The 57671-nt window shown below is 71.1% G+C and carries 47 protein-coding genes and 1 riboswitch (1 of these 48 running past the window's edge); of the genes, 14 read left to right on the forward strand and 33 right to left on the reverse strand.

Annotation, left to right across the window (positions count from 1 at the left end):
* Window positions 1-33: 33 nt before the first annotated feature.
* On the reverse strand, window positions 34-489 hold the full coding sequence (locus tag ABZ893_RS08360) for a MarR family transcriptional regulator (protein ID WP_361398758.1): 456 nt from the start codon (window positions 487-489) through the stop codon (window positions 34-36).
* A gap of 343 nt (window positions 490-832) precedes the next feature.
* Here ABZ893_RS08360 and ABZ893_RS08365 point away from each other — a divergent pair, with 343 nt between their 5' ends.
* A complete protein-coding gene (locus ABZ893_RS08365; protein ID WP_361398762.1) occupies window positions 833-1330 on the forward strand; it encodes a peptidylprolyl isomerase in 498 nt (165 codons plus the stop codon).
* A 162-nt stretch (window positions 1331-1492) separates the two neighbouring features.
* On the opposite strand, the gene ABZ893_RS08370 is transcribed toward ABZ893_RS08365, so the two are convergent.
* The 3 genes from ABZ893_RS08370 to ABZ893_RS08380 all read right to left on the reverse strand — a co-directional run bounded on the left by ABZ893_RS08370 (window position 1493) and on the right by ABZ893_RS08380 (window position 5736).
* Window positions 1493-3733: an FUSC family protein gene (locus tag ABZ893_RS08370; RefSeq protein ID WP_361399020.1), complete on the reverse strand. Its 2241-nt coding sequence runs from the start codon at window positions 3731-3733 to the stop codon at window positions 1493-1495.
* Window positions 3734-3982: 249 nt separating this feature from the next.
* Window positions 3983-4438, reverse strand: a complete 456-nt coding sequence (locus tag ABZ893_RS08375) for a cyclic nucleotide-binding domain-containing protein (protein ID WP_361398764.1) — start codon at window positions 4436-4438, stop codon at window positions 3983-3985.
* 173 nt (window positions 4439-4611) lie between these two features.
* Window positions 4612-5736 carry a cation diffusion facilitator family transporter gene (locus tag ABZ893_RS08380; protein WP_361398767.1) on the reverse strand — a complete coding sequence of 375 codons (1125 nt, stop codon included), beginning with the start codon at window positions 5734-5736 and terminating at the stop codon, window positions 4612-4614.
* Window positions 5737-5801: 65 nt separating this feature from the next.
* Here ABZ893_RS08380 and ABZ893_RS08385 point away from each other — a divergent pair, with 65 nt between their 5' ends.
* Complete coding sequence (locus ABZ893_RS08385; RefSeq protein WP_361398770.1) at window positions 5802-6167, forward strand: metalloregulator ArsR/SmtB family transcription factor; 366 nt, start codon at window positions 5802-5804, stop codon at window positions 6165-6167.
* 402 nt (window positions 6168-6569) lie between these two features.
* Here the strand turns inward: ABZ893_RS08385 and ABZ893_RS08390 are convergent, their stop codons facing one another.
* Both ABZ893_RS08390 and ABZ893_RS08395 read right to left on the reverse strand, forming a co-directional pair.
* Window positions 6570-7097, reverse strand: a complete 528-nt coding sequence (locus ABZ893_RS08390) for a cupin domain-containing protein (protein WP_361398773.1) — start codon at window positions 7095-7097, stop codon at window positions 6570-6572.
* Between the two features lie 126 nt (window positions 7098-7223).
* Entirely contained in the window at window positions 7224-7856 is a 633-nt protein-coding gene (locus ABZ893_RS08395; protein ID WP_361398776.1) for an alpha-ketoglutarate-dependent dioxygenase AlkB, read from the reverse strand.
* 80 nt (window positions 7857-7936) lie between these two features.
* Here ABZ893_RS08395 and ABZ893_RS08400 point away from each other — a divergent pair, with 80 nt between their 5' ends.
* Entirely contained in the window at window positions 7937-8596 is a 660-nt protein-coding gene (locus tag ABZ893_RS08400) for an ATP-dependent endonuclease (RefSeq protein WP_361398779.1), read from the forward strand.
* 159 nt (window positions 8597-8755) lie between these two features.
* On the opposite strand, the gene ABZ893_RS08405 is transcribed toward ABZ893_RS08400, so the two are convergent.
* From ABZ893_RS08405 to ABZ893_RS08470, 14 genes are all read right to left on the reverse strand, one after another.
* The gene (locus tag ABZ893_RS08405) at window positions 8756-10198 is read right to left on the reverse strand and encodes a HAMP domain-containing sensor histidine kinase (RefSeq protein WP_361398782.1); all 1443 of its coding nucleotides are present in this window, start codon (window positions 10196-10198) and stop codon (window positions 8756-8758) included.
* Between the two features lie 20 nt (window positions 10199-10218).
* Entirely contained in the window at window positions 10219-10881 is a 663-nt protein-coding gene (locus tag ABZ893_RS08410; protein WP_361399023.1) for a response regulator transcription factor, read from the reverse strand.
* A 168-nt stretch (window positions 10882-11049) separates the two neighbouring features.
* A complete protein-coding gene (gene rocD / locus ABZ893_RS08415) occupies window positions 11050-12273 on the reverse strand; it encodes an ornithine--oxo-acid transaminase (protein ID WP_361398785.1) in 1224 nt (407 codons plus the stop codon).
* Entirely contained in the window at window positions 12270-13088 is an 819-nt protein-coding gene (gene ddaH / locus ABZ893_RS08420) for a dimethylargininase (protein ID WP_361398789.1), read from the reverse strand. The genes rocD and ddaH overlap by 4 nt, the downstream gene beginning before the upstream one ends.
* A 137-nt stretch (window positions 13089-13225) precedes the next feature.
* Complete coding sequence (locus ABZ893_RS08425; RefSeq protein WP_361398792.1) at window positions 13226-13729, reverse strand: Lrp/AsnC family transcriptional regulator; 504 nt, start codon at window positions 13727-13729, stop codon at window positions 13226-13228.
* A gap of 79 nt (window positions 13730-13808) precedes the next feature.
* On the reverse strand, window positions 13809-15149 hold the full coding sequence (locus tag ABZ893_RS08430; RefSeq protein WP_361398795.1) for a serine/threonine-protein kinase: 1341 nt from the start codon (window positions 15147-15149) through the stop codon (window positions 13809-13811).
* A 170-nt stretch (window positions 15150-15319) separates the two neighbouring features.
* Complete coding sequence (locus tag ABZ893_RS08435; protein WP_361398798.1) at window positions 15320-17314, reverse strand: NAD(P)-binding protein; 1995 nt, start codon at window positions 17312-17314, stop codon at window positions 15320-15322.
* A 141-nt stretch (window positions 17315-17455) separates the two neighbouring features.
* Window positions 17456-18337, reverse strand: coding sequence for a bifunctional hydroxymethylpyrimidine kinase/phosphomethylpyrimidine kinase (gene thiD, locus ABZ893_RS08440; RefSeq protein ID WP_361398801.1), 882 nt, complete (start codon window positions 18335-18337; stop codon window positions 17456-17458).
* Complete coding sequence (locus ABZ893_RS08445) at window positions 18334-19770, reverse strand: cytosine permease (protein WP_361398804.1); 1437 nt, start codon at window positions 19768-19770, stop codon at window positions 18334-18336. Before ABZ893_RS08445 ends, thiD begins: the two co-directional genes overlap by 4 nt.
* Window positions 19763-19858, reverse strand: a riboswitch (TPP riboswitch). It overlaps the preceding gene by 8 nt.
* Before the next feature lie 125 nt (window positions 19859-19983).
* The gene (gene glgB, locus ABZ893_RS08450) at window positions 19984-22149 is read right to left on the reverse strand and encodes a 1,4-alpha-glucan branching enzyme (protein ID WP_361399025.1); all 2166 of its coding nucleotides are present in this window, start codon (window positions 22147-22149) and stop codon (window positions 19984-19986) included.
* A 288-nt stretch (window positions 22150-22437) separates the two neighbouring features.
* Complete coding sequence (locus ABZ893_RS08455; RefSeq protein ID WP_361398807.1) at window positions 22438-23808, reverse strand: phosphotransferase; 1371 nt, start codon at window positions 23806-23808, stop codon at window positions 22438-22440.
* A 53-nt stretch (window positions 23809-23861) separates the two neighbouring features.
* The gene (gene treS, locus ABZ893_RS08460) at window positions 23862-25592 is read right to left on the reverse strand and encodes a maltose alpha-D-glucosyltransferase (protein ID WP_361398810.1); all 1731 of its coding nucleotides are present in this window, start codon (window positions 25590-25592) and stop codon (window positions 23862-23864) included.
* Window positions 25589-27598, reverse strand: a complete 2010-nt coding sequence (locus tag ABZ893_RS08465) for an alpha-1,4-glucan--maltose-1-phosphate maltosyltransferase (protein WP_361398813.1) — start codon at window positions 27596-27598, stop codon at window positions 25589-25591. Before ABZ893_RS08465 ends, treS begins: the two co-directional genes overlap by 4 nt.
* A gap of 306 nt (window positions 27599-27904) precedes the next feature.
* Window positions 27905-28177, reverse strand: coding sequence for a DUF5133 domain-containing protein (locus ABZ893_RS08470; RefSeq protein ID WP_361398816.1), 273 nt, complete (start codon window positions 28175-28177; stop codon window positions 27905-27907).
* Window positions 28178-28481: 304 nt separating this feature from the next.
* On the opposite strand from ABZ893_RS08470, the gene ABZ893_RS08475 reads away from it, so the two are divergent.
* Complete coding sequence (locus ABZ893_RS08475) at window positions 28482-29057, forward strand: pep a2 (protein ID WP_361398819.1); 576 nt, start codon at window positions 28482-28484, stop codon at window positions 29055-29057.
* Window positions 29058-29253: 196 nt separating this feature from the next.
* Here ABZ893_RS08475 and ABZ893_RS08480 read toward each other — a convergent pair whose 3' ends face one another.
* Together ABZ893_RS08480 and ABZ893_RS08485 are read right to left on the reverse strand one after the other, a co-directional pair.
* A complete protein-coding gene (locus ABZ893_RS08480) occupies window positions 29254-32268 on the reverse strand; it encodes a glycoside hydrolase family 38 C-terminal domain-containing protein (protein WP_361398822.1) in 3015 nt (1004 codons plus the stop codon).
* Between the two features lie 172 nt (window positions 32269-32440).
* Window positions 32441-32956 carry a luciferase family protein gene (locus tag ABZ893_RS08485; protein ID WP_361398825.1) on the reverse strand — a complete coding sequence of 172 codons (516 nt, stop codon included), beginning with the start codon at window positions 32954-32956 and terminating at the stop codon, window positions 32441-32443.
* A 107-nt stretch (window positions 32957-33063) separates the two neighbouring features.
* Between ABZ893_RS08485 and ABZ893_RS08490 the strand changes: the two genes are divergently transcribed.
* Entirely contained in the window at window positions 33064-33612 is a 549-nt protein-coding gene (locus ABZ893_RS08490) for an HAD domain-containing protein (protein WP_361398828.1), read from the forward strand.
* An 81-nt stretch (window positions 33613-33693) separates the two neighbouring features.
* Here ABZ893_RS08490 and ABZ893_RS08495 read toward each other — a convergent pair whose 3' ends face one another.
* Window positions 33694-34623 (reverse strand): MerR family transcriptional regulator, encoded by a 930-nt coding sequence (locus ABZ893_RS08495; RefSeq protein ID WP_361398831.1) that lies wholly within the window; start codon window positions 34621-34623, stop codon window positions 33694-33696.
* Window positions 34624-34719: 96 nt separating this feature from the next.
* Here ABZ893_RS08495 and ABZ893_RS08500 point away from each other — a divergent pair, with 96 nt between their 5' ends.
* Window positions 34720-36219, forward strand: coding sequence for an alpha/beta hydrolase (locus ABZ893_RS08500; RefSeq protein ID WP_361398833.1), 1500 nt, complete (start codon window positions 34720-34722; stop codon window positions 36217-36219).
* 107 nt (window positions 36220-36326) lie between these two features.
* Window positions 36327-37577: a serine hydrolase domain-containing protein gene (locus ABZ893_RS08505; protein ID WP_361398836.1), complete on the forward strand. Its 1251-nt coding sequence runs from the start codon at window positions 36327-36329 to the stop codon at window positions 37575-37577.
* A 28-nt stretch (window positions 37578-37605) separates the two neighbouring features.
* On the opposite strand, the gene ABZ893_RS08510 is transcribed toward ABZ893_RS08505, so the two are convergent.
* Window positions 37606-38673 carry a methyltransferase domain-containing protein gene (locus tag ABZ893_RS08510; protein WP_361398839.1) on the reverse strand — a complete coding sequence of 356 codons (1068 nt, stop codon included), beginning with the start codon at window positions 38671-38673 and terminating at the stop codon, window positions 37606-37608.
* 264 nt (window positions 38674-38937) lie between these two features.
* On the opposite strand from ABZ893_RS08510, the gene ABZ893_RS08515 reads away from it, so the two are divergent.
* Entirely contained in the window at window positions 38938-39750 is an 813-nt protein-coding gene (locus ABZ893_RS08515; protein ID WP_361398842.1) for a VOC family protein, read from the forward strand.
* Between the two features lie 14 nt (window positions 39751-39764).
* Here the strand turns inward: ABZ893_RS08515 and ABZ893_RS08520 are convergent, their stop codons facing one another.
* Window positions 39765-39941 carry a hypothetical protein gene (locus tag ABZ893_RS08520; RefSeq protein WP_361398844.1) on the reverse strand — a complete coding sequence of 59 codons (177 nt, stop codon included), beginning with the start codon at window positions 39939-39941 and terminating at the stop codon, window positions 39765-39767.
* Window positions 39942-40362: 421 nt separating this feature from the next.
* Between ABZ893_RS08520 and ABZ893_RS08525 the strand changes: the two genes are divergently transcribed.
* Window positions 40363-42024 carry an ABC-F family ATP-binding cassette domain-containing protein gene (locus ABZ893_RS08525; RefSeq protein ID WP_361398847.1) on the forward strand — a complete coding sequence of 554 codons (1662 nt, stop codon included), beginning with the start codon at window positions 40363-40365 and terminating at the stop codon, window positions 42022-42024.
* 139 nt (window positions 42025-42163) lie between these two features.
* A complete protein-coding gene (locus tag ABZ893_RS08530; protein ID WP_361398850.1) occupies window positions 42164-43792 on the forward strand; it encodes an MFS transporter in 1629 nt (542 codons plus the stop codon).
* Between the two features lie 7 nt (window positions 43793-43799).
* Here the strand turns inward: ABZ893_RS08530 and ABZ893_RS08535 are convergent, their stop codons facing one another.
* Complete coding sequence (locus ABZ893_RS08535; protein ID WP_361398853.1) at window positions 43800-45221, reverse strand: hypothetical protein; 1422 nt, start codon at window positions 45219-45221, stop codon at window positions 43800-43802.
* A 215-nt stretch (window positions 45222-45436) separates the two neighbouring features.
* Here ABZ893_RS08535 and ABZ893_RS08540 point away from each other — a divergent pair, with 215 nt between their 5' ends.
* The gene (locus tag ABZ893_RS08540; RefSeq protein WP_361398856.1) at window positions 45437-46060 is read left to right on the forward strand and encodes a methyltransferase domain-containing protein; all 624 of its coding nucleotides are present in this window, start codon (window positions 45437-45439) and stop codon (window positions 46058-46060) included.
* 52 nt (window positions 46061-46112) lie between these two features.
* Here ABZ893_RS08540 and ABZ893_RS08545 read toward each other — a convergent pair whose 3' ends face one another.
* Entirely contained in the window at window positions 46113-46760 is a 648-nt protein-coding gene (locus ABZ893_RS08545) for a LysE family translocator (protein WP_361398859.1), read from the reverse strand.
* Window positions 46761-46968: 208 nt separating this feature from the next.
* On the opposite strand from ABZ893_RS08545, the gene ABZ893_RS08550 reads away from it, so the two are divergent.
* On the forward strand, window positions 46969-47589 hold the full coding sequence (locus ABZ893_RS08550) for an L-threonylcarbamoyladenylate synthase (protein ID WP_361398862.1): 621 nt from the start codon (window positions 46969-46971) through the stop codon (window positions 47587-47589).
* Window positions 47590-47610: 21 nt separating this feature from the next.
* On the opposite strand, the gene ABZ893_RS08555 is transcribed toward ABZ893_RS08550, so the two are convergent.
* Entirely contained in the window at window positions 47611-48975 is a 1365-nt protein-coding gene (locus tag ABZ893_RS08555; RefSeq protein WP_361398865.1) for a M1 family metallopeptidase, read from the reverse strand.
* Window positions 48976-49127: 152 nt separating this feature from the next.
* Window positions 49128-53045: a Pls/PosA family non-ribosomal peptide synthetase gene (locus ABZ893_RS08560; RefSeq protein WP_361398868.1), complete on the reverse strand. Its 3918-nt coding sequence runs from the start codon at window positions 53043-53045 to the stop codon at window positions 49128-49130.
* 248 nt (window positions 53046-53293) lie between these two features.
* Here ABZ893_RS08560 and ABZ893_RS08565 point away from each other — a divergent pair, with 248 nt between their 5' ends.
* A complete protein-coding gene (locus ABZ893_RS08565; protein ID WP_361398871.1) occupies window positions 53294-54937 on the forward strand; it encodes a GMC oxidoreductase in 1644 nt (547 codons plus the stop codon).
* Window positions 54938-54990: 53 nt separating this feature from the next.
* On the opposite strand, the gene ABZ893_RS08570 is transcribed toward ABZ893_RS08565, so the two are convergent.
* Together ABZ893_RS08570 and ABZ893_RS08575 are read right to left on the reverse strand one after the other, a co-directional pair.
* Window positions 54991-55470, reverse strand: a complete 480-nt coding sequence (locus tag ABZ893_RS08570) for a carboxymuconolactone decarboxylase family protein (protein ID WP_361398874.1) — start codon at window positions 55468-55470, stop codon at window positions 54991-54993.
* Window positions 55467-56555: a dihydrodipicolinate reductase gene (locus ABZ893_RS08575; protein ID WP_361398877.1), complete on the reverse strand. Its 1089-nt coding sequence runs from the start codon at window positions 56553-56555 to the stop codon at window positions 55467-55469. The genes ABZ893_RS08570 and ABZ893_RS08575 overlap by 4 nt, the downstream gene beginning before the upstream one ends.
* A 143-nt stretch (window positions 56556-56698) precedes the next feature.
* Between ABZ893_RS08575 and ABZ893_RS08580 the strand changes: the two genes are divergently transcribed.
* The gene (locus ABZ893_RS08580) at window positions 56699-57160 is read left to right on the forward strand and encodes a hypothetical protein (RefSeq protein ID WP_361398880.1); all 462 of its coding nucleotides are present in this window, start codon (window positions 56699-56701) and stop codon (window positions 57158-57160) included.
* Between the two features lie 25 nt (window positions 57161-57185).
* Here ABZ893_RS08580 and ABZ893_RS08585 read toward each other — a convergent pair whose 3' ends face one another.
* A complete protein-coding gene (locus ABZ893_RS08585; protein WP_361398883.1) occupies window positions 57186-57506 on the reverse strand; it encodes a cupin domain-containing protein in 321 nt (106 codons plus the stop codon).
* Window positions 57503-57671: the final stretch of a threonine/serine dehydratase gene (locus ABZ893_RS08590; RefSeq protein ID WP_361398886.1), read on the reverse strand. 833 nt of this gene lie beyond the right edge of the window; 169 of the gene's 1002 nt are visible here — the last part of the coding sequence; its start codon lies off the right edge, out of view; its stop codon occupies window positions 57503-57505. The genes ABZ893_RS08585 and ABZ893_RS08590 overlap by 4 nt, the downstream gene beginning before the upstream one ends.

A 57671-nucleotide genomic window follows, 5' to 3' on the forward strand; every position in this document is an offset into this window, starting at 1 on the left:
CGCGGAAGGGCCGGCGGGTGGGGGGTGTTGCTGTCAGGCTTCGGTGAGCCGCTCCAGCAAGGTCAGTGCGGAGACGATGGTCCGGCGTTCGTCCTCCGTGTAGCGGTCCTGGAGTTCGCGGGCCAGCCATTCGCCGCGGGCCTGCCGGGTGCCCTCGGCGCGTGCGCGGCCGGCCTCGGTGAGGGTGACGAGCCGGCGGCGGCCGTCCTCCGGGTCCGGGCGGCGCCGGATCAGGCCGTGCTGGTCGAGCCCGGCGAGCGTGGCGGCCATCGACTGGGGCCGGACGCCCTCGGCGGCGGCGAGCCCGCTGGCCGTGGCGGCCTCCGTCTTGCCGAGCCGGTTCAGCGCGGAGACCTGGGGCGGCGTGAGGTCGTCGCCGTCGGAGACCTCCCGGAGGCGGCGCAGCAGACGGCTGAACAGCACGCGCAGCTCACGCGCGGCGCGGTCCGCGGACTCCGAGACGCCGTCCGCGCCGGAAATGCTGGTCATGAGCTCACGCTAAAACCTTCAGTCCAGACTGTCCAGTTTGGACTGAAGGTCTGGGGGTGACAGTCCGTGTGGCCGGCAGCTTCCGGCGGGCTGTACGTCACGCTGACGCGAGCGGGCGGCGTACCCCATTGCGCCTCAACAGCCTTGCCCCGAGCGGGTGTTGGAGATCCCGGCCCTTGCTTCCCGTCACCTCACGTACGTACGAGCAGAGCCCCGTACGAACAAGAGGCGCCGATTCTGGGTCGTGGGAGTGGCGGGCCGAATGAGTGGACGCGGCGTGTGCGCGGCGTGCGAAAGCCGGGCCGAGGAGCGCGCCGGGCATGGGGAGTGCAAGGATGGCGCCATGGCAATCAAGGCATATTTCGACATCACCATCAACGATGAGCCCGCCGGGCGCATCAGCTTCAACCTCTTCGACGACGTCGTCCCGAAGACGGCGGAGAACTTCCGCGCCCTGGCCACGGGTGAGAAGGGCTTCGGCTACGCCGGGTCGTCGTTCCACCGCATCATCCCGCAGTTCATGCTCCAGGGCGGCGACTTCACCGCCGGTAACGGCACGGGCGGCAAGAGCATCTACGGCGAGAAGTTCGCCGACGAGAACTTCAAGCTCAAGCACGACCGTCCGGGCCTGCTCTCCATGGCCAACGCGGGTGCGAACACCAACGGCTCGCAGTTCTTCATCACCACGATCGTGACCGACTGGCTCGACGGCAAGCACGTCGTGTTCGGTGAGGTCGCCGACGAGTCCAGCATGGAGCTCGTGAAGAAGATCGAGGCCCTCGGCTCCCGCAGCGGCGCCCCCTCGGCCAAGGTCACCATCGCCGAGTCCGGCGTTCTCTAAGTTCTCTCAGCTGCGACGCGACGCCTGACCGTCCGACGGTCGGGCAGCCGGCAGAGCGACGGGCCGAGGCAGCCGATCAGGCCGCCCCGGCCCGCTCCATTTCCCGACTCGGGCCCGCCCCCCCCCGTTCGAGACCTCGCACCCACCATGCGTACGGGGGCCTCAGACCCGCTTGGCCCCCGCCTTCACACCCGCCTTCGCCTCCGCCTTGGAACCGGCCGCCCGCCGCACATCGGCAGCGGCCCCCGCGACCGGCACGTCCAGCGGCCTCGCAAGACCCACGACGCCTTCGTCGAGGCGCTGCAGATGCCGCAGCACGCGGAAGGTGACCGTTCCGGAGCGCAGCGCTCCCGTCCCGTCCGCCTCCAGCATCGACGCGATGCTCGCGCCCACCTGGACCTCCCCGGCGGACTTCTCGTCCCGCACGTGGGCGTCGATCACCTCGATGTTGTGCGCGAGGCGCCGCCCGGCCCGCTCCAGGCGCGGATCGGCCGCGATGGTCTTGCTGTACGGCACGAGCTCGGCCGTCGCCGCCAGGGAACGCGCGTGATAGGCGCAGGTCTCCAGAAGCGCCACCAGATAGCGGGCCGTCTGCCGGCGCACACGCAGCGGCGTGATCGGGTGCGTCAGCGGCTTCGTGGAGGCGCGCAGATCGTCCAGGGCGGTGTCCAGGTCCCGCGCCTTGTCGAGCAGGTCGACCGCGGGCCCGCCGCTGAGCTGCTCCACGGCGGCCGACGTGACGTCGCCGAGCCTGGTCAGGACCGTGCTGAGGAGTTCGTCGGTACGGCGGTCCGTGTGCACCGGCAGGACGACCACGGCCGCGATGATGCCGCACGCGGCGCCGAGCGCGGTCTCCTCGATGCGCAGCACGAGCACGTCCAGGCTGTACGTGTTGAGCAGGGTGTACAGCATTCCCAGCATGGCCGTGACGAAGAACGACATCAGGGCGTACGACAGCGGCGCGGTGAAGAACATCGCGAAGATGAAGATCAGGACGAGCGCGAACGCCGTCCAGGTGTGGTTGCCGACGATGCCGGCGAGGATGACACCGGCGATCACGCCGAACACCGTGCCGATGAGCCGGCGGTAGCCCTTCACCAGGATCTCGCCCGTGGACGCGGTGTTGAGGAAGACGACCCAGCACGTCAGGACCGCCCAGTACCAGCGCTGGGTGGACAGGAATTCGCCGCCGACGATGGCCAGGGCCGAGCCCACCGCGACCTGGAAGGCGGCGCGCGTCGTGGGCCGCTGGAACCCGGTGGGGGCGTCCTCGTCGTCCTCGTCCTTCTCGGACCCGATCGCCAGGTCCTCGGCGTCTATCTCCTCGCGCGAGCGCGTCGTTGCCGGGCTGTCGTCCGACTCGTCCTGCGGCCCGTCGAGGGCGAGCCGCAGACCCAGGACGGCGCGCGCCGCCTCACCTATGCCGCGGTAGACGTCCTGCACGGCGGCGGACCCGCGCGGCAGGTTGTCCTCGTCGCGGTAGCCGAGCAGCCGGTTACGGACGTGGGCGAGCGCGGTGCCGCGGTCACCGGACACGGGACGGGCGACCAGCAACTGCAGGGCGTTCAGATCGCGCCGCAGGGTGCGGGTCGCGTCGTCGTCGCCGTACAGACGCTTCGACGGCTCCGGCAGGGGCGCGTGCGGGAGGTGCAGGGTGAGGGTGTCGGCGCGTTCGGCGCTGCGGGCGTTGAGCAGCAGGACGCCGAGGCGTTCGGCGGCGATCTCGGCGTCGGCGACCCTGCGCTGCACGAGGGACGCGGTGGCGGCGTCGCGGGTGCCGTCCTCCAGGCGGCCCTGGATCATCAGCGCGGTCTCGTGCAGGCGCGCGGTGCCGCGCCGCAGATCGTCGAGGACCTTTTCCAGCTCGTCGGGCCCGGCGTCGAGCAGTTCCGTCTGCGTGCCCACCAGCTGCGCGAGCCGCGCCCGGAACGCGTCCCGCAGCCGGCCGAGAACCCGCTCAGGCGTCTCCGGTACGACGGCGAAGCGCACGACCGCGCTGCACACGAAACCGACGGCCAGCGTCGCGTACGCCTGGGGCAGCGTCGCGACCGTCGCGTTCACGAACAGGGAGATGAAGTAGATCTGAAAGCCGATCAGGCCGAGTGCCGTGCCGCGGTCACCGAACCGGCGGCTGTAGACGGCACCGAAGATCAGCGCGACGAAGAAGAGGTCACCGCCCACGACCAGGTTGTGCAGCAGCGCGGCGAGCGACATCGCCGCGAGCGCCACGGGCAGCCCGAGCGCGAGTGTGATCGCCTGGCCGCGTACGTCCTTCTCGCGGATCGCGAAGGTGGCCACCATCGCCGCCATCGAACCCGCCACCATGTGCGGCACATCCGTACCGAGCGAGGCCAGGACGCCCAGGGTGAGCGCGATCGCGCCGACCGTCCGCAGTCCCGCCATCAGCCGCAGCAGCCCCGGATCGGACGCGACGAACCGGTCCCACGCGCCACCCCTCCCCGTCAGCCGTGTCACTGCCCTCACCGTGCCGCACTCTCCTGATCCAGCCATGATCCGCAGACGCCTCAGCATCCCATGGGCGTCAACACCGGTACGCGCCGGAGCCCGGCGAGGTGAGAGGCGGTACGCGAGTGTGGGCGACGGCCCTCCCGGGTCAGGGAGCCGGCCCGGCCCCTCCCAGAGCGCGGGTGATCAGATCTGCTGCGTCCGGTGCGCGGCGTACTCCTCCATGAGTCTGGTGCGCGTCGCCCCGAGCCGGTACGCGAGGATCTCGGCGACGGTTCTGATCAGCGTCACGCCGAGCGCGGTGTCGAGGTCGCACAGATTGAGAACGGCCTGCGCGTCGAACTCGTAGGCGCGTACGGGACTGAAGGCCTCGGCTCCGAAGTCCCACTCGTGCGGCGGGAACAGCCAGGACCAGCCGAGCAGGTCGCCCGCGCCGAGCGAGGCGACGGTCACGCGCCGGTGCTCGGTGACCCTCTGGTCGAGCGAGACCGCGCCGGAGCGTACGACCCAGAACCGGTCGGCGATGCCGCCCTCTTCGAAGATCCGCTGGTCCTCGGCGAACGACACCTCCCGGGCGAGCTTCATGAGCCGCTCACGGTGCGCGCGTGGAAGGGCGGTCAGCAATCGTGTCGCGTGCGTCATGGCTACAGGCCTCCTCGCCGAGGTCCGGGCTCCCCCACCTTCCATTGGAGCCGCGTCCCGGCGATTGAGCACCCCGGGGGAGGTACGGAAACGGCGAAGGTGCGCAGCGTCGTGCGACCGTCGCCGTCGGTGTCCGTCGGAGGGGGTTCGGTCACCGTCTTCAGGCGTGGTGACTACGAGGTGTGGTGGGCCAGCGGCGCGTGCGGGTCCGGCAGGCCGGGGGCCGGCGCCGGGTCGGCGTGGACCAGGGCGGCGGTGAGCTTGGGGACGGCGTGCAGCAGAGCGTGTTCCGCGGCGACGGCGACCTCGTGCGCGGCCCGTACGGAGAGCGCGCCGTCGACGACGATGGCGACCTCGGCGCGCAGCCGGTGCCCGATCCACCGCATCCGCAGTTCGCCCACGGCCATGACGCCCGGCACGTGCAGCAGGGCGTGCTCGGCGGCGTCCACGACGGCCGGGTCCACGGCGTCCATCACGCGCCGGAAGACTTCCCGGCACGCGTCCCGCAGGACGAGGACGATCGCGGCGGTGATGGCAAGGCCCACGATCGGGTCGGCGAGCCGCCAGCCCAGAGCGGCGCCGCCCGCCCCGATGAGCACGGCGAGCGAGGTGAAACCGTCCGTCCGCGCGTGCAGCCCGTCGGCGACCAGCGCGGCGGAGCCGATGTCCCGGCCGACGCGGATGCGGTAGCGGGCGACCCACTCGTTGCCGATGAACCCGATCACGGCGGCGGCCGCCACGGCGGGCAGGTAGTCGATGTCGCGCGGGTTGACCAGCCGGTCGACCGCCGTCCATGCGGCGAAGGCCGCGGAGGCGGCGATCGTGAGGATGATGACGAGCCCGGCGATGTCCTCGGCGCGTCCGTAGCCGTAGGTGAAGCGGCGGTTGGCGGCGCGCCGGCCCAGGACGAAGGCGACGCCGAGCGGCAGCGCGGTGAGCGCGTCCGCCGCGTTGTGGACCGTGTCGCCGAGCAGCGCGACGGAGCCGGACAGCACGACGACGATTGCTTGCGCAACGGCGGTCACTCCCAGCGCGGCTAGGGAGACCCACAGTGCGCGCAGGCCTCGCGCGGAGGCCTCCAGTGCGCGGTCCGTCTTGTCGGCGGTCTCGTGGGAGTGCGGGGTGAGGACGTGCGCGAGCCGATGCCGCAGGCGAGCCGCCCGGGATGCGGGGGCGTCGTGACGGTGCGGGTGTGGGTGTGGGTGTGGGTGCGGGTGCGGGTGGGCATGGCCGTGGCTGTGACCGTGGTCGTGGTCGTGTGTGCCGTCCTGCGATGTGTCTCCGTACTGAGGGCTCACGGGCCGAACCTTCCTGGGCTGCGGGACGGGTGGACATCAGGAGGTGACCGTTCCATTATGTGCGTATGAGCGCACGCACGCACCTATCACCTGCGCATGGTGCGCACCCGCGAGACCCGAGCGACGACCAGTTGGTCTACGCGGCGGAGCTGCTCGGGCTCCTCGCCGACCGGACGAGGCTCGTCCTGCTGCATACGCTCGGCCGTGGCGAGGCGGACGTCACGACGCTCACGGAGGCCTGCGGCGCGGCCCGCCCGGCCGTGAGCCAGCACCTGGCGAAACTCCGCCTCGCGGGCCTGGTCACCGTCCGGAAGGACGGACGCCGCATGATCTACGCACTGCCCGACGGACATCTGCGCCAGCTGGTGGGCGAGGCGCTGAACTTGGCGGACCATCACCTGGGCGCGGTGCCGGCTGTCCCGGAAGGCTGACCACCACCTCGGCGCGGTGCCGGATATCCCGGAAGGCTGACCGGCGGGGCCTGCGTGCATCTGGGCGGCGCGAAGGCTCGCGGTGTTGCCGAACCGTCCGAGTGGATTCACCAGTAGGGGTGCTCCGGCGTCTTGCGGCCGCACCCACTGAGTGCCGCTGCCTCTTTAACGGAGAGTTGCCATGCACCCTTTGGGGGCGTGGCAAGGTGCGCCAAGACCTACGTCGCTCAGCTGGCAGAGGTCGAAGAGTTGTCCCCCTCACGCCCTCGCACCACCGAGGCCCCGGCGTCTTCGACATGCTCCGGCAGCCGGAGAGTGAATAGGTCACGGACGATGAAGCCGACCGGATCGCGAAGGCGCTGCGGGGCCGTCTCGGTCCCGGTCCGCGGGCGTGAGGCTGTGTCAGTTGCCGTCCGCCGACGGTGAGTTCGGGTCCAGTACGTACAGCTCCGGCAGGTTCACCACGATCGCCTCCTGCGTGCTGCGCGCGATCACGACCACCGCTTCCTCGTCCGGGCTCGGGTTCTCCTCGCGGTGCGGGACGAAGGGCGGGACGAAGATGTAGTCGCCGGGTGAGGTGCGCAGTCGGACCTCTTCGGGGGTGCCCGTGGAGTCGTCCAGGAACACGAACTCCGGGTGGCCCTTCACGACATGGATCGCCGTCTCCGAGGCGCCGTGATGGTGGTTCGAGGAGGCGGTCTCCGGGGCCACGTGCGTCTGGCCCATCCAGATGCGTTCCGAACCGACGGAGCTTCCGCTGATCGCCGCGAACCGCCGCATCCCGCCGGTCTGCGCGGTGTCCGCGTCCAGCTCGCCCGCCCGGATGTGGTGGAGCCGCGCACGGAGCGGGGCCGGAGTGTCATGGTCGGGGAGGTCGGGGTGGAACGCGTCGTGCTCGGGGGAGTCGCCGACGGGTGAGGGTGAGGTCATGGCGGTCCTAACGGGGGCGGCGCACCGCCGGCTCGCTCGATGCGCTCAGTGCTCAAGATCTTCGGCCGACCGTAGAGAGCGGCTCGAAGTGATGTCAAGGAGTGCCCAGGGGCGCCGTCCGCAGGGTCACCGCACGCCGTCCGGCCGGAACTGGATGCTGATGCGACCGCCCGTGGCCCGCGTCGACTTCGGGATCGCGTGTTCCCAGGTCCGCTGGCAGGAACCGCCCATGACGATCAGGTCGCCGTGCCCGAGGGGTCGGCGGACGACGTCGCCGCCACCGCCGTGCGGGCGCAGGAGCAGGTCGCGGGGTGCGCCCACGGAGAGGATGGCGACCATCGTGTCCTCGCGGGCGCCCCGGCCGGTGCGGTCGCCGTGCCAGGCGACGCTGTCGCGCCCGTCCCGGTAGAAGCACAGGCCGGCCGTGGTGAAGGGTTCGCCCAGCTCGTCGGCGTAATGCGTCGACAGGGCGTCCCGGGCCTCGACGAGGACGGGGTGCGGGAGGGGTTCACCCTCGCCGTAGTAGGCGAGCAGGCGCGGCACGTCCACCACCCGCTCGTACATCTGCCGCCGCTCGGCCTTCCACGGGACGTCGGTGGCCAGTCGTTCGAAGAGGGCGTCCGCGCCGCTCAGCCAGCCCGGCAGCAGGTCGATCCAGGCACCGTCGCCGAGAACGGTCCTGCGCACCCCGTCCAGAGGGCGCAGCCGCACGTCGTCAGCCTGGTCGAACAAGGACCCCTGGAGCATGTGCGTCGCCATGCGGACAGCGTACTCCTTGATTCGAACGCGTGACCTAATTCGATGGACGTGGACACACCATGCACTGCGAGACTGGGCCTGTGGACGAGATGAGGCGGTTCCGTCGGGCGGCTGGGGCGTGGGCAGCGCGCGGAGGGGAGGACGGGCCCGCGGCTGACCTGGCCCGGGAGCTGGCGGTCGCGGCCGGGGTGCGCAAGGTCGTCCTGGTCGAGGGCGAGAGCGATCGGGTCGCGGTCGAGGCGCTGGCCCGGCGCCGGGGGCGCGGGCTCGACGCGGAGGGTGTCGCCGTACTGCCCCTGGGGGGTGCGATGAGCATCGGGCGGTTCCTCGCCATGTGCGGCCCGGACGGGCTCGACGTCACCGTCGCCGGACTGTGCGACGCGGGGGAGGAGCACTACTTCCGGAGCGTCCTCGAACGAACCGGGCCACGCCCCCACCTCACCCACGCGGACATGGAGGAACTCGGCTTCTACGTGTGCGTCGCAGACCTGGAGGACGAGCTGATCCGCAGCCTCGGCGCGGACATGGTGCAGGAAGTCCTGGGCCTGGAGGGCGACTTGAGGTCTTTCCGTACGTTCCAGAAGCAGCCGGCGCAGCGGGAACGGGACGTGGACCGGCAGTTGCGCCGGTTCATGGGCACGCACAGCGGCCGCAAGGCGCAGTACGCGTACTCCCTTGTCGAACGGCTCGACCTCGACCGGGTCCCGCGCCCCCTGGACAAGCTCCTCGCGCACGTCTAAGGCGGCCGGTATGCGGCGGGTGGTGCGTTTGGCCAGGATCTGTTCAGGTTCCCGTGTCAGCCTCGGCGGCCATGACCACCGAAACGCGGACGCGCCGGGCGCCGGACCGAGGGCGGCTCATGCTGAACAAGGTGCCCAGAAGCTGCATGAGGCGTCTTGTCAGCCGAACGGCAGGCGTACGACGAAACGGGCTCCGCGGTCATCGGGGGGATCGAGGGCGATGTCCCCGCCCGCCGCGCGGGCAAGCCGCCGGGACAGTGCGAGCCCGAGGCCCGCTCCGTCGTGACCCTCGTCCGGGCAGGCGCGACGACCGGGTTCGAAGACCGCCTCCCCGGCCTCGGTGGGCACACCGGGACCGTCGTCCGTGACGGACAGCTCGACGCCATGGGTCGTCGCCGCGCACTCCAGGACGATCGTCGACGCGGCGTAGCGGCGGGCGTTGTCGAGCAAAGGCGTCAGAATCCTGGCTATGACCGCGTCGGAGGCGCCCGCCGTCATCGGCGCACCGAGGCCCGCCCGCACCACCAGCTTCGGCGTCTCCGGGTGGTCCCGCCCGTACTCCTCCACCAGCTGCTCGGCGTAAGCGGGCAGTTCGCATCGCCCCGGCGTGCGGTCCGTGCGGGTGCGGGACTCCGAGAGGAGCGTCTCGCAGATCTGCCACATGGTCGCCGCCGAGTCGGCTATCACCTCGTGGGACGCCTGCTGACCGGCCCGGTCCCGGGGGCGGGAGGTGAGCCACTCCGTCTCGGCGACGATCCGGGACAGCGGTGTGCGCAGCTCGTGCGACAACTCGGCCATCTGCTGCTGCTCGTGGCGGAGCACGGCGGCGAGCCGGTCGAGGAGCTCGTCGAGATGCCCGGCGAGCGAGGCGAGTTCGGCCGGGCGGCCCTCCGTGCCGAAGCGCTCGGCGGCGCCCCGCTCGCTCCACCGCGCCGCCTGGTCACCCATCTCGGCGACCGGCCGCAGAGCCCGGCCCACCATCTTGCGGGTCACGAGAGCGACCCCCGCGAGCAACAGCACGCCCAGCGTCGCCGAACCGACGAGCGCGGTCCGCGCGGTGCTGCGGTACGGATCGAGGCTCACCGAGACCACGACGGTGCCGATCAGCCGGCCGTGATGGATCACCGGACGCGAGGCGAGCCGCCACGCGCTGTCCGAGGAGTCTCCGGTGAAGGTGGTGACCCGTCGCGCGAGCCCGTCCGCGTCGCGCTGGAGGACGTCGGGCGCGCTCGGCCGCTCGATGGCGGCCCGGCCCTCGTAGACCCAGGCTCCGACGTCGAGTGCGCGGTCGTCGGCCGGGTCGCGGATCACGAGCTTGCCGTGTCGCGCCTCCAGGGTCGAAGCGACCGCCGCCGCGCGGGTGTGCAGCAACTCGTCGGCCTCCCCGCGCAGCCGGGCCGACAGCGCGATGTTGAAGGCGATCGTGAGCAGCGCGACCCACGCCGCCGTGGACACCAGCGCGAGCACGGCGAGCTGACCGCGGAGAGTGTGTGCGGTGAGGAGATCACGGAGGGACCGGGCGGTGAAGAGGCCACGGAGGGTACGCGCGGTGAGGAGTTCACGGAGGGCGCGTGGGGCCAGGAGTTCACGGAGGGTACGCACGGTGAGGCGCTTCCTCAAGCTCATGCGAAGCGGTACCCCACACCGCGTACGGTGTTGATCTCGCGCCCGCTGTCCGCGTCCCGCAGCTTGCGGCGCAGCCGGGCCAGGTACTGGTCGAGCGTGTTGTCGCTGACCTGCGCGCCCTCCGGCCAGCCGGCCCGCAGCAGCGACCGCCGCCGCACGACCGCCCCGGGCTCCGCCATCAGCGCGGCGAGCAGCCGGAACTCGGTCGGCGTCAGCGCCACCGGCGCGCCCCGCACCTCCAGGTGATGCCGTACGGGATCCAGGCGCAGCCCGTCCGACTCAACGGCCGTCTCCTGGCCCGTACGACGTAGCGCCGCACGCACCCTGGCCGCCAGCTCCACCAGATGGAAGGGCTTCGCGAGATAGTCGTCGCCACCCGCGGAGAACCCGGAGAGCCGGTCGGTGAGATTGTCGTGGGCGGTCAGGAACACGACCGGGGAGCGCAGACCGCTCGCGCGCAGGGCCTGGCACACGTCCCTGCCGTCGGCGTCGGGCAGTCCGATGTCGAGGACGACGGCGTCCACGCGCGCGTCCGCCGCACGCAGCGCACCGGCCCCGTCCGCCGCCGTGACGACGTCGAAGTGCTCCTCGCGCAGGCCGCGCGAGAGGACGTCGCGCAGCCCGTGGTCGTCCTCGACGACCAGGACGCGGGGGCGCAGGGGGTCGGACACGGAGGCCGCTTTCGCTCAGGTCGAGGGCGTCCCAGTCTGACACATCGTCTACATGGCTGTAGACGCAGGTCGCGCGCGTCACTCAAGGGGCCGACGGGAAGTACCTGTCCGGCCCAGCCACCGCTGACAGCGGCCGGGCCGTACAGGTGCGCGGCGTCAGCCCAGCACCCTCCCCAGCGCCGCCAGCGCCGACTCCAGCTCCTCGCGGGTGATCGTCAGCGGCGGGGCGAGACGGATCGTCGAACCGTGCGTGTCCTTGACCAACACGCCCTCCGCCAGCAGGAGTTCACTCACGTGGCGGCCCGTGCCGAGGGTCGGGTCGATGTCGACACCCGCCCACAGGCCGCGCGCCCGGAAGCCCGTGACGCCCTTGCCCACCAGTGCTTCGAGGCCGCTGCGCAGTACCTCGCCCAGGTCCGCCGCCCGGCGCTGGAACTCACCGGTGGCCAGCAGCTCGACGACGGCCGAACCGACCGCGGCGGACAGCGGGTTCCCGCCGAACGTCGAGCCGTGTTCACCTGGCCGCAGCACCCCGAGGACGTCCCGCCCGGCGACGACCGCCGACACCGGCACAATGCCGCCGCCGAGCGCCTTGCCGAGAAGCAGCATGTCCGGGCGTACGTTCTCGTGGTCCACCGCGAGGGTGCGGCCCGTGCGGCCGAGCCCCGACTGGATCTCGTCGGCGATGAACAGGCACCCGGCTCGCCGCGTCAGCTCACGCACCCCGGTGAGATAACCGTCGTCCGGGATGACGACCCCGGCCTCGCCCTGAATGGGTTCGAGCAGTACGGCCGCCGTCGTCTCGTCGATCGCCGCTTCGAGCGCCGCCAGGTCGTTGTACGGGACCACACGGAAGCCCGGCGTGAACGGCCCGAAACCGGCGCGCGCCGACTCGTCCGTGGAGAAGCTGACGATGGTGGTCGTCCGGCCGTGGAAGTTGCCGTCGGCCACGACGATCGTCGCCCGGTCCGCCGGTACACCCTTGACCTCGTACGCCCACTTGCGGGCGACCTTGACGGCGCTCTCCACGGCTTCGGCGCCCGTGTTCATCGGGAGCACCATGTCGAGGCCGGTCAGCCGCGCGAGGCCCTCGGCGAAGCCGGCGAGCCGGTCGTTGTGGAACGCGCGGGAGGTCAGCGTGAGCTGGTCGAGCTGACGGTGCGCGGCCTCGATGAGGTCGGGGTGGCGGTGGCCGAAGTTGAGGGCCGAGTACCCGGCGAGCAGGTCGAGGTAGCGGCGGCCCTCGACGTCCTCGACCCAGGTGCCCTCGGCGCGGGCGACGACCACGGGCAGCGGGTGGTAGTTGTGCGCGAGCACCGGCGTCTCGGCGCTGATGAGCTCGGCCGACGAACGCGGGGCCTGGACGGGGGCGACGGTCATGAACGGATCTCCTGGGTGCAGCACTTGATGCCTCCGCCGGCCTTGTGGAACTCCGACAGGTCGACGGGGACGGGGACGAAACCACGCTCTGCGAGCTGTGCGACGAGGCCGGTCGCCTGCGGCGCCACGAACACATGGCGTCCGTCGGACACGGAGTTCAGGCCGAAGGCCATCGCGTCGTCGCGCGTGGCGAGAATGGCGTTCGGGAACAGGTGCGCCAGCACCTCGCGACTTCCGGGCGAGAAGGCGTCGGGGTAGTAGGCGATGTTCCCGCCGGGCTCGCCGTCCGGGCCCTGGGGGTCGTTGAGCGCGAAGAGGGCGGTGTCCAGGTGGTAGAAGTACGGGTCCACCAGGCGAAGGCCGATGACCGGGACGCCGAAGAACTCCTGCGCCTCGTCGTGCGCGGTCCGTGACGTGCGGAAGCCGGTGCCCGCGAGGACGTAGCGGCCAACGGGGACAAGATCGCCCTCGCCCTCGCAGACCGACTCCGGGCGGTGCACGTCGTAGCCCGCGGCCTTGAACCACGTCTCGTACTCGGCGGACTCCGGACGCCGCTGCTCGGCGTGGAAGTACGAGCCGAGGACGCGTCCGCCGACGACGAGCGCCGAGTTCGCGGCGAACACCATGTCCGGCAGGCCCGGGACCGGCTCCACGGTCTCGACCGTGTGACCGTGCGCGCGGTACGTCTCGATCAGGTTCCGCCACTGCGTGTGCGCGAGCGCGGTGTCGACCCGCACGTCTTCGCGCATCCACGGATTGATGGCGTACTGAACGTCGAAATACCGGGGCTCACAGACCAGATAGCGCCTGGACACAGACGGGTACCTCCGCTTCCTTGCGGGACGACGACCAGGGATGTCCCGGGTGCCCCATAAAGGTAGGAAGCGGCGGTCACGCTCGACAAGGTCATTTAGATGCGCGCCCCCGCAGGAATGCTGCGTCTATCGAGGGGTCAGTGCAGGTTCGCTGCGTCGTCGGGGGCGATCTCGCGGGCGCCGGCCTCCGCGCTCTCCGGCAGCAGATGGGAAAGCACCATGTAACTGATCGTCTTGCGGATGAACGGCTCCGCCCTGATGCGCTCGAGGACCTCCTCGAAATGACCCACGTCCGTGGCCCTGACGTGCAACAACGCATCCGCGCCGCCCGTCACCGTCATCGCGGAGGTGATCTCGGGATGGTTGCGCACGACCTCCGCGAGACGCCTCGGCGGCGCCGCGCCGTCGCAGTACACCTCGACGAACGCCTCGGTGCGCCAGCCGAGCGCGGCCGGCCGGACGGTCGCGGTGTATCCGGTGATGACGTCGTTGTCCCGCAGCCGGTCGGCGCGCCGCTTGACCGCCGTGGCGGAGAGGCCGATCGCCGCGCCGATCTCCGCGAAACTCGTCCGGGCGTTCGCGATGAGGGCCGCGACGATCTTGCGGTCGAGCTCGTCGAACGCCACGTGCTTGCTGTTCATGGCCCGTACGGTACCCAGCGGCTCGCGCCGCCCGGTGCCTCGCCCGTTCCGCCGGAGCCGACCTCGGCCGCCGGGCTCGTCAGTTCTGCTTCTGTTGCTCGTTTCGGTTCTTGTGCTGGTTCCAGTTGCCCCACTTCTGCCGGTACTCGGATCCGTTCGGCTGAGGGGTCTGCTGCTGATCAGTCTGCTGGTCCTGGTTCTGCTGCTGGTCGTCCGCCTCCGGGGGCGGGGTGGCCTCGGAGTCCACGGGCTGGGCGGCGTCCGGTGACGGGGCCGTGCCCATCGGGTCCTGACCGGACGACGCGGACGCCGCGGGCGACGGGTCGGCCTTCGGGGTGTTCGCGCCACTGTCGTCCGGCGCGAACAACACCATGCCGATCACGAGGGACGCGCCGAAGAGCGTGGCCGCGCCCACGGTCCCGTAGACCCTCGGGCGGCGTCGTGCCGCCGCCATGAAGCCGCTGCGGGCGCCGCGCCGCGACGCCGCGCGGCCGGTCGACGGCAGCTGGTACGTCGTACCAGTGGTCTCCGGAGCCGGAGCCGGGGCCGACGGGGCGTACGCAGGGGGTGCCGGCGGCGCCGGAGCGGGCTCCGGGAGCGGCTCGGGACGGCCCCGCCACGCACCCGAGCGGAACCAGTCCGAGACCTCCTGCGCCGTGGGCCGGTCCTCCGGCTTCTTGGCCAGCAGGCCGAGCAGATAGTTCTCGAACGACGGAGGCAGCGGAACCCCGAGCCGGTTCGGCGGCACGGGCGCGGCGTCGACGTGCTGGTAGAGCAGAGCCGTCGCCGTGTCGGCCTGGAACGGCGGGTTCCCGGTGAGGAGTTGATACAGGACGCAGCCCAGCGAGTACACGTCCGACGCGGGTCCCGCGACCTTGCCGAGGGCGCGCTCGGGCGCCAGATACAGGCCCGTGCCGACGATCTGGCCGGTGGTGGTGAGCCCGGCGGCCGGATCGTCCATGAAGCGGGCGATACCGAAGTCGCCCAGCTTGACCGTGCCGTCGGACGTGAGCAGCAGATTGCCCGGCTTGATGTCCCGGTGCACGACACCCTGGCGGTGGGCCGCCGCGAGACCGGCCGCCGATCCCGCCGCGATGTCCGCCACCCGTTCCGGGCCGAGCTTCGCGCCCCCGGCCGCCACCTGCGCCAGACTGCCGCCGTCGACGAGCTCCATGACGAGGTAGAACCGGTGCTCCCACGCGCCGAAGTCGTAGACGCCGACCACGTGCGGGTGACTGAGCGAGGCCGAGGTCTGCGCCTCCATACGGAACCTGGCGGCCGCCGACGGATCCGAGTCCTGGGCGATGAGCAGCTTCACGGCCACGGTCCGCCCGAGCATCTCGTCGGTGGCCTCCCACACCTCGCCCATACCGCCTCGGCCGACGGTCCTGTGCAGCCGGTACCGATCCGCCAGCAACACCCTGCGCACCACCCTTGTTCGACAGCTCCGTCAATTCGGTTGCCACGGAACGAACTTCGCCCCGCGCGAGCGCCTGGCGCGGGACGGGCGGGAGGTGTGTGGCGGGAACAAGGATAAGGGTCCGGGAGCAGATGATCACACCATCCCTCCACACACGCGTCCGGGAGAGCCTAGTTCTCTCCGATACGGACACGGGCGCGGGCCGGCGGGCCGTGGCGGAGGAGTTCGGCCAGGCCCTGACGGGTCGCGGCCAGCACCACGCGGTCCTCGGGACGCAGCACGTAGCCCGGGTGGAGGTCCCACACGAGCCCCGTGGGACGGTCGGGGCCGTCCTCGTCGTCGGGGGACGCCCCCAGATCGGCCCTGCGCTCGCCGGGCGCGCCGACGTCGAGCGCGATCACCCGCCAGGAACCGGCCCGGAACGAGTCGGCCACCGTCCGGCCGTTGAGGTGCGGATGCCCGGCCACGTCGACGGCGGCGAAAAGCAGAACGCTGCGCTCGACGGGGATCGCGCCCAGGATCTGGCGGCCCATCATGGCCCCTGCGAACGCCGGGGCCGCCAGAGCGGAGACGCTGCGGCTGCGGGTCAGCGCCCGGGGATGCGCGGACCGGAGCGTGCGGTAGACGGCCGTCGCGAACGCGTCGTCGAACAGCCGCATCACCACCCGCAGATCGGGCTTGACCGAGCGCGCGTGCAGGGCCGCTTCAAGATTGGTGATGTCGCTGCTGGTGAGGGCGAGCAGGGAGTGGGCGCGATGCACCTTGGCGGCCTCCAGGACGCCTTCCTGCGTGACGTCACCGATGACCGTCGGCACGCGAAGCCGGCGGGCCAGGGCGACGCCGCGCGCCTCGGGGTCCTCCTCCACGCAGACGACGGGGATGCCGAGTTCGCACAGGCGGGACAGGACCCGGGTGCCGATCTTGCCGAGGCCGAGGAGCACGACGTGTCCGGACAGGCCGCGCGGCGGACGGCGCAGCGCCGACGCCGTACGGAACGTGCCCAGGGCCTCCAGGACCGCCGCGAGGAGCACGGGCAGGAGCAGCAGCCCCGCGAGGCCCGTGAGGAGCTGGAGGAGCTGGCGGGCGAGCGGTTCACCGATCGCCGGGTCGTCGATGGCGAAGAGGTCGAGGAGCGTGAGGTATCCGGCGTGCCACGGATCGCCGCCGGTGGTGGCCCAGGACGCCACGGCCAGGCCGAGCACGCTGATCACGATCCCCGCGAGCGACCAGCGCAGCCGCCGCGAGAACAGCGACCCGAAGGCCATACGTCCCCTGGTCGTGCGGCCGTTGGCGCCACGTCCGTCGGGGGCGGCCACGTCGGTCGCGGAGACGGTCTCCAGGACCACCGTGCCCCGGCCGGTGGCCGCCGCCACCGTACGTTCGTCGGGCAGCAGCAGCGGGCCCTCGGTGTCCCCGAGGGCTCCCGCGGCCGAACTCTCGGCGCCCGCAGGGTCGTTGGCCGTCACGGACAGCAGGGCGAGGGTGCACAGACCGGGGTCGGCGACGGCGCCCCGGCCCGGCGGGGTACGTTCCACGGCACGCAGCAGGAGACCGTCGGCGTGGATGACCTTGCTGGTGCCGGCGACGGCGGTGGCCGCGAGCGCCGGAGCGACCGTGTCGGCGTCGGACAGGACGGTGGTCGTCGTGTCCAGCGCCTCGGGGTCGAGACCGGGGGAGGAGAGGACGGCGGCCTGGTCAAGCAGGTGCTCCAGCTGCTGGCCGAGCTTGCGGTTGTAGAGCCGGATGACCAGACGGAGCTGGGGGTTGAGGCGGCGGGCGGCGAGCGCGGCCCGGATGTTCGTCTCGTCGTCCCCGTGCACGAGAGCGAGGGCGGCGGCGCCGGCCACCCCCGCCTCGGCCAGCGCCTCCTCGTCGAGCACGGGCGCTTCCATCACGTGGGGCGCCGGCACATCGTCGTCGTCCGCGACCAAGGCCGTACGGCTCACGGCCGCCTGGATACGGGAGAACAGGGCGGCGGCGCGGGCCCGTCCGACAGGTTCCGCGCCCTGTCTCGTGGCGCGTACGGAGGGCACGACGACGGTGACCCGCTCGCCGTACACGGCGCGCAGTTCGGCGGCGAGCCGCTCGGCCAGTGTGTCGTCGCCGCACACGATCATGTGACCTGACGGCGGGGCCTGTTGGGGCTGGCGGGGCACGGTGGTCATGGGCCCCAGTCAAGTGGACGGAGCCGGGAGAACGCACACCGGGCCCTGTTTGTGCGGAGGTGGGCGTGTCGGGGCGTGCGATCCGGTCTAGCGGTGCGCTCAGGTCTAGCGGAGCGATCTGGCCCAGCGGAGCGATCCGGCCTAGAGGTGAGCCCCCACCGACCGAACCCCCACAGCCGACGCGTCCTCGCCGACGATCGTGGCGCGGTCCGCAGGCAGGTGCCAGCCGTGGTCGACCGGGCCGATGCCCGACCCGAGCGCGAACCCGTTGGCGATCGCCCCGGTGACGTAGTCCTTCGCCCGGTGCACGGCGTCCGGCACGGACAGGCCCTGCGCGAGACCCACGGCGATGGCGGAGGCGAGGGTGCAGCCCGTGCCGTGCGTGTGCCGGTTGTCGTGGCGGCGGGCGCGCAGCCAGTGCTCCTCCGTGCCGTCGGTGAGCAGGTCCACGGCCGCGCCGGGCAGATGGCCGCCCTTGACGACCACCCAGCGCGGCCCGTACGCCAGCATCCGCGCGGCGGCCTGGCGCAGGCCCGCGTCGTCCGTGACGGTGAGCCCGGTCAGCTGCGCCACCTCGTCCAGGTTCGGCGTCGCCACCGTCGCGACCGGCAGCAGCTTCGTCCGTACCGCGTCGAGCGCGTCCTCCGCGAGCAGCGGGTCACCGTGCTTGGACACGCTCACCGGGTCGACCACGACGGGGGCGTCCGTACCGGCAAGCAGCTCGGCGACGGTCTCGACGAGCGCCGGCGACGACAGCATCCCGGTCTTGACGGCCTGGACCCCGATGTCGTCCACGACGCTGCGGTACTGCGTGCGCACCGCCTCGACGGGCAGCTCCCAGGCGCCCTGGACCCCGAGGGAGTTCTGCGCGGTGACGGCCGTCAGGACGCTCATGCCGTGGGCGCCGAGCGCCAGCATCGTCTTCAGGTCGGCTTGGATCCCGGCGCCGCCGCCCGAGTCCGATCCGGCGACGGTCAGGACGCGGGGCGGCACGGCACCTGCGGTGCGCGGGGGGACGGTCATACCCGGTTCTCCTCAAGAGCTGCGGTGGCGACAGGGGCGGCCTTGCGGCGCAGCCGGAGCGGCGCGTACACCGCGAGGGCGACGACGAAGGCGACGTAGTACGCGAGGTCGGCGCCGTGCAGCGCCTTCGCGACCGGGCCCACGTACAGGCCGCTGTCCATGAAGGGGACGGCCGCGGCGAAGGCGGCGGCGAAGGCGACGAGGCCGGGCCACCAGGACTGCGGCTCGGCGCTCTCGGCGGCGAGGTCGATGGGCGCCCCGCCCCGTGCCCTGGAGCGGGCGAACCAGTCGACGGCCACGACCGCGACGAAGCCGGGGATCCAGTAGCCGACGAACAGCAGTACGTTCTGGAACCGGGTCGCGGTGTCGGCCGCGTGCATCCACAGCACCAGCGGGAAGCCGAGCACCGCAGCCAGAGCCGCGGCGAGCGGCCGGGGGACACGGACGCCGATGGTCTGCAGGGCGAGTGAGCCGCTGTAGTCGTTCATCGCGTTGCTGCACAGCGCCGCGAGCGCCACGGCCAGCAGCCCGAAAGCGCTGAGCACACCGCCGCCGAGCAGCTTGTCGACGCCCTGCGCGGTCTGGTCCGTGAACACGGACGCGCCCCAGAGGCCCAGCGTCTCCACGGCCACGAAGGACACCGTGACCCCGAGAAGCGTGTACCAGAACATGCGCTTACGGGACGTCGTCGCCGGAAGGTAACGGCTGAAGTCGCTCGCGTAAGGAGCCCACGACAGGGACAGGCTGAGCGCGATCGTGCTGGTCAGGACGAACGCGCCGGCCCGGTCGGCGCCGTGCGCGGCCCCGGTCGCGGCAGGGTGCACATCGCCGAGGAGCTTCACGGCCAGGACCGCGAAGGCGGCGGCCAGGACGAAGGTCATCAGCTTCTGGAGCCGGTGGATGGCCTCGTAGCCGAGGACGCCGAGCGCGCCCTGCGCCGCCATCATCACCAGGACGCCCAGCCAGAACGGCCAGCCGCAGAGCCGGGCCAGCGCGTCGCCGCCGAACAGGCCGATCAGCGCGTCCCAGGCGACCGACGACAGCCACTGCAGCACGCCGGGCACCGCGACGGCCCGGCCGAACGCGAGCCGTGCGAGCGGCAGCTGCCCGGCACCGGTCACGCTGCCCCACGTACCGAGGTACGCGGTGGGGACGGCGCCGACGAGGGTGCCGAGGACGACGGCGGCGAGCGCGGTCGTGAAGTCCAGGCCGAGGATGATGCCGACGGTGCCGGTGAAGACGCCGGTCATGGTCAGGTTCGGGGCGAACCACACGGTGAAGAGGCGCCCGGCGCCGCCGTAGCGGTGGGACTCGGGGACCGGCGCGATCCCGCGCGCCTCGACCCGCAGGTCACCCGGCGCGGCAGGCATCCGCCCGTCGAAGACCGAGGGCGCTCCGGCGCCGGTGCTGCTCGGGGCATGGGGCAACGACATTGGCTGACATCCCTCCGCCAGTGCTAACTGGTTCAGGTTCGACGGGTGTGATCTCAGCCCCCGCTATGGGGCACCCCGTGTCCGGTACGACGGCAAGAGTAGCTTCCCTGTGCCGTACGGCACACCAGGGGGCACGACGGAGGCGGGTGAGAGCACCGCCCTCACCCGCCTCAAGCGCACTGTCTGAAAATGTCGCCCCGCGCCGTCAGGACCTCACGCCGGACGCAGCCACACCGTCGCCAGCGGCGGCAGCGTCAGCCGCAGCGAGTCCGGCCGCCCGTGGCAGGGCACCGGATCCGGCTTGAGCACACCGGTGTTGAGAACGTCACCGCCGCCGTACCGGGCCGAGTCCGTGTTCAGGGCCTCGAACCACCCGGGGACACTGTCCGGCACACCGAGCCGGTAGTCCTCGCGCACCACCGGCGAGAAGTTGCACACGGCCAGCAGGGGAGTGCCGTCCGCCGCGAAGCGCAGGAACGCGATCACGTTGTCGTCGGCCGCGTCCGTGGTGATCCACCGGAACCCCTCGGGCGACGTGTCCCGCTGCCACAGCGCGGGCGCGTCCGCGTAGAAGTGGTTGAGGTCGCGCACCAGATCCTGCACACCACGGTGGTCCGGCTCGGCGGAGTAGGCCGGGTCGAGGAGCCACCAGTCCGGTCCCTGCTGCTCGGACCACTCGCCTCCCTGCGCGAACTCCTGCCCCATGAACAGGAGTTGCTTGCCCGGGTGGGCCCACATGAAGCCCAGGTAGGCACGGTGATTGGCGCGCTGCTGCCACCAGTCGCCGGGCATCTTGGAGACGAGGGCACGTTTGCCGTGCACCACCTCGTCGTGCGAGATCGGCAGGATGTAGTTCTCGCTGTACGCGTACACCATCGAGAACGTCATCTCGTTGTGGTGGTACTTGCGGTGCACGGGCTCCTTCGACATGTACACCAGCGAGTCGTGCATCCAGCCCATGTTCCACTTCAGGCCGAAGCCGAGGCCGCCGAAGCCGGTGGGGCCGACGTGATGCGTCTCCCGGGTCACCCCGTCCCAGGCCGTCGACTCCTCCGCGATCGTCAGGACACCCGGCACCCTGCGGTACAGGGTCGCGTTCATCTCCTGGAGGAAGGCGACGGCGTCGAGGTTCTCCCGGCCGCCGTGCACGTTCGGCGACCACTGGCCTTCCTCACGTGAGTAGTCCAGGTAGAGCATCGAGGCGACGGCGTCCACGCGCAGGCCGTCGACGTGGAACTCCTCGCACCAGTACACGGCGTTCGCCACAAGGAAGTTACGGACTTCAGTGCGGCCGTAGTCGAACTCAAGGGTGCCCCAGTCGGGGTGCTCGGCGCGCTGCGGGTCCGCGGGCTCGTACAGGTGGGTGCCGTCGAAGCGGGCAAGCGCCCAGTCGTCCTTCGGGAAGTGCGCCGCCACCCAGTCCACGATCACGCCGATGCCCGCCTGGTGGAGGGTGTCGACGAGGTACCGGAAGTCGTCGGGGGAGCCGAGCCGTGAGGTCGGAGCGTAGAAACCCGTCACCTGGTAACCCCAGGACGGCCCGTAGGGGTGCTCCGCGACCGGCATGAACTCGACGTGGGTGAAGCCGAGTTGACTCACGTACGCGGCGAGCTGGTCCGCGAGTTCGCGGTAGCCGAGGCCCGGCCGCCAGGACGGCAGATGCACCTCGTACACGGAGAACGGCGCCTCATGCACGGGCTGTTGGCCGCGCCTGGCCATCCAGGTGCCGTCTTCCCAGGTGTACGAGGAGCTGGTCACGACGGACGCGGTCTCCGGCGGCACCTGGGTGCGGCGGGCCATCGGGTCCGCGCGCAGCGAGTGTGAACCGTCGGACCCGGCGACGTCGAACTTGTACACCGTGCCGTCACCGAGGCCCGGCAGGAACAGCTCCCACACGCCCGACGAGCCGAGGGACCGCATCGGGAACGCGGTGCCGTCCCAGGCACAGAAGTCCCCGCACACGCGCACACCCCGGGCGTTCGGCGCCCACACCGTGAACCGGGTGCCCGCGACCCCTTCGTGCGTCATCGGGTGCGCGCCGAGCGCCGTCCACAGCTCCTCGTGCCGCCCCTCCCCGATCAGATGCAGGTCCATCTCCCCGAGCGCGGGCAGGAAGCGGTACGGGTCGTGCACCTCCCGCTCGTCCCCGTCGTACGTCACGAACAGCGTGTATCCGGGAATCGTGTCGAACGGCAGCAGCGCGGAGAAGAAGCCGTCACCGTCGTCGTGCAGCTCGGTCCGCCGCCCTTCGACGGACACGGCGACGGCCTGGGCGTACGGCCGCAGCACCCGGAGCGCCACACCGCTCTCCGTCAGGTGCGCGCCGAGCAGGGAGTGCGGGTCGTGATGGGTGCCCGTCAGGAGACGTGCGCGGTCCATGCCGTCCGGCTCGGGCGCGGGCAGGACGGTGAGCGGACCGGGGCCGGGCTTCACGGGCCGGCCGACACGCTTGCGGACGGGGGTCTTGCCAGCACCAGCAGCCACGGTTCTGCCTCCTAGGGACGGGTGGGGAGTCCGGCGGGCGGCGGCGGGGATGCCGCCGCCCGTTCAAGCAAGGTCGAGCAACGTCGAGCGAGGTCGAGCGGGGTCGAGCAACGTCGAGCGAGGTCGAGCGGGGTCGAGCGAGGTTGAGCCAGGTCAAGCGAGTCGAGCAGGGTCGAGCGGTGTTCAGTGGGGTTCGGCGAGGCGGCTGATCGCCGCCATCGGCACCGGCAGCCAGTCGGGCCGGTGCCGCGCCTCGTACAGCACTTCGTACAGCGCCCGTTCCGTCTCGTAGGCGCGCAGCACGTCGGGTTCCTCGCGCGGGTCCGACGCCGACTCGGCGGCGTAACCCGCGCAGTACGCGTCCCGGCAGCGCCGCGCCCACACGGGCCGCCACGGCGGACGGGTGCGGGCCGCGTAGTCGAAGGAGCGGAGCATCCCCGCGACATCGCGTACGGGGGAGTGGGCGAGGCGGCGTTCGGCGAGCGGACGGGCCGGCTCGCCCTCGAAGTCGATGACGAACCACTGCTCACCCGACCACAGCACCTGCCCGAGGTGGAGGTCGCCGTGGATCCGCTGCGCCGGGCGGTCCGTGTCGCGGAGGGCGAACGCGTCGAACGCGGCGCGCAGGCCCGGCACGTGCGGGACCAGCGCCGGCACGGACCGGGCCGTCGCGTCGAGATGGTCGGTCATCGCGGCCGCGAGCCGCTTGTTGCGGTGAGGCTCCGGCGCGGCGACGGGAAAGGCCGAGGTCAGGGCCAGATGCACCTCCGCCGTGGCCCGCCCCAGCTCGTACGCCTCATCGGTGAAGTCAGCGCCGGACGTGAGTGAGCGGAGCGCGAGCGTCCAGCCGTCGTCGGCGTCCGGCAGGAACGGCTGGAGCACTCCGAGCGTCGCCTCCTGGGGCTGGGACGTCCGGATCCAGGCCACGGGAGCGGGGACGCGCGTGCAGCCCTGCCGGGCGAGCGCCTTCGGCACCTCCAGATCCGGATTGACGCCGGCCTGCACGCGCCGGAAGACCTTCAGGATGAACGAATCCCCGTACACCAGCGAGGTGTTGGACTGCTCGGCGTCGAGGACGCGCGGGGTGAGTCCGGAGGGCACGTCGACGCGGGCGTCACGTTCGAAACGCAGGGGGCCCGCCGAGCCCGGGTGCCGCAGCCGTTCGAGAAGTATTCCCGCCGACCGTGGATCCTGGAGCGCGTCGTACAGCATGAGCCCGGTCAGCGGACCTTCGGTGATGTGCCCGATGAAGGCCGGCGCGAGATGCTGTGGCAGTAACTCCCGCACGCCGAGGATGAGTTGGTACAGGTTGTCCATGGGGGCCGTGCCCGGCGTGGAGCGGGTCGCCTGCTCGGCGTGTTCGGCCCGCACGAGGAGGTGCAGGCAGCCGGGGTGCAGCTCGGTCATCGAGGCGAGGGTCAGCCCGGTGACGGGCCGCCCCTTTCCCGCGAACCAGCGCTGCCGGGGCAGCCATTCGTGGAGCAGACCGGCGAGGGAGTTCAGCAGCAGAGAGGGGCTGACGCCGGTCGGACTCTGCAGTGCGGTCTTGGGCATGGCGACGACTCCTTTCGAGGGCGGACGGACGGTCCCAGGGGGTGGGCCCGCCGTCACCATGTGGTGCTGACGGCTTCCTTGCGGAGCCTGAACCAGTAGAAGCCGTGCCCCGCGAGGGTCAGCAGATACGGGAGTTCACCGATCGCGGGGAAACGGACTCCACCGATCAGCTCGACCGGATGGCGTCCGGCGAACGTCTGGAGATCGAGCTCCGTCGGCTGCGCGAAGCGCGAGAAGTTGTGCACGCACAGGACCAGGTCGTCCCCTTCTTCCCCTGACCGGGGGGCCTCACGCAGGAACGCGATCACCGCCGGGTTGGACGACGGCAGTTCCGTGTACGAGCCGAGCCCGAACGCCTCGTTCTGCTTACGGATCTCGATCATCCGGCGCGTCCAGTGCAGCAGCGACGACGGGGACGACATCGACGCTTCGACGTTCGTGACCTGGTAGCCGTAGACCGGGTCCATGATCGTGGGCAGGGAGAGACGGCCGGGGTCGCTGGACGAGAAGCCCGCGTTGCGGTCGGGAGTCCACTGCATGGGGGTGCGGACGGCGTCACGGTCGCCCAGCCAGATGTTGTCGCCCATCCCGATCTCGTCGCCGTAGTACAGGATCGGCGAGCCCGGGAGGGAGAGGAGCAGAGCCGTGAAGAGTTCGATCTGGTTGCGGTCGTTGTCCAGGAGCGGGGCCAGGCGGCGGCGGATGCCGATGTTCGCCCGCATCCTCGGGTCCTTGGCGTACTCCGCGTACATGTAGTCGCGTTCTTCGTCCGTGACCATTTCGAGGGTCAGCTCGTCGTGGTTGCGCAGGAAGATTCCCCACTGGCAACGCGACGGAATGGCAGGGGTCTTGGCCAGGATTTCGGAGACCGGATAGCGGGACTCACGGCGTACGGCCATGAAAATGCGCGGCATCACCGGGAAGTGGAACGCCATGTGGCACTCGTCGCCGCCCGTCGCGTAGTCGCCGAAGTAGTCGACCACGTCCTCCGGCCACTGGTTGGCCTCCGCGAGGAGCACGGTGTCCGGGTAGTGCGCGTCGATCTCGGCCCGTACGCGCTTCAGGAACGCGTGGGAGGCGGGCAGGTTCTCGCAGTTGGTGCCCTCCTCCGCGTAGAGGTAGGGCACGGCGTCGAGGCGGAAGCCGTCGATGCCCAGGTCCAGCCAGAACCGCAGCGCGGCGAGGATCTCCTCCTGGACGCGCGGGTTCTCGTAGTTGAGGTCGGGCTGGTGCGAGAAGAACCGGTGCCAGTAGTACTGCTTGCGGACCGGGTCGAACGTCCAGTTGGACGCCTCGGTGTCGACGAAGATGATGCGCGCGTCCTGATACTGCTTGTCGTCGTCCGCCCAGACGTAGTAGTCCCCGTACGGCCCGTCGGGGTCCGTGCGCGACTCCTGGAACCACGGATGCTGGTCGCTCGTGTGGTTCATGACGAAGTCGATGATCACGCGCATCCCGCGCTGGTGCGCCGCGTCGATGAACTCGACGAAGTCGGCGAGATTGCCGAACTCGGGCAGGACCGCCGTGTAGTCGGAGACGTCGTAACCGCCGTCGCGCAGCGGGGACTTGAAGAACGGCGGCAGCCAGAGGCAGTCCACGCCGAGCCACTGGAGATAGTCGAGGCGGGACGTGATGCCCTTGAGGTCGCCGATGCCGTCGCCGTTGCTGTCCTGGAACGAGCGGACCAGGACCTCGTAGAACACGGCCCGTTTGAACCAGTCGGGGTCACGGTCCTTGGCGGGGGTGTCTTCGAACGTGTCGGGGACGGGCTTGTTGACGATCATGTGGTGGGTGACCCTCCGGTGGGTGATGAGGACGGTCGCAGGACGGTGAGGATGTGCGCGGGCGCGCGGCGCGGGTCCAGACGCACGTAGTTGGTCCTGCCCCATTGGTATGTCTCGCCGGTCAGCTCGTCGCGGACCGGCACCGTGGCGTGGGCGTCGAGTCCGAGCTGAGGCATGTCCAGGGAAACCGTCGCCTCCTGGGCGTGGTGGGGGTCGAGATTCACGACCACCAGGACGGTGTCCGGACCCGAGCGCTTGCTGTAGGCGATCAGGGCGTCGTTGTCGGTGTGATGGAAATGCAGGTTCCGCAGCCGGTGCAGCGCGGCATGGCTGCGCCGGACGTTGTTGAGTTTCGTGATGAGCGGCGCGATGGACTGCCCTGCACGCTCCGCCGACTCCCAGTCACGCGGCCGGAGTTCGTACTTCTCCGAGTGCAGATACTCCTCGCTGCCCTCGTGGACCGAAGTGTTCTCGCAGAGTTCGTAACCGGCGTACACACCCCACGTCGGAGAGAGCGTGGCCGCGAGGACCGCGCGCACCTCGAAGGCGGGGCGTCCGCCCCTCTGGAGGTAGCCGGGCAGGATGTCGGGCGTGTTCACGAACAGGTTGGGCCGCATATAGGCGGCCGTGTCCCGGGACAGCTCGGTGAGGTACTCGGTGAGCTCCCGCTTCGTGTCGCGCCACGTGAAGTACGTGTACGACTGCTGGAAGCCGGCCTTGGCCAGCTCCCGCATGATGGCCGGCCGGGTGAAGGCCTCGGCGAGGAACACGACGTCGGGGTCGGTGCGGTTGACCTTCCCGATGACCTGTTCCCAGAAGGTGACGGGCTTGGTGTGCGGGTTGTCCACGCGGAACACGCGGACCCCGTGGCGCATCCAGAAGTGCAGGATGCGCGTCGTCTCCTCGACGAGTCCGGGCATGTCCTGGTCGAACGCGATCGGGTAGATGTCCTGGTACTTCTTCGGAGGGTTCTCCGCGTACGCGATGGTGCCGTCCGGCCGGTGCTGGAACCACTCCGGGTGCTTCTCCACCCAGGGATGGTCGGGCGAGCACTGGAGCGCGAAGTCCAGGGCGATCTCCAGACCGAGATCCGAGGCCCGGCGCACGAACTCGTCGAAGTCGTCGAGCGTGCCGAGGTCCGGGTGGATCGCGTCGTGCCCGCCCTCCGGCGAACCGACCGCCCACGGCACCCCGACGTCCCACGGGTCGGCCGACAGACTGTTGTCCGGCCCCTTCCGGAACGTCGTGCCGATGGGGTGGATCGGCGGCAGGTACAGCACGTCGAAACCCATGGCGGCCACGGCCGGCAGACGTGCGGCCGCGGTCTTGAAGGTGCCGCTCACCGGACGCTCGCCGTCCCGGACCACGGCTCCCTCGGAGCGCGGGAACATCTCGTACCAAGCGCCGTACAGGGCCCGTTCGCGCTCCACGAGCAGGGGCAGCGGGTCCGTGCGGGTGACGTGTTCGCGCAGCGGGTGTGCGGCGAGTGCGGCGGTGACGTCGGGTGCGAGGGCCGCCGCGTGCCGGGCCGAGCCAGGGCGGTCCGCGTCGCGGAGCGCGTCCACGGCGCCGAGGACGGCGTCCCGCGCGGGGCCCTCGGGGACGGCGCGCGCGGCCCGCTCGTACAGCTCGGCGCCCTCCTCAAGGATCAGCTCGGTGTCGATCCCGGCGGGGACCTTGATGCCCGCGGCCCGGCGCCACGAGGAAACGGGGTCGCCCCACGCCTCCACGATGAAGGTCCAGTTGCCCACCGCCGTCGGAGTGACATCGGCGCCCCAGCGGTCGCTGCCCGGCGACAGTTCACGCATCGGGGTCCACGGACCCGGCCTGCCGTCGGGGTCACGCAGCACGACGTTCGCGCCGACCTCGGCATGGCCTTCGCCGAAGAGGGTCGCCGAGACCTCGAAGGTCTCGCCCGGCACCGCCTTCGCCGGACGCCTGCCGCAGTCGACGGCCGGGCTCACGTCCACGATCGGGACGCGGCCCGTCACCGTGCCTGGGTTCATCGGTGTTACCTCCGCCGTGCTCGAGGTCTGCCGGCTCCCGCGATGGGCGGGCCGCCGGGTTCATATGCGCCACGGGGGCGTGCCGTCGTTCGCGCATAAGGTGGCCCGGCCGATGGCCGGGCACAGCCGGATGCCGTTGGCGGACTGCGCCCCTCCGGCGACACGCTACGGGAGCCGACCGGGCTCAGCCTGTCAGGAAATGTCCGGAATTTGACGTGTCGGCCGAAGGGGTCGAACCCCGGCCGGCGCTGTGTCGTCCGGAGGGGTGTCTCCCGGTGGGTTCCGTGCCGTCCGGAGGGGCCGGACTCACCGCCCGCTGCAGGCGGCGACCGCGACCGCGGTGGCCGCGAGCGGCGGCGCGGCCATGGGCGGATGCTCCACCCCGGGGCGGAGATAGCGTTCGGCCGCGTCCGCGGCCTCGCGCCCGCAGCGCTTCCCCATCAGCACGCACAGCGTGTACGCCGTGTCCTCGAAGTGCGTCCGCACCTGATGGTCCGCGGGCGCGGCGAGCAACAGGCGTTCCCACGCGCGGTACTGCGCCAGGTGACTGGCGACCTTCGACTTGGTAGGCAGCAACATGGCTCTGTCCACTTCCCACTCTGAGAGCACGGTGCACCGGGTCGGTGCGCGGGGGCCGTGCACGGAGAGGTACCGGTCAGTTACGCCGATCGGTACCCCGTCCCCATGGTGCATTTGGCGGCAGTTCCCGTCCTGTTGGGGCTTCAACGACGTGGTGGGCGCCCGCTCCGCTTGCACGAATGGAGTACCGATCTCATGCTGGGGCTAACTCAGAAGGCATCACCGCTCACGCCACGTGTTCGGGGTACGGTCCGAAGGGGGCGAACGGCGGGCGCGAGCTTCGCCGGTAGAGGAGCCGAAGACGATGAATACCGCAGTGCCCTGCTACTACCACCTCGACGTCGAGGTCAGCTCGGAGCGCGTCGGACAGGTCAGGCGGATCCTGGCCGCCCATCTCCGGTACTGGAAGCTGGACATTCTCGTCGAGCCCGTCTGCCGCGGTGTCGAGGTGCTGCTCCATACGATCGACGAGCACTCGGCCGACAAGAACACCACGGTCGAGATGTGGTGGAACGGCCAGCATCTCATCACCGCCGTGTCCGACCATGAGAGCGAACTGCCCGGTGTGCACGGCGAACCGCAGTCCTGCTTCGCGGAGATCGCCGCGCTGAGCGACGGCTGGGGCGGGTGCGCCACGGCGACCGGAAAGATCATCTGGTTCTCGCGCCGGGCCCGCCTCGGCGAGCGCGCACCGCTGCTGCCCGTCGGCCCGGAGCCCGTCATCGGCGAGGCGCTGGAGATGCCCCGCGAGGTGCGGGTCCCGGCGTTCGCCGGCTCCGCCCAATCGCAGCCGCTCACGGCGGTCGCCCCGGCCGCGCACGCCGGCGGGCCGCGGGTGTCCGTCCCGCGCCGGGTGGTTCGCCCGGCCGCGGCCGGATAGCCGGCAGTTCCCGCGCTCCGTCCCCGTGGAGCGCACCGCACCGGGCCGCGGCCTGCTTCGGCAGCCGCGGCCCGGCGGTCTGTCATCGGGGGCACCCGTACGGGTTGTGGGCTAGGGGTTACGGGTGCCGGCTCGGGCCCGCATCATTCGCACGGGGCCCAGGCTCGGGCCCGCTGGATTAGCGCAGCGCCCACGCTCAAGCCCCCTTCAGACGCAGCGTCACCAGCTCGAAGGGCCGCAGCGACAGCGCCACCCGGTCCCCGTCCCGCTGCGGCTCCGCGGCATCGGACAGCGGGCGTTCGAGCAGGTCGGTGGCCGCAACGGACGCGACCTCGAAGCCCGCCGTGAGCGTGGCGCGCGCCCGCCCGCCCCGGGACTCGTAGAGGCGGACCACCACGTCACCGGAGCCGTCGTCGGCCAGCTTCACGGCCGTCACGACCACCGCGTCCTGGTCGACCCGCACCAGCGGCGCCACCTCGCCCGACCCGGTGACACGACGCTCAGGCAGGTTGATCCGGTACCCCTCGCGGACCGCGTCGCCGATCGCCGCGCCCGGCACCAGCGCGTGCCGGAACCGGTGCACACCCTGATCCGTCTCGGGGTCGGGAAAGCGCGGCGCACGCAGCAGTGACACCCGAACGGTCGTCGTCGTACCCGAGTCGCTGTCCCGCACGGTCCGCGTCACGTCGTGCCCGTACGTCGAGTCGTTGACGAGACACACACCCCAGCCGGGCTCCTCGATGTGCACGAAGCGGTGGTTGCATGCCTCGAACTTGGCCGACTCCCAGCTCGTGTTGGTGTGCGTCGGCCGGTAGAAGTGCCCGAACTGCGTCTCGGACGCGTACCGATCCGCGTGGATGTCCAGCGGGAACGCCAGCTTCAGGAACTTCTCGGTCTCGTGCCAGTCGACCTCGGTGTCGATCCCGAGCCGCCGCTCACCGGCCGCGAGCGACAGGACCTGGGTCACGCGCGAGGCGCCGAAGGTCCGCACGACCCGCACCGAGGCGCCGTCGCCCGGTGTCACCTCGTCGGCGTCCACGAGATCCGTGACGGTGTTGCGGTAGAACTTGTCGACGTCCCACGCGTCCCACATGTTCGGGAAGTCCGGGTGGATCTGGAGCAGGTTCGCCGCCAGACCGGGAGCCACGGTCTCGCGGCCCGCGACCAGGTCGTACGCGGACACGACAAGGCCCTGACTGTCGATCTCGACCCTCAGCAGCCCGTTCTCCAGGACATACCCGCCCGTCGCGCGTGAGGCGATCGTGGCCTCTCCCTCCACGACCGGGGCGCCGGCGCCACCCGCCGGGACACCGTCACGCGTGTGCGGCGCCGCGTTGAAGACGAGCGTCCCCGAGCCCTCGCCGGCCAGGGCACGCTGGGCCGCGTCGATGATGCCGTTCAGCTCCTCGGCCACCCGCTCATACGTCCTGCGCGCCTCGCGGTGCACCCAGGCGATGGACGACCCGGGCAGGATGTCGTGGAACTGGTGCAGCAGTACCGTCTTCCAGATCCGGTCCAACTCCTCGTACGGATACGGGAATCCGGCCCGCACCGCGGCCGTCGCCGCCCACAGCTCGGCCTCGTGCAGCAGATGCTCGCTGCGCCGGTTGCCCTGCTTGGTCTTGGCCTGGCTGGTGAGGGTGGCCCGGTGGAGTTCGAGGTACAGCTCGCCGACCCACACCGGCGCGTCCGGATACTCGGCCTCGGCCTTCGCGAAGAACTCGGCGGGCGTCTCCCACACCACCGTCGCGGACCCTTCGAGATCGCGCAGGCGAGCCGCCTTCGCGACCATCTCACGGGTCGTACCGCCGCCGCCGTCACCCCACCCGGTCGGCGCGAGCGAGTGCCGGGCGACACCCTTGTCCTTGAAGTTCCGCGCCGCGTGCGCGATCTCGCCGCCCCGCATGGAGCAGTTGTACGTGTCGACGGGAGGGAAGTGCGTGAAGATCCGGGTGCCGTCGATGCCCTCCCAACGGAACGTGTGATGAGGGAACTTGTTGGTCTGGGACCACGAAATCTTCTGCGTCAGCAGCCACTTGGAACCCGCGGCCTTGATGATCTGCGGCAACCCGGCCGCGAACCCGAACGTGTCAGGCAGCCACGCCTCGTCGTTCTCCACCCCGAACTCGTCCAGGAAGAACCGCTTGCCGTGCACGAACTGACGGGCCATCGCCTCCGAGCCCGGCATGTTCGTGTCCGACTCCACCCACATGCCGCCCGCCGGCACGAACCGTCCGTCGGACACCGCCTTCTTCACCCGCGCCCACACCTCGGGCCGGTGCTCCTTGACCCACGCCCACTGCTGGGCCTGCGACATCGCGAAAACGAAGTCCGGCTCGTCCTCCAGGAGCGCCGTCATGTTCGACGTCGTACGGGCCACCTTCCGCACCGTCTCGCGCAGCGGCCACAGCCACGCCGAGTCGATGTGCGCGTGGCCGACGGCGCTGATGCGGTGCGCCGACGGGACGGCGGGGGCCGCGAGCACCTCGGTCAGCCGCTCCCGGGCGGCGGCCGCCGTGCCGTTCACGTCCTGGAGGTCCACCGCGTCCAGAGCGCGCTCCACGGCCCGCAGGATGTCGTGGCGCCGGGCCGAGTCCACCGGCAGCTCGGCCATCAGCTCACCGAGCACCTCCAGGTCGATGACCAGCTGCCACACCTCCTCGTCGAGGACCGCTAGATCCATCCGGGCCAGCGTGTACTGCGGCTCGCTGCCCGCCGTCTCCTTGTCACCCAACTGCGTGGGCACGAAGGGGTGGTAGTCGAGAATCACCGGGTTGGACGCCGCCTCGATGTGCAGGCGCACCTCCTCGCCGCCCACGACCGGAGCGCCGATCCGCACCCATTGGTTGCGCGGGTTGAGGCCCTTCACCGGTGTGCCGTCCGGGCGGTAGACGAGGCCCTCGCACTGGAAGCCGGGCATGTTCTCGTCGAAACCGAGGTCCAGGATCGCCTCGACGGTCCGGCCCGCCCACTCCCGCGGCACGGTCCCGGTGACCCGGAACCAGCAGGTGGCCCAGGGGGCGCCCCAGCGGGCGCCCACCGCGATGGGCTCGGGCGTCGCCGCGAGCCCTTCGGCGATGGGCACCGGCTCGCCCGGGGCGTTCCACACCGCGACCTCCAGCGGTACGGACTCCGGGTACACGGCGGGTCGGATGCGCTCCTCGAGGACGCGCTTGAGACGGGCTTCGACCAGGGTCCGGTCGTCATGCATGAGGCGTACTCCGTAGGTCCGTGGTGTGGATGGTCAGGAGGCGTGGACGGGGCGCCGCGGTGGCGGCGGGACGGGACGCTGTAGAACTCCCCGACGGAACGGCCCCCGAACCCTGGGTGAGAGGGCCGGGGACCGGTGGCGGGGAACGCGGGGACGGTGGCCGCCGCCGTGATCAATGCGTGTGGCCGTGCGGCAGGATCCGGCCGACGGCCTTCCACGCGTCGTGCACGCGGCGGTGATGAGACGTGCCGGCAGGCCCGGACGCGGCGGCCGACGGGCCGGCCGGGTGAGGCGAGGGCATCGCGTGCCGCTCCCAGTCGCAGGGCGAGGCCGTACGGCCGGAGCGCAGTCCTCCACACTCCTCGTCGCGGCCCTCCAGCGCGTCGTGTTCCTTGAGCGCCACGCTCATGAGCATCAGGAGCAGTGCCACGTCGTCGTCGCAGTCGAGCAGCACCGTGATCCACGAGGCGCCCGGCCGGACCCGGATGGCGGTGCAGTGCAGCAACTGCGGCAGAAGGCGCTCGACCGCCGCCCGCGTGAGATAGAGATCGGCCGCGTCGTCGGCATGAAAATGCACGATGTCGCACCCCGCCGTCCCGAAGGCGCGCCCGACGGCACACCGGGGAGAGCCACTTACCAGGTTCGGCCAGGACTCCAGCTGGGTCATGGCGCGATGGGCCGCGGTCATGTCCTCATGGTTGCGCACACTTCACCCTGGTAACCAGCCCCATTCACCTCTTGCTTGATGATTCGACGATTCCCGGGACTTCGCCCCCGAGTCGCTACTGTGCCGAGGTGACCGGATCCGCACTCCTTCCCCTGCTGTTCCTCGACATCGACGGTCCGCTGATCCCGTTCGGAGGCCCGCCGGAGAGCTACCCGACGTACGCCGTGCCCGGCCAGGCCGCCGCTCCGGATCCGCTGGGCGCGGACCTCAATCCGCTGCTGGCCAGGATCAACCCCGAGTACGGGCCCCGGCTCGCGGCGCTCCCGTGCGAGATCGTGTGGGCGACCACCTGGATGGACGACGCGAACGACCACGTCGCCCCGCTCCTCGGGCTGCCGCCGCTGCCGGTGGTGGACTGGCCGGAGCCGTCGGTACAGGAGGTCTGGGACGAATGGAGCGGGGCACACGGACTGCACTGGAAGACCCGCGCCCTCGTCGTCCACGCGGGAGGCCGCGCCTTCGCCTGGGTCGACGACGAGATCACCGACGCCGACCGTTCGTGGGTCGGCGACCACCACGAGGGCCACGCTCTGCTGCACCGGGTCGACCCCCGGCGCGGCCTCACGGAGACGGACTTCGCCGCGCTCGATGCTTGGCTGCGCGGGGTGACGGGCTGACGCACCGGCAGCTTCCCCGCAGCACCGGACACTTCGCCGCCTCACCGGAAGCTTCCCCGCCTCACCGGAATCTTCGCCGCCCTATGGCGACCGCCGTGCGACCTGCCCGGCGAGCGCCGCGCACAGCCAGTCGTGGGCGGCGCCCGCCGTCGGACGTGACGGTTCCGTCAGCTCGGCGACGAGCCGCCAGTAGTGGTCGATGCGCGGATCGGCGGCGAGAGTCAGGCTGAGCCCGCGCCGGAACGCGGGCGTGTCACGTACGCCCCGCGACGCGGCGTAGGAGGCGACGAAGCAGTCCAGCGCCTCGCCCTCGTGCGGTGTCCGTGCGGCGCGCAGCCGGGGTGACGCGAGGGCGTACGCCTCGCGCAGCCCCTCGTAGAGCACGGCGGGCCGGTATCCCTCACCGGTCCGGTGCGCCGCCGGCTGACCTCGGTCATCTCCGTCGCAGGAGCGGGACGTGAACGCGTGCAGCCGCGCGAAGGCCAGGACCTGGGCCGGGGTCGGTTCCGCCGGAAGCTGTGGCACGGCCTCGTCCACGACAGCGGCGACGACCCGCTCGGGCATCCGGACCGGCAGCCAGCGCCGCCAGAAGCGGACCGGCGCGTCCGTGCTGGGCGGGGCGGACACCGAGCCCACGAGGAGCAGCCGCTCGGCACGCTCGGCGGGCGCGCAGTCCTGGAGGAGTTGCAGGGCGGCCTGCCGCCAGCGCAAAGCGGTGAGTTGCGAGCCGACGTCACGTAACTGCCTCGCGATGACGTCCTCCAGCACGTCCTCCGCCGCTTCCTCCTCCGCGAGCACCCGGCCCACATCCGGCACCGGGAGGTCGAGGGCACGCAGCGAGCGGATGACGCGGAGCCGGTCGAGCGCCTCGGGCCCGTACCGGCGATGGCCTCCCGTGCTCCGGGGCTCTTCGGGCAGCAGACCTCGGTCCGAGTAGAAGCGGACGGTCTTGACGGTGACGCCCGCGCGTTCGGCGAGCTCCCCGATGCTCCATGCGCTGTCGGCGGGCACGGCTTGAACCTCCCTCAGGGGGAGTTCCTACCGTACCGGCGAGCACGGACGCCCCGGGTGGGCGGGCCGTGGACCACGGCGTGGGAGGAGAGGCACATGACGGCGTTCATCCTGGTGGCGGGGGCGCACACCGGTGGCTGGGTCTGGCGGGAGGTCGCCGCCGGGCTGACGGCGGCGGGGGAGGAGGCGTACGCGGTGACGCTCAGCGGCGAGGAACGTCCGGGCGTCGAACTCGACACGCACATGGAGGAGTTGGTCCGCCTCATCGACCGGATCGAGGCACCGGACGTCGTCCTCGTCGGTCATTGCTACGGGATCCACCCTGTGCGCGGCGCCGCCGACCGGCGTCCCGGACGGATCGCCCGCATCGTCCACGTGGACGTCGGCATCCCGAACGACGGTGACCCGGCCCTCGCGCTGCTGCCCGACCAGGCGACGCGTGAGCGCGTACTGCAGATGGCTCAGGAGCACGGGGACGCTGGTGCGCTGCCTCCGCCGGGCCTGGGCGAGTGGGCGCGCTGGGGCAGTGTCGAAGGCATCCCCGCCGAGGAGTTGGCGCGGCTGACCGAACGGGCCGTTCCGCAACCGTTGGCCACGCTCACCCGGCCGCTGCGGCTCTCGGGCGCGGCCTCCGCGCTGCCGATGACCGGGATCCTGTGCATGGCCAACGGGTCGAGCATCGAATTGGTCGAAGCCAGGATCGGCATGGGTGACCCCGCGTTCCAGACGCTCGCCGACCCGCATGTCTCGTTCTTCGAACTGGCCACCGGCCACTGGCCGATGCTGTCCACGCCCCGCGAGCTCACCGACGTACTGCTCCAGGCCGCCGCGGGCAAGGGACATCGGGTGGCTCCGGAAGTGCGGGACACGCTCGCACACCTGCGGCCCTTCCTCATGGACGTAGAGGAGCGGCCCCGTGAGCGGACCGGCCGCGTCGATCTGCATCTGCCCGACGCCGATGGGCCCCGGCCCGCCGTCGTCTTCGTGCACGGCGGACCCGTGCCCGCCGCCGCCCGGCCCACCCCGCGCGACTGGCCCACGTATCTCGGCTACGGCCAGTACGTGGCGAGCCTCGGTGCCGTCGGCGTGACCGTGGACCACGGGCTGCACGACCTGACGGCGTACGGGCGGGCCGCCGCCGACGTGGCCGAGGCGGTCGAGCTCGTCCGGGCCGACCCACGGGTGGACGGCGACCGCGTGGCGCTCTGGTTCATGTCGGGCGGCGGGCTGCTCTCGGCCGACTGGCTCGGCGCGCCCCAGCCCTGGCTGTGGTGCGTCGCGGCCACGTACCCGATCCTCGCGCCGCTGCCGGGCTGGGGGCTGTCCGGGGAAGGGGGCCGGTTCCGTCCCGTTGCCGCGCTGCGTGGCGCGGGCCGGCTGCCGATCGTGCTCACCCGTGTGGGTCTCGAACGCCCCGAGATCGCGGTGACGGTGGAGGAGTTCCTGACCGCGGCCGAGGGCTGTGGGGCTGCCGTCGAGGTGATCGACGTGCCGCTCGGGCACCACGGTTTCGAGACCATCGACCCCACCCCGGCGTCACGCGACGCGGTGCAACGTGCGGTGCGTGCGGTGCTCGGACATCTGGAGGTCAGCTGACAGCCCTCACCTGAGCGGCGTCCCCCAACTGCCCCACATGGACGCCTTTGTGGGGCCCGGCGGAGTGTTCGGGCCGTCGCCGCCGTGGCCGCGTCCATAGTGCGGGCATGAATCCAACCCCTGTCCCCGGCCGCGTGCGCTCGCGTGCGCGCCGCCGGGGGACGCTGCTGTGTGCCGCCCTCCTCGCCGTCACCGTCCAGACCGCCGTCGCCGCACCCGCGACCGCCGAACGGCCCGGTGGCAACGGCGGACGCGACTGTGTGAAGACCCGTCAGCCACTCGACGCCGAGGCCCGCCGGATCGTCGAGATCACCCGTAAGGCCAGGAAGGATCTCCACCTTCAGGCCGTGGAGATGCGCGTCACGAGAAACGGGCGCGAGGTCGTCACCGACGCGCTCGGCTCGTCCATGACCGGCGTACCGGCCCGCCCCGACATGCACTTCCGGGCAGGTTCCATGGCCTTCGCCCACATCGGCACGGCACTGCTCCAGCTGGTCGACGAGGGCAAGGTCAATCTCGACGACCCCGTGAAACAGTGGCTGCCCCATCTCCGAGACGCCGACAAGATCACCCTGCGGATGCTCGCGACCAACACCAGCGGCCTCCACGACTACGTGACCGACCCGGCCTTCCTGGCCGAACTGGAGAGCCACCCGTTCCGCGAGTGGACCCCCAAGCAGCTTCTCGCGATCCCGCTGAGCCACCCCCTCTGGTACGAGCCGGGCACCAACTGGAGCTATTCGCACGCCAATTACATCCTTCTCGTCGCCGCGATGGAGAAGATCACCGGTATGCCGATCGCCAGGTTCGTGAAGGAGCGGGTCACCGGCCCCCTGGGTCTGCGCAACACGCAGAACAACTACACGCCCGAGATCCCGCAGCCCGTCCTGCACGCCTTCACCTCCGAGCGCGGCCGCTACGAGGAGTCCACCTACTGGAACCCGTCGTGGACCACGGCCCCCGGCGCGGTCATCACCACCGACATCTGCGACATGACCCGCTCCGCGCGGGGCATCGGCAGCGGCGAACTGCTCTCCCGCGAGGGCTACCGCACCCTGCTCAACCCCGGCACCGTCGGCCTCGGCCACCCCACCAAGACGTGTCCCCCCACCGTCTGCATCAAGCAGACCGAGGCCGAGCACTTCGGCCTCGGGGTCATCGTGGCCGACAACTGGGTGCTCCAGAACCCGTCGTTCTCCGGCTACGCCGCGATCCAGGCGTACCTCCCGTCCAAGCGCCTCGCCATCGCGGTCTCCACCACCGAGACGGCCACCACGCCCGGCGGCAACACGGCCGAGGTGGTCGCCCAGCGCATCTCGAAGGCACTCGTCCCGGACAACCCGCTGCCGGCGCCCTGACCGCCGGAACGTCAGGAGCCGAAGGGCGTCACTTGCGGGCCACGTAGTACACGTTCAGGATGTCGCCCTCGACCTGCTCCACGGAGATGTCACCGAACCCGGCGTCTCCGAGCATCTGGAGCGCCCGCTGCCTGCCCCACACCGTGCCGAGCCCCGCGCCGCCCTCGCCCAGCGAGACCGTCATGCAGTAGAAGACCGAGAAGGTGTAGAGGCCGGGGCCGAGCGGATGGTCGACGTTCTCCTCCAGGTTGCTGGACGCGTTGATGTCACCCATCAGGAACACGCCGTCGTCACGCAGGGCCGCGGCGACGGCGTCCAGGGTGCGCGCCGGTTTGGCCAGGTCGTGGATCACGTCGAACGCCGTGATCAGGTCGTACGAACCTGCCAGCTCGGACGTGTCGACCACGTCGAAGCGGACGTTGCCGAGGCCGAGCCGCGCCGCCTCCTCGCGCGCGGCCGCGATGCCCTTCTCGGAGATGTCGACCCCGCGGAAGCGGCTCGCGGGGAACGCCTGGGCCAGCACGTTCACCGCGTGCCCCTGGCCGGTGCCGATGTCCATCACGTCGATCCCGGCGCGCAGCCGCTCGGGCAGCCCCTCGGCGAGCGGCACGATCGCGTCCACCAGAGCCACGTCGTACACGCGGCCCGTCTCCTCGGCCTGGAGTTCCTGGAACCGCGGATACGAGGAGTAGGGGACACCGCCGCCACGGCGGAAGGCGTCGAGCACCTCGTCCTCGACGATGCCGAGGAGCGCGAGATCCTGGAGGAGGGAGGCCATGTTCTCCGGCCCGGCCGCCCGCGTGAGCGAGGCGGCGTGCTCGGGCGGCAGCCGGTAGGTGCCGTCGTCTGGCCGGTACTCGACGACCCCCGCGACCGTCAGTCCGCCGAGCCACTCCCGTACGTAACGCTCGTCGAGATTCGCGGCCTTCGCGATCTGTGTGCTGGTGGACGGCGGCATCGGGGCCATCGTGTCGAAAAGCCCCGACCGATGGCCGAGGCTGCACAGATAACCGAGACACGCGTCGTTGAGGACCTGAACCATGCGCCCGGCGAAGTTCTCCTGCCGCACGGGATCGAGGCTCTGTCCGGTCGTCATCACGGACTCCTTCCGGCGAGATGCGCGGTACCACCCTCCCCAAGACCGCGACACCCTCGCGGCAACGCCCGCAGCGTGCCGGACCAGTACCTTTTGCCCTGATTCTGGCTCTGATTCTACGCTGGGCGTTCCGACGTGTCCCCGCCTCCGTGGCCGCACCGGACCGCCGTGCTCGGCCGGTTGAGTGTCGCCCCACTGGGCGATGGCGCCCGCGTGAGCGGCTTGCTGCAATGGCCCAAGCGCGCGACTCAGGGAGGGTGAGCGATGACCGACAGGCTGGCCGCCGAAGCCGGTGACGACGACGGATCAGGGGGCGGCCAGGTGCTCGGGGCACCCTGCTGGGTGAGCCTCGCCACCCAGGACCTCGAAGGCGCCCGGTCGTTCTACGAGGCGGTGCTCGGCTGGGAGTTCAGGTCCGGCGGCTTCGGTGACCGCTTCGCCGTCGCGCTCGCCGGCGGTCAGCCCGTGGCGGGCATCGGCTCCGTGACGGACACACCGGGCCTGGCCACGACCTGGGTGCCCTACTTCGCGGTCGCCGACCCGGACGAGACGGCGGGACGCGTACGGGAACGCGGCGGCACCGTCGGTGTCGGCCCCATCTCCGTGCCGCCCGGCCGCGCGGCGCTGCTCTCCGACCGAGACGGAGCGGCCTTCGGTATCTGGGCCGGGCCGGTCGTCCTCAACTGGAGCGGCTGGCGCGCGGACGCCCCGGTCGGCCTCCGCCTCGTGACCAGGAACGCCTTCGACGCCGCGATCTTCTACGGCGAAGTCCTCGGCTGGACCCGCCCCGACGGCTGCGACGTCCACTACGAGGACGAGGAGGTCGTCCTGGTCTGCGCGGGGGCACCCATGGCCCGTATCAGCGCGGGCGCGGTCGAAGCCGCCCCGGATCCCGCCGTCCGCCCGCGCTGGGAGGTCCGCTTCACGGTCGACGACGTCGCCGAGTGCGCGCGCACGGCCGTCAAGCACGACGGTGTGGTGAGCGGGGAACGCGAGGACGAGTCCGGCCTGTGGGCCACGATCCGGGACGCGCAGGGGGCACGCTTCACCGCGTTCACACCACACACGGCGCCTTGAATTCTGCTCGGTCCTCAGTTGTGGCCGAACTTCGGTTCCTTCTTGTGGGACGGATGTTCGGAGATACGGCGGGCCGGGTCGTCCGCCGGCTGGGTCGACTTCGTCTGGGTCTGCTTGGACTCCGCGGTGGCGCCGTGCTCATGGCCGCCGGTGCGGGCGCCGCGGTTCTGGCGGCTCTGTTTCTTGCTCATGATCGTTCCTCCTGCCGGAAATCCGGGCGACGGGGGCACTCTCAGAGTTGCACGCGTCCATGGACAGTGCATGTCGGGCGCTGCGGCCGCTGTGACCAGGGAATCTTGCCTTTAGATCACCCCGTCGTTATGGTTTTGGCGTCTCTGTTGTCTCCGATCGAGGTGGACGTTGCGCATCTGAGGATCGCGATCACTGCGCCGTACGACCTTCTTCGTCGTACGCCCGTCACGCCGTAGCGGCCGTTCCGTGCCGCCCGTGACCCCGCGTGGATGCGACCTCGGTGCATGAGCCGTCCCCCGATGACCATCGACTCCCGATGATCCTTCGGACAGCCGCACCTTCTTTGCCTCGGCCCGGTCGCCGCGTGGTGCTCGCATACGTAGCCCCTTTTCCCAGCGCTTGCGATTGCGAGAACAGCCCATGGCTACCCCTACCGTGCCCAGTGCCTCCCTGACCACGTCAGGCCTGTCCTTCCGGTGGCAGGACGGCACACCCGTCTTCGACCAGCTCTCCCTCACCATCGGCCGCGGCCGCACCGGACTCGTCGGCACGAACGGCACCGGCAAGTCCACCCTGCTGCGCCTGCTCGCCGGTCAACTCGCCCCGTCCCAGGGGTCGGTGACCGTCGGCGGCAGCCTCGCCCACCTGCCGCAGAACATCACCCTCGACACCACGCTCCGCGTCGACCAGGCCCTCGGCATCGCCGACCGCCGCGCCGCGCTGCGTGCCATCGAGAACGGAGACGTACGAGAAGAACACTTCGATGCGATCGGCGACGACTGGGACGTCGAGGAGCGGGCGCTCGCCACGCTCGGCTCGCTCGGGCTCGGTGGCGTCGAACTCGACCGCACCGTAGGGCAGTTGTCCGGTGGCGAGACCATCCTGTTGCGCCTTGCCGCCCTGCTCCTGGAGCGTCCCGACGTCCTGCTGCTCGACGAGCCGACCAACAACCTCGACGTCTTCGCGCGTCGCAGGCTCTACGAAGCCGTCGACTCCTGGCGCTCCGGAGTGCTGGTCGTCGTCAGCCACGACCGGGAACTCCTCGAACGCGTCGACCGCATCGCCGAGCTGCGCACCGGCTCCGTGACCTGGTACGGAGGCGGCTACTCCGCGTACGAGGAAGCCCTCGCCACCCAGCAGGAAGCGGCCGGGCGGACGCTGCGCGCCGCCGAGGCCGACGTGCGCCGGCAGAAGCGGGAACTGGAGGAGGCCCAGATCAAGGTCGCCCGGCGCGCACGGGCCAACAAGAAACTGGACGCCCAGCGCAAGGCCCCGCGCATCGTCGCGGGCGAAAAGAAGAGGCAGGCCCAGGAGTCCGGCGACAAGCTGCGCGGGCTCCACGAGGACCGGCTCAGCGAGGCGCACGAGCGTCGCGAGGAAGCCGCGGAAGCCATCCGCAGCGACGCCGAGATCCGCGTCAGCCTGCCCCACACCGCCGTACCCACCGGCCGCACCGTGCTCAGCCTCGACGAACTCAGCCTGGCGCACGGCACGTTGCAGGGCGGCAGCCTCCACATCCACGGACCCGAACGCATCGCGCTCGTCGGACGCAACGGAGCCGGGAAGACCACGCTCCTGCGCACCCTCACCGGCGACCTCGCACCCCTTACGGGCGAGGCGAAGACATACGTCCCGTCGCGGTTCCTGCCGCAGCGCCTCGACGTGCTCGACGACGAGCTGAGCGTCGCGGCGAACGTGGCCCGCCTGGCACCCGGCGTCACCGACAACCACATCCGCTCCCAGCTCGCGCGGTTCCTGTTCAAGGGCGCCCGCGCCGAACAGCCCGCCGGCACCCTCTCCGGCGGCGAACGCTTCCGCGCCGCACTCGCGGCCACCATGCTCGCCGCCCCCGCCCCGCAACTGCTCATGCTCGACGAGCCGACCAACAGCCTGGACATGGCCAGCGTGCGACAGCTGACGAGCGCCCTCGCGTCCTACGAGGGCGCGCTCCTGATCGCCAGCCACGACCTGACGTTCCTGGAGTCGGTCGGCATCACCCGCTGGCTGCTGCTCGGCGACACCCTTCAGGAGACGACCGCGGAGGAGGTGCGCGAGCTGATGGAGGCACCCGACGCCGGATGATGCCTGGTGAGGGCGTTGGACGGCCGTGGAGCGGCCGGGCCGCGCGGGGCCCGTTGATCGATTCGCGGGGCCGCGCGGCCCGGATTAACGTCGGTGTAGCGAACGACTCCGTTCACCGCTTCGAGACGTATGTGCACCCATGTCAGGGACTCAGGCGACACCCTCGAAGCCTGCCGAAGCCCCGGAGGGGGGCCGGAGCAGGGGGATCGCGCTACTCGTCATCTGTTCGTGCCAGCTGATGGTGGTCCTCGACATCACCATCGTGAACATCGCGCTGCCGCACATCCAGAGAGCCCTCGGCTTCTCGACCGAGAACCTGTCCTGGGTCATCAACGCCTACACGCTGACCTTCGGCGGACTACTGCTCCTCGGCGGACGGCTCGGTGACATCCTCGGGCGGCGCCGCGTCTTCATGTTCGGCGTCCTGCTCTTCGTACTCGCCTCGTTCCTCGGCGGACTCTCGCAGGAGTCGTGGCAACTGCTCGCCGCACGCTCGCTCCAGGGCGTCGGCGGCGCCATCGCGTCCCCCACCGCCCTCGCGCTCATCAGTACGACCTTCCGCGAGGGACCCGAGCGGAACAGGGCGTTCGGCGTGTTCGCGGCCGTCTCCGCGGGCGGCAGCGCGATCGGCCTGATCATGGGCGGCATCCTCGTCGAATGGCTCGACTGGCGCTGGGTCTTCTTCGTCAACGTGCCCATCGGCATCCTGATCGCGCTCGCCACCCCCCGCTACATCCGCGAGTCCGAACGCCACCCGGGCCACTTCGACGTCTTCGGCGCGCTCACGGCCACCGTCGGCATGGTGCTGCTCGTCTACGGCTTCATCCGCGCCTCGAAGAACGGGTGGAGCGACAGTGTGACCCTCGGCGCGTTCGGCGCGGCCGTCGTACTCCTTGCCACGTTCATCGCCATCGAGCGCCGGTCCAGACAGCCCATCACGCCCCTGTGGATGTTCCGCGACCGCAACCGCGCGGGCGTCTACGGGATGATGCTGTGCCTGGCCGCGGCGATCTTCGGCATGTTCTTCTTCCTGACCCTCTTCGTGCAGGACGTCCTCGGCTTCAGCCCGCTGCGGACCGGCCTCGCCTTCCTGCCCATCAGCGGCGTCATCGCCGTGGTCGCGGGAATCACCTCGCGGTTGCTGCCCAGGTTCGGGCCCAAACCCTTCATGGTCATCGGCGCGCTCCTGGCGGCGACCGGCCTCGGCTGGCTGACGCAGATCGACATCCACAGCACCTACGCGGGCGGCGTCCTCGGCCCGACACTGATCCTCGGCTCCGGCATGGGTCTGCAGTTCGTCACCCTGACGCTGATGGCGCTGTCCGGCGTGGACACGAAGGACTCGGGCGCGGCCTCCGGAGTCCTCAACGCCACCCAGCAGGTCGGCGGTTCGCTCGGCCTGTCCATCCTGGTCACCGTCTTCGGCACGGCCAGCCGCAACGAGGCCACCACCCAGATACCCAAGTTCCTCTCGCAGGCGACTCCGGGCCAGCTGATCACCTTCCGCAGGACCGGACAGCTCCCACCGCCATGGGGCTACCAGGTCCTCGCGTCGGGCATCTCGACCGCGTTCGTCGCCGCCGCGGCCTTCGCCGTCGTCGGCGCGCTGATCGCCCTCGTGGTCATCCAGGTACGGGCCTCGGACCTCGCACGCCTCCAGGGCGGCGCCAACGCTCCGCTGGTGCCGGCCGAGGAGGGCGCGGGCGGCACGAATCCGGGTACCTCGCCGCCCAACCCGGGACGTGACGGTCGCCCACCTGACGGCTGAGGCCTGCCTACGCCGTTCTTGGCGGGAGCCCCAGGTCGGACGGGTTCAAGTACTGGATACGCCCCGCTGCGGCAAGGCCATCCGGCGTGCCTGGGAAGAGCCACAGCCCGCCCTTCCCGCGCCGATATCCCGGCGCGGTGGCCACCACGTCGGAGCGGCCGTCGCCGTTCACGTCGAGCAGCGGGAACGTCGCGCCGAAACCGTCACCGCCCGACGGATCGTGCCGGCCGGGCACACCCGGGGTGTCGAGGTCGAAGGCGGTCGCGTGTGAACCCGTAGGGGGACCGCCGGGGCCGCCCGGCAGCAGCGTGAAGCGGCCGTCGCCCTGGTCCTCGCCGGGCGTGTTCACGACCAGATCCGGATGCCCGTCCCCGTTCACATCGCCGGTCCCCGCACCCCGCCCGAACCCGTCCTTGCCCTGCGAATCACCCGGAACGCCGGGCGTTTCCTGGTCGAAGACGGAGTTCGGCCGTCCGCCGCCCACCCCCGACTTCGACCCGTACGCCACCGTGAGCCGCCCCGAGGCAGGCCCCTCCGCCACACCGACGTCCCGGTAACCGGGCGCGAGGATGTCCGTGATCCCGTCACCGTCCACGTCACCGCTGCGCGGCACCATGACCCCGTCGTACGTCTCGTTGCCGAGGTTCTTGGGCGGCGGGGCCGGCGTCAGGCCGCGCGGGCTGCCGCGGAAGTACGTCACGGCCGGGCCGTCGAGCGGCGGCGGATCCGCGTCCTCCGGGCCCGGGTCCGGGTCGGTGAACAGGACGTCGCCGTAGCCGTCGCCGTCGAAGTCCCCACTGGTCGCGTCACCAGGACTCGCCGCGTCCTTGAGCTCGGCCGTGCGGGCCGGCGTGCCGTCCTTGCCGAAAGGGCCGTAGGCCACCAGGCCCTGGCGGTCTGGGAGTTGGGTGTCGATGGCGTTCGGGTGGTGCCCCGGGTCGACCAGATCGAGCGAGCCGTCGCCGTCCACGTCGACAACTGCCCTCGCGGACACGAGACCGGCAACCTTGACCGGGATGGGGTCGCCGAGACCCTTCCTGCCGCCGGGCAGGATCACCGTGCGCCAGGGGGCGTCACGCAGCGTCCGATCCTTGGCGTGACGGTCGACCTGCGTCGCTGCGAGGTCCGTGTAACCGTCACCGTCGAGGTCGCCGCGCAGCAGCGGGCCGTAGTAGGCGTTCCGGTAGGTCCTGCGGCGCTCGGGGTCGAGGCCCTTGGCGGAGCCGGGCAGGACGAGCAGGTGGTAGGCGGTCGGCTGCCGGAACTTGTTCCGCGTGGTCAGGGCCGTCACGTAGTCGTCGTAGCCGTCCCGGTCGAAGTCCCCGAGCCCGCGTTCGCCCGCGCCCCGGCCGGTGGGGACCCGGGGTGCCGGGTCCCCGGTGGCCTCGCTGCGGCTGCCGGGCCCGGAGCAGCCAGCGAGCAGCGTCACCGCGCATCCGCAGGCGATCAGGGCGTGTCTCAGCCGACGGCGGTTACGGGGCGATGGCGGCAAGGCGGTCCTCCCGGGACTGGCTATCGGCTGGTCGGGGTCGGGGGTATGACCCCTCACGGCTCGCCAGGGTTGCGGTCCGGATGATCGCGGTTTCGCAACGCTGCGTGAGGGAGACCCCGGTGCCATGCTGGACATGAGACATGGAGGCCGTCATGGGGTTCTATGCCGAACAGGTGCTGCCCCGGATCATCGACGTCGCCTGCGGCGTGAAGGCCGCCCGACCGCTCCGCCGCAGGGTCTGCGAGGGTCTGCGCGGCCAGGTCGTGGAGATCGGCTTCGGGACGGGCCACAACGTCCCCTACTACCCGCCCGCCGTCGAAGGCGTCATGGCGATCGAACCCTCCGACGTCGGCTGGCGACTCGCCGCCGACCGGATCGGGGCGGCGCGCGTCCCCGTACGCCGTGCGGGCCCGGACGGGCAGTCGCTGCCGTTCGACGACGGCAGCTTCGACACCGCGCTGTCGACCTGGACCCTCTGCACCATCCCCGACGCCGACGCCGCCCTGCGCGAGGTGCGCCGGGTACTGAGACCTGGCGGCACCCTGCACTTCCTCGAACACGGGCTCGCGCCCAAGGAGGACGAGAGCGTTCGCCGCTGGCAGCGACGCCTCGAACCGGTGAACAAGCGACTCTTCGGCGGCTGCCACCTGACACGGCAGATCGGCGATCTCGTGACGGGCGCCGGCTTCACGATCACGTCGATGGACGTCTTCTACGAACAGGGGGCGCCGAAGCCGATGGGCGCCGACTCGCTGGGCGTCGCGCTGGCTCCGTAGGAGTGGGTCGAGTAAGGCCGGGTCGCGTAGGCATGGGTCGCGTACGGCTGTGTCAGCCCGCGCGGCCCGTCGCCGCGACCGTGACCCCGAGGCCGATCATCGTCAGGCCTCCGACTCCGCCGACCATGCCGAGCCGTCGCGGCGAGCGGGCGAACCAGCTCCGCGTAGTCGCCGCGACGAGGCCCCACGCGCTGTCCGACGCCACCGCGATGACGTTGAAGACGAGGCCGAGCAGCAGCATCTGCAGCGTGACGTGACCCTGCTCGCGGTCCACGAACTGCGGCAGCACGGCGGCGAAGAACACGATGGTCTTCGGGTTGGCCACGCCTACGGCGAACCCCTCCCACAACGTACGCAGGGTGCCGTGCGCGGCGCCGTCACCCGTGAACGCGGCCTGCAGCGAACGCCGTTGACGCACCGCCTTCACCCCGAGGTACACGAGATACGCGGCGCCGACGAGCTTCAGCGCGGTGAAGGCGATGATCGAACGTTCCACTACGGCACCGACACCGAACGCCACGGCCACGACGAGGACGTAGGCGCCGAGCGTGTTCCCGACGACCGTCGTCAGCGCGGCGCGGCGCCCCTGCGACAGGGCACGGCCGATCACGAACAGCACGCTGGGGCCCGGAATCACGATCAGGAGGAAGGACATGGCGGCGAAGGCCAGCAAGCGGTCGGAGGAGATCATGGAGCCCATGAAACACGCGCGCGTCGCGTGCCCGCAGCCCTATTTCCGGCCGCCCGCCGCACCCCCGCCGGTCGGCCCGTACAGCCCTGACGGGCCACCCGTACACCCCCGCCAGCCCGCCCGCCGTGCGTCCCGCACAGCCCCTCCGGTCCGCCCGCGCAGCCCGGCCGGGGCCGTTCGCAGATCGCGGAGCGCCCCCGCGCTCTAGACTCGCTGAATGGCGAAGTACTTCGACGTACACCCCGAGAACCCCCAGCGGCGCACCATCAGCAGTGTGGCCGACAGCATCCGGGCCGACGAGCTCGTCGCGTATCCGACCGACTCCTGTTACGCCCTGGGCTGTCGCCTCGGCAGCCGGGACGGGATCACCCGGATCCGGCAGATCCGCAACCTCGACGACCGCCACCACTTCACGCTCGTGTGCCAGAACTTCGCCCAGCTGGGCCAGTTCGTGCACATCGACAACGACGTGTTCCGCGCGATCAAGGCGGCGACGCCCGGCAGTTACACCTTCATCCTGCCCGCGACGAAGGAAGTGCCGCGCCAGCTCCTGCACCCCAAGAAGAAGACGGTCGGCGTCCGCATCCCCGACCACACGGTCGTGCAGGCGCTGCTCGCCGAGCTGGGGGAGCCGCTGCTGTCCAGCACGCTGCTCCTGCCCGACGAGAAGGAGCCGCTGACGCAGGGCTGGGAGATCAAGGAGCGGCTCGACCACGTCGTGGACATCGTGGTCGACTCCGGCGACTGCGGCACCGAGCCGACCACCGTCATCGACTTCTCCGGCCCCGAGATGGAGATCGTGCGCCACGGAGCGGGCGACACGACGCGCTTCGAGTAGCGCGCGGCAGGACCCGGCGGTTCAGCGGCCCGCGCTGCCCGCGTCCTCCAGGCCCGTCCTTTCGACCGGGAGCGGCGGGAGCGGGCCGTGCCGCAGCCACGCGCTCATGATCTCGTGGACCCGCTCGGCCGACGTGGTGTAGCGCGCCACGTGCGTCATGAACGCCTCCGTCCCGACCAGGCCGTGCCGGTGCGCCGCGACCCAGTCGCGCACCATGCGGAAGAACGCGTCGTCACCGAGCGCGCAGCGCACCGCGTGCACGGTCAGCCCGCCGCGCTCGTAGACCCGGTCGTCGAAGAGCGCCTTGCGGCCGGGGTCGGCCAGGACGAGGTCCTGCGGCAGCGTCGACAGCTCCCGGTGCGCGGCCGCGGCCAGTTCCTGCGTGGTGCGGCCGCCGGAGCGCTCCGACCACAGCCACTCCGCGTACTTGGCGAAGCCCTCGTTCAGCCAGATGTCCCGCCAGGCCGCGATCGTGAGGCTGTTGCCGAACCACTGGTGCGCGAGTTCGTGCGCGACGAGCCGCTCCCAGCCACGGGCGCCGTCCACATGGTTGGCACCGAACAGTGACAGCCCCTGCGCCTCGACCGGCACGTCGAACTCCTCGTCGGCCACCACGACCGCGTACTCCCCGAACGGATAGGCCCCGAACAGTCCTTCGAAGAGGCGCATCATCTCGGGCTGCCGCGCGAAGTCGCGCGAGAAGTCCGAGAGCAGAGACACGGGCACGTACGCGCTCTGCGGGATGCCGCCCAGCCCCGGGTCGCCGAGCAGCACCGTCTGGTACATGCCGATGGACAGGCCGAGGAGATAGGTCGGCGTGGGCGCCGGCTGGTCGTACACCCACGTCGTCGTCGACGACTTCGTGGTGCGCGTGAGCAGCCGCCCGCCGACGACGACGGTGTACGGCGAGGGGACCGTGACGGAGATCTGGTACGCGGCCTTGTCGTCGGGCCGGTCGTTGCACGGGAACCAGGACGGGGCGCCGACGGGCTGGCTCGCCACGAGCGCGCCGTCCTCCAGCTCCTCCCAGCCGAGACCGCCCCAGGGACTGTTGACGGGCTTCGGGTTGCCCGACCAGTGCACCTCCACGGTGAACGCGGCCCCGGCCCGCAGCGGCTTCGCCGGCCGCACGCGCAGCTTGCCGCCCCGGTGCGTGTAGCGCGGCTGGCGTCCGTCGACCAGCACCTTGCCGAGCCGGAAGGCCGCGAGGTCGAGATGGAACTCGGCCAGCGGCGCCCGGCCCGCTATGGCGCTGATCCGGGCGGTCCCGGCGAGACGGTTGGGCCCGGGGCGGTAGTCGATCGCGAGCTCGTAGCGGTACACCCGGTAGCGGGGGTCGCCGTGGCCGGGGAAGTACGGGTCCGATGCCGGTGTCGCGCCGCTCACGTAAGGTCCACTCCCTGCGCCGTCCTCGATCAACGTGTCTGTGTCGTGCCCCCCGTTCCGCGCCGTACGCGTCGGAACGCCGTCGAGTCGGTGAGGAGGGCCAGGGACCCTTCTCCCCGGCCGGTCGGTACGACCTTAAGGACCCTAGGACCTCAGGACCGCCACGCCTCGATCGGGTTGCCCAGCCAGCGCGTGTCGTCGGGCACCGACTCCGCGGCCATGACCAGGGACGCGGGACCCAGCGTGGTGCGCGCGCCGACGGTACTGCCCGGCAGGACGATCCCGCCGGGGCCCACCGTCGACCCGGCGTGCAGCGTCACCGTGGCCATGCGCAGGATGCGGTCGTGGAAGAGGTGCGTCTGGAGCACACAGCCGCGGTTCACGCTGACCGCGCTGCCCAGGGTCACCAGGTCCGTCTCCGGCAGCCAGTAGCTCTCGCACCACACGCCCCGGCCCACGCGCGCGCCCAGGCCGCGCAGCCACAGCGTCATCAGCGGGGTGCCCGGCGCCGAGCCGATCAGCCAGGGCACGGCGACGACCTCGACGAACGTGTCGGCCAGCTCGTCACGCCACACGAAGCTGCTCCACAGCGGGTGCTCGGCGGCCCGGTGCCGGCCCACGAGCAGCCACTTCGCGGCGATGGCGGTCAGCGCGCCGACGCAGCCCGCGCCGAGGAGCACAAGCCCCGACAGCATGGCGGCAGCCCACCAGCCCCACCCGGTCACCGACCCGACCGCGCAGAGCGCCCCCGCCACCAGCACCGCCAGCGCCACCGAGCAGAAGACCGGCACGAGCCGGAACAGCTCCACCGCGCCCCGCGCCCACAGCAGCCGCGCCGGCGGATCGTACGTACGGGAGTGGTCGCCGCCCTCGGGGGCACGCGGCAGCTTCATCGGAGGCAGGCCCAGATACGACGTGCCCTTCTTGGCCTTCTTCGGCGTCGCCGAGAGGACCCCGACCAGACCGCCGTCCGGCACGCTGCGTCCCGGCCCGGTCATCCCGGAGTTGCCGAGGAACGCGCGCCGCCCGATCGTGGCCCGCCCGATCCGCACCCAGCCGCCGCCGAGCTCGTAGGGGGCGGTCAGCGTGTCGTCGGCGAGGAACGCCCCGTCACCGACCGTGGTGAGGCTGGGCAGCGCGAGGACCGTGGAGACCTCCGCGCGACGCCCCACCTTCATACCGAGCAGCCGCAGCCACAGCGGCGTGATGAGCCCCGCGTACAGCGGGAACAGCGTCTCCCGGGCCGCGTCCATCAGCTGCGTCACCGTCCACGCCTGCCAGCCGGTCCTGCTGTGCGTGGGATGCAGCCCGGGCCGCAGCCCGATGCTCAGCAGCCGTACCGCGGCGATCAGCAGCAGCGCGTACGCGCAGCCGAACGCGAGCCCCGCCGGCACCACCGCGAGCAGCGCGCCGCGCAGCGCCTCGCCGAGGCCCGCGTCCGCAGGCAGGAAACGCCCCGCCACCAGCAGCGCGGGCACGGCCGCGAGCACCGGCAACGAGGACAGGGCCAGGCCGGACGCCCCGTACATCAGCCGCCACCCGTACGTCCTCTTCGGGCGCTGTTTGGGCCAGTCGCGCTTGGCCTTGCCGAGTTTCACGGCGGGGGAGCCCGCCCAGCGCTGGCCGGTGGGGATCTGGCCGGTCACCGCGGAGCCGGGCGCCACCTCGGCCTTCTTGCCGACGCGGGCACCCGGGAAGAGCAGGCTGCGGGTGCCGACGACGGCGCCGCCGCCGATCTTGATGTGGCCGATGACCAGCCGGTCGCCGTCCACCCAGTGACCGCTCAGGTCCACCTCCGCCTCGACCGCGCAGCCCCGGCCCAGCTTGAGCATCCCGGTCACCGGCGGCAGCGAGTACAGATCCACGTCCGGGCCGACGCGGACGCCGAGGGCACGGGCGTACCGCAGCAGCCACGAGCCGGTCAGCGAGATCGCGCCGCTGCACTCGGCGAGCCGCTCCGCCGTCCACAGGCGCAGATGGACGCGCCCGCCACGCGGGTACACACCTGGCGTGACGCCCCGCAGCAGCAGCCGCGCGCCTCCCGCCGCGATCGCGAGCCGCCCCGCCGGACTGAACAGCACCGCCGCCCCTGCGGCCACCCACCACCAGGACACGGCCGGCGCCCAGGTGTAGGCACCGAACCAGTGCAGGGCGTTGCCGAGCGCGGCGAGCGCCACGCTCCAGCGCAGCCCGACCAGCGTGAACAGCGGTACGAGAAGCAGGAGTTGGGCGATCTGGGTGCGTACGGGAACCGGCGGGATGTCCCGCTTCGCCTCCGTGGCGTGCGCGGACTCCTCGAGGTGGCGGGCGAGCTTGCGGAGCGTCGGGTGCTGGTAGATGTCGAGGACGGCGGCGCTCGGGTAGCGGGTGCGCAGCCGGGTGGTGAGCTGGGCGGCGGCCAGGCTGGAGCCGCCGATCGCGAAGAAGTCGTCCTTGGCGCTGCTCACGGACACCCCGAGCGTGTGCGCCCACTGCTCGGCGAGCCACGCCTCCGTGCCGTACAGCTGCTCGGCGGGTCCGGTCGAGGTCTCCAGGTCGGGCAGCGGCCAAGGCAGCGCGGCCCGGTCCACCTTCCCGGACGTACGGGTGGGCAGATGCTCGACCGGCGCGAGGAGCGGCACCAGGGCGGCGGGCAGCGCGGCCCGCAGGCGTTTGACAGCAGCGTCGCGGTCCCAGCCGTCCTGCGTGACGACGTATCCGACGAGGAGCTCGTTGCCGCTGCGCGCCGTGCGTACGGCGGCGGCCCCGCCCGCGACGCCGGGCAGCGCCCCCAGAGCGGCGTCGACCTCGCCGAGCTCGATACGGCGCCCGCCGAGCTTGATCTGCTCGTCCCCGCGCCCGAGGAAGACGAGGCCTTCCGGGTCCGCCCGCACCAGGTCACCGCTCCGGTAGGCGCGCTCCCAGCCGACGGAGGGCAGCGGCGCGTACTTCTCCGCGTCCTTGTCGGGGTCCAGGTAGTGGGCGAGGCCCACGCCACCGATGACGAGCTCGCCGGTGCCGCCCATCGGGACGGGGACGCCGGACTCGTCGACGACGGCCAGCTCCCAGCCCGCGAGCGGCAGCCCGATCCTGACCGGCTCCTCACCGGTCAGGAGGCAGCCGCACGCGACGACGGTGGCCTCGGTGGGGCCGTACGTGTTCCAGACCTCGCGGCCCTCGGTGACCAGGCGCCGCGCCAGCTCGGGCGGGCACGCCTCGCCGCCGAAGATCAGCAGCCGTACGTCGTCGAGGACGTGGGGCTCCCACAGCGCGGCGAGCGTGGGCACCGTCGACACGACGCTGATGTCCTGCTCGACGAGCCAGGGGCCGAGGTCGGCGCCGCTGCGGACCCGGGAGCGCGGCACCGGAACCAGACAGGCGCCGTTGCGCCAGGCCAGCCACATCTCCTCGCAGGAGGCGTCGAACGCGACGGACAGGCCGGCCATCACACGGTCGCCGGGTCCGATCGGCTCGTCGGCGAGGAACAGGGCGGCCTCGGCGTCGACGAAGGCCGCCGCGCTGCGGTGCGTGACCGCGACGCCCTTGGGCTTGCCGGTGGAGCCGGACGTGAAGATGATCCAGGCGTCGTCGCCGGGAACGGGCCGGTACGCGGCGGAGGTCGGCAGTGTGCGTGCCGCCTCCTCCCCGACGAGGCCGGTGAGGTCGTGCCCCGCACCGATGACGGCGCGCACCCCGGCTTCGCCGAACACCAGGTCGGCCCGCTCGTCGGGGTCCTCGGCGTCCACCGGGACATAGGCGGCGCCGGTCGCGAGCACCGCCAGGATCGCGACGTACAGGTCGTTCGTCCCGGACGGGACGCGCACCCCGACGCGGTCGCCCCGGCGGATCCCGGCCAGCCAGAGCCGCACCCGCAGGCTCTCCACCTCGTCGGCGAGCGCCTGGTACGTGAGCTGCTTCGCGCCGTCGTCCAGGGCCACCTCGTCCCGGTGGTCGCGTACGGACATGCCGAAGACGTCCATGAGGGTGCGGGGCGGGGTCGCGGGGCCCGAGCTGAACAGGGCAGGGCTGCCGTTCTCGGCGCAGGACAGCACGTCGGGGAGGTCGACGGTCGCGTTGTGTGAGGTCGTCATGGGGTCCTTGCGTGTCACCGCTGGTGCGGCCGAATGTCGCACACCCTCACGAAGTCTAATAAGACGCCCGAATATCTGCCCGCATGAACTTGTCGGTACTCGTATGAAAGTGCTGAGGCCTGAGCGGCTTGAGACATGGGTGGGAGTTATCCATTCGGCGTACCTGAATTACCCGTTCAAGTGTAGTGACTTGCTACGCGGTAAGCAGTAGAACTCGTTTCGCTTCCATCGAGAGTGAGGAACATGCAATGAGTGGTTCTACCACGCGTGCAATCGGTTCCAAGAACGTCTCGCGACGCACTTTTATCGCTGGAACCGGTTCTATTCTTGGTGCTGCCGCATTGTCAGGCCGCGCCTTCGCCGCCGAGGCGGCCACCACGTCGACCACCGCACCGATCGACAACGGGGCCCATGTCCGGGCTCTCGTCGTCGGCACGGGATACGGGGGTTCGGTGGCCGCCCTGCGACTCGCCCAGGCGGGTGTCGACGTCCACATGATCGAAATGGGGATGGCCTGGGACACCCCCGGATCCGACGGAAAGATATTCGCCAACACCACCAGCCCGGACGTCCGCTCCTACTGGCTCAGGACCAAGACGAAACAGCCCATCAGCAACTTCCTCGGCTTCCCGCTCGACAAAGACGTCCCCTGCTACACCGGAATTCTGGACGCCGAGGAGATGGGCGAGATCATCGTCTACCAGGGCCGCGGCGTCGGCGGCGGTTCCCTGGTCAACGGCGGCATGGCGGTCACGCCCAAGCGCGAGAACTTCGGCGCCATCCTCCCGTCGGTCGACGCGGCCGAGATGTACGGGACGTACTACCCCCGCGCCAACGCCACGCTCGGCGTCGGCACCGTCGACCCCACCTGGTTCGACAGCGCGGACTGCTACCAGTTCGCGCGCGTCGGCCGGAAGCACGCCCAGCGCTCCGGCTTCCCGTTCGTCTTCGTCCCGGACGTCTACGACTGGGACTACATGGAGAAGGAGATGGCCGGCACCGTCCCCAGGTCGGCTCTCGCCGGAGAGATCCTCTACGGCAACAACTACGGCAAGAAGTCACTCCAGAAGACCTACCTCGCCCAGGCCAAGGCGACCGGCAAGGTCTCCATCTCCCCGCTGCACAAGGTGACGTCCGTCGCGCCGGCGTCGGGCGGCGGCTACACCGTCGTCATCAACCAGATCGACACCACGGGCAAGACCACCGCCACCAAGACCGTCACCGCCGACAAGGTGTTCTTCGCCGCCGGCAGCGTCGGCACGAGCAAGCTCCTCGTCCAGCTCCAGGCCACCGGCGCCCTGCCCGCACTGAACGGAGAGATCGGCAAGGGCTGGGGCGACAACGGCAACGTCATGTGCGGCCGCGCCAACCACATGTGGGACCCGACCGGCAAACTCCAGTCCTCCATCCCCTGCGGCGGCATCGACAACTGGACGGCGGGCGGCGCCTTCGCCGAGGTCGCGCCGCTGCCCACCGGCATCGAGACCTACGCCTCGTTCTACCTGGCGATCACCAACACCCCGCACCGCGCCGACTTCACGTGGAACGCGGCGACGGGCCGGGCCGACCTGAACTGGCAGAAGGCCTGGAAACAGTCGTCCATCGACATGGCCAAGACGATCTTCGACAAGATCAACGCGACGGAGGGCACGATCTACCGCACCGACCTCTTCGGCACCTACAAGATCTGGGGCGACCACCTGACGTACCACCCGCTCGGCGGCGCGGTCCTGAACAAGGCCACCGACAACTACGGCCGCCTGCACGGCTATTCGGGCCTGTACGCCATCGACGGCTCGCTCATCCCCGGCAACACGAGCGTCAACCCGTTCGTCACGATCACGGCACTCGCCGAGCGCAACATCGAGAAGATCATCGCCACGGATTTTTAGGGGGCTACGGGTAACAGGGGCCGCCCGGCGATGCGCCGGGCGGCCTTCCGCCGTCAGCCCGTGGGGAGCACGCACACCGTGTCGAGACCCAGCACATGGTTGAGGCGGCCGAACGCCAGCCACGAACCGATGCTCATGCTCAGCTCCACGATCTCCACCTGGCTGTAATGCGCCGTCATCCGCGACCAGAACTCGTCGTCCAGGCCGTGATGGTCGAGCGCGTACCGCTCGGCGTACTCGGCCGCGAGGCGGGTGCGGTCGTCGAACGCGTCCGTGGAGCGCCAGTCGGTCACCGCGTCGGCGAACGACTCCTCGACCTTCTCCCCGTCCCGGTCGGTCCGCCAGTCCAGGCAGAACTGACACCCGTTGATCTGGGCGATCCGCAGCCGCGCCGCCTCGAACTCCCGCAGCCCCAGCGTCGTATGGGCGTACACCGACAGCGAGAAGTTCGCGGCCGCCATGCCGATGCCGGGGACCATGTCGCCCCAGACGTAACCGATCGGTTCCTGGCCCTCGGGGATGTCGATGATCATCGTGGCTTCCTTCCGCTTCGGCCGAGCTTTCCGGCTGCGGGGCGCAGCGGGATGTCGAGTGCGTCGTAGAGGCCCGGTTCCGCGTCCACGAGCCAGTCGATGGCGTTCACCAGGCGGCCCACGGCCGTTGCGTTGCCGCCCGCGGACCGGTTCTCGCCCTCGTCCGAGGCCTCCACGGTGACCTCGATCCGCGGACGGCCCTCGATGATCACCCGGTGCGCGCCGGTGCCGTCGGGTGGCACCGGCCAGTCCGGCGCGCACGACGGGTGGATACGGGTGACGTGTTCGATGACGAGGAGCGGTTCGCCGTCGACGATGCCCTGCACCTCGAACCGGACGGCACCCTGGGTGCCCGCCTCGAAGTCGCCCATTGTCCGGGTGCTCACGGTGGCTTCGAGCGGCCGGCGCTCCAACGTCTCGCGGATCTCGTCGAGTTCGACCCCGAGCGCCCGCGCCATCAGCCGGATCTGACCGCCCCACACCATGGTGGGCACGGTGTCCCAGAGCATCGGCGGGTCGTAGTCCATCGGCTGGCCCATGCCGACCAGGAACCGCACTGAGTCCGGCTGGTCGTACGTCGAGTAGTCGAAGATCTCCTGACAGCGGATCGCGTCCACGGTGCTGCCGAGGCCGCTCATGAGGAGCGGCAGCACGTCGTTGCCCCAGCCGGGGTCGACGCCGGACGCGAAGAGGGAACCGCCGCCCTCCTTGACTGCGGCCACCACCGGGTCCCGGAACTCCGGCGGCGCGCTGCGGTGGTCGTAGAGCGGGTAGAGCGCGGGGGAGACGACGACGGCGCCCGACCGCACGGCCCGGGTGATGTCGGCCAGGGCGTCGTCGGGACGGGTGTCGCCGGAGGCCGCGTAGACGATCGCGCGCGGTCGGGCGGCGAGCACCGCCTCGATGTCGTCGGTCGCGGTGACCCCCAACTCATGTTCCAGGCCCGCAAGTTCGCCCGCGTCGCGGCCGACCTTCGCAGGATCGTGGACCAGTACGGCGCCCAGGCTCAGCGCCGGATGGGCCTCGACGGCACGGATCGCCGCCCGCCCGACATTTCCGGTACCCCAGACAACGGTCGGAATCATGCGCGGAGGGTAGCGCCGGGGCCCGAACCTTCCTAGGGGCATGACGGATCCGGGCGCCCACTATGCTCGGTGGCTCGGCCCGGACGCGGTAGGTGTCTTGGGCCGCCAAGCTGTACGGGTTGTACGGGGATCTCGGAGGAAACGTGCGCAGGACCGTAACGGGAATCGCTCTGGTCGCGGCGGCAGCCGCTCTGCTCACCGGCTGCGGCAGCGGCAGCGGCGGCGGAGACGGCAAGCAGGCAGGTCAGGACGCGTCGAAGGCGCCCTCGCAGGCCGCCTCGACTCCGGCCGGGAAGCCTGCCGGCGAGGAGGCGACCCGCGAGGTGACCTTCGAGGTGCTCGGCCACGGCAGCACGCAGGTCTTCTGGACGGCGGGCGACAGCAGCACGGAGCAGGTGAAGCTGCCCTGGTCGAAGACCATCCAACTCTCCCTCAAGGGCGCCGAGTTGAAGGTCGGCAGCCTCGTATCGATCGTCCCGGGCTCGGTGGCGGGCTCGGACGGTCAGCTCAGGCCGGCGCCGTGCGTCATCAAGGTCGACGGCAAGCAGGTCGCTGACAACGAGCAGGGCAAGTCGATCGCGGGCTGCAAGTACCTGGTGAAGTGACGCCCGCGGCTCTCTTGAAATTGCGTCAACTATGCGCTGACCCAAGGGAGTTGACCGACGTCCCCTTGAGCTCGATCTCGACGAACGCCAGCCACGTGCCGCCCGTGTTCACGACATCGTGCTCCGCGCCCGCCGGCCGCGCGTAGGACTCACCTGCGCGCAACTGTGACTCGGTCACCGTGCCGTCCGGCAGAAACGCGCTGATCCGGCCGTCCACCACCGGCACGACCACATAGTCGTGCTCGTGGAGGTGGCGGCCGGTCCGCGTGTCCGGCTCGAAGTCCCAGCGGGTCACCCGGACCAGCTCGTCCTCGTGCTGCACGGTCGGCTTGGCGGTCGTCGTCATCGCGCTTCTCCCTGGTTCCGGTCGCCGGTGTGCTGTGTGAGGTCCGACGGGTCGGTGTTCGCGCCGCACAGGATCACGGCCACACGCTCTCCTGGCGACGGAACGTAGACACCGGACGTCACGGCCGCGAGCGCCGTCGCCGCCGCGTGCTCCACCACGAGCCTA

It is taken from the genome of Streptomyces sp. NPDC046821, assembly GCF_040645335.1.
GTDB lineage: Bacteria > Actinomycetota > Actinomycetes > Streptomycetales > Streptomycetaceae > Streptomyces.

Bases quoted from the DNA above. Each gene is read 5' to 3' on its own strand.
- ABZ893_RS08360 (WP_361398758.1), bottom strand. From the start codon at position 489: ATGACCAGCATTTCCGGCGCGGACGGCGTCTCGGAGTCCGCGGACCGC.
- ABZ893_RS08365 (WP_361398762.1), top strand. From the start codon at position 833: ATGGCAATCAAGGCATATTTCGACATCACCATCAACGATGAGCCCGCC.
- ABZ893_RS08370 (WP_361399020.1), bottom strand. From the start codon at position 3,733: ATGGCGGGACTGCGGACGGTCGGCGCGATCGCGCTCACCCTGGGCGTC.
- ABZ893_RS08375 (WP_361398764.1), bottom strand. From the start codon at position 4,438: ATGACGCACGCGACACGATTGCTGACCGCCCTTCCACGCGCGCACCGT.
- ABZ893_RS08385 (WP_361398770.1), top strand. From the start codon at position 5,802: ATGAGCGCACGCACGCACCTATCACCTGCGCATGGTGCGCACCCGCGA.
- ABZ893_RS08390 (WP_361398773.1), bottom strand. From the start codon at position 7,097: ATGACCTCACCCTCACCCGTCGGCGACTCCCCCGAGCACGACGCGTTC.
- ABZ893_RS08395 (WP_361398776.1), bottom strand. From the start codon at position 7,856: ATGGCGACGCACATGCTCCAGGGGTCCTTGTTCGACCAGGCTGACGAC.
- rocD (WP_361398785.1), bottom strand. From the start codon at position 12,273: ATGACCGTCGCCCCCGTCCAGGCCCCGCGTTCGTCGGCCGAGCTCATC.
- ABZ893_RS08425 (WP_361398792.1), bottom strand. From the start codon at position 13,729: ATGAACAGCAAGCACGTGGCGTTCGACGAGCTCGACCGCAAGATCGTC.
- ABZ893_RS08435 (WP_361398798.1), bottom strand. From the start codon at position 17,314: ATGACCACCGTGCCCCGCCAGCCCCAACAGGCCCCGCCGTCAGGTCAC.
- thiD (WP_361398801.1), bottom strand. From the start codon at position 18,337: ATGACCGTCCCCCCGCGCACCGCAGGTGCCGTGCCGCCCCGCGTCCTG.
- ABZ893_RS08445 (WP_361398804.1), bottom strand. From the start codon at position 19,770: ATGTCGTTGCCCCATGCCCCGAGCAGCACCGGCGCCGGAGCGCCCTCG.
- glgB (WP_361399025.1), bottom strand. From the start codon at position 22,149: ATGGACCGCGCACGTCTCCTGACGGGCACCCATCACGACCCGCACTCC.
- ABZ893_RS08455 (WP_361398807.1), bottom strand. From the start codon at position 23,808: ATGCCCAAGACCGCACTGCAGAGTCCGACCGGCGTCAGCCCCTCTCTG.
- treS (WP_361398810.1), bottom strand. From the start codon at position 25,592: ATGATCGTCAACAAGCCCGTCCCCGACACGTTCGAAGACACCCCCGCC.
- ABZ893_RS08465 (WP_361398813.1), bottom strand. From the start codon at position 27,598: ATGAACCCAGGCACGGTGACGGGCCGCGTCCCGATCGTGGACGTGAGC.
- ABZ893_RS08470 (WP_361398816.1), bottom strand. From the start codon at position 28,177: ATGTTGCTGCCTACCAAGTCGAAGGTCGCCAGTCACCTGGCGCAGTAC.
- ABZ893_RS08475 (WP_361398819.1), top strand. From the start codon at position 28,482: ATGAATACCGCAGTGCCCTGCTACTACCACCTCGACGTCGAGGTCAGC.
- ABZ893_RS08480 (WP_361398822.1), bottom strand. From the start codon at position 32,268: ATGCATGACGACCGGACCCTGGTCGAAGCCCGTCTCAAGCGCGTCCTC.
- ABZ893_RS08485 (WP_361398825.1), bottom strand. From the start codon at position 32,956: ATGACCGCGGCCCATCGCGCCATGACCCAGCTGGAGTCCTGGCCGAAC.
- ABZ893_RS08500 (WP_361398833.1), top strand. From the start codon at position 34,720: ATGACGGCGTTCATCCTGGTGGCGGGGGCGCACACCGGTGGCTGGGTC.
- ABZ893_RS08505 (WP_361398836.1), top strand. From the start codon at position 36,327: ATGAATCCAACCCCTGTCCCCGGCCGCGTGCGCTCGCGTGCGCGCCGC.
- ABZ893_RS08510 (WP_361398839.1), bottom strand. From the start codon at position 38,673: ATGACGACCGGACAGAGCCTCGATCCCGTGCGGCAGGAGAACTTCGCC.
- ABZ893_RS08515 (WP_361398842.1), top strand. From the start codon at position 38,938: ATGACCGACAGGCTGGCCGCCGAAGCCGGTGACGACGACGGATCAGGG.
- ABZ893_RS08520 (WP_361398844.1), bottom strand. From the start codon at position 39,941: ATGAGCAAGAAACAGAGCCGCCAGAACCGCGGCGCCCGCACCGGCGGC.
- ABZ893_RS08525 (WP_361398847.1), top strand. From the start codon at position 40,363: ATGGCTACCCCTACCGTGCCCAGTGCCTCCCTGACCACGTCAGGCCTG.
- ABZ893_RS08530 (WP_361398850.1), top strand. From the start codon at position 42,164: ATGTCAGGGACTCAGGCGACACCCTCGAAGCCTGCCGAAGCCCCGGAG.
- ABZ893_RS08540 (WP_361398856.1), top strand. From the start codon at position 45,437: ATGGGGTTCTATGCCGAACAGGTGCTGCCCCGGATCATCGACGTCGCC.
- ABZ893_RS08545 (WP_361398859.1), bottom strand. From the start codon at position 46,760: ATGGGCTCCATGATCTCCTCCGACCGCTTGCTGGCCTTCGCCGCCATG.
- ABZ893_RS08550 (WP_361398862.1), top strand. From the start codon at position 46,969: ATGGCGAAGTACTTCGACGTACACCCCGAGAACCCCCAGCGGCGCACC.
- ABZ893_RS08560 (WP_361398868.1), bottom strand. From the start codon at position 53,045: ATGACGACCTCACACAACGCGACCGTCGACCTCCCCGACGTGCTGTCC.
- ABZ893_RS08565 (WP_361398871.1), top strand. From the start codon at position 53,294: ATGAGTGGTTCTACCACGCGTGCAATCGGTTCCAAGAACGTCTCGCGA.
- ABZ893_RS08570 (WP_361398874.1), bottom strand. From the start codon at position 55,470: ATGATCATCGACATCCCCGAGGGCCAGGAACCGATCGGTTACGTCTGG.
- ABZ893_RS08575 (WP_361398877.1), bottom strand. From the start codon at position 56,555: ATGATTCCGACCGTTGTCTGGGGTACCGGAAATGTCGGGCGGGCGGCG.
- ABZ893_RS08585 (WP_361398883.1), bottom strand. From the start codon at position 57,506: ATGACGACGACCGCCAAGCCGACCGTGCAGCACGAGGACGAGCTGGTC.